The organism is uncultured Nitrospira sp. (assembly GCA_902500695.1).
In the GTDB taxonomy this organism is placed as follows: domain Bacteria; phylum Nitrospirota; class Nitrospiria; order Nitrospirales; family UBA8639; genus Nitrospira_E.
On the sequence record CABVRQ010000032.1, the window covers coordinates 1 to 44,911 of the forward strand.

Sequence of the window (44,911 nt, forward strand, 5' to 3'; positions counted from 1 at the left end):
AGATAGAGTATTTTTGGAAATGATGAACCCAGGAGAATCTGGCATAAAGAATTCTCCTGGGTTTTGTGCCGAGGATTAGGGGTAATGAGGACTACTTCTGAAGCACTTCACTTCCTCTATGTCCACTTGTAGGTCAAAAACGTTCTGCGAACGGCAGGTTTGAAAATATTTTTCTTAGGCGTTACGGCGTTATGAGGATGGACTTTAGGATGGGGTTAGTTACATGAAATCTCATCAGTAGTCTGCGATTTTCTCGGATCTTATTTCGTCGAGTTTTTCCCGCAACTCCTCAACTAATTTCAGGTGAAGTCCGTCATCAGTGTAGTAGCCAAAATTTATGGTCCCAACACCCAATATCATTGGGTATCTTGTTTCGCTAAGGGACTGCTAGGCTTCTCCTATTGGGCTTCGACAAGGATGTTTCCTCACAATTAGGTTTACGCCACACGGTTTTATTTGTTTTCCCCGCCTTGATCGACTTTATCCGGTAATTTTGGTATTCATCCCTGCCTAGGGGAAAGTTCCGCGAAGAAAAATATACTTACCCTAAGGTCGAATGACTGTTTCTTGTGCTGGTTCCTATGGTAGGGTCCGTCTTTTTGTCAGGGAACTCACCTTGGAATTGACTTAACAGTTTGATGAGGGCACCATATCCAAGAGTTAGTCATGCCCAAAGTTATTGAGTGTTCTTCTGAATCCACCCCCCCCCGCACTTTCATCGAAATGAGACTAAGGTAATTTTAATGATTGATTTCATCTGGCGACAAGTAGGTACGGAGTATATCTCCCCCACGCCCGCGAGGCTTAAAAGAAACTGGCTCCTTGCTCTCCTGCTGGTTTTTCTTTTTGGCAGTGAATTTTTTCTGCCGGTGAAGGGGCAGGCTCAATCCTTTTCTGATACAGGGTTATTTTATTTTACAGGGAACCACCAGCCCCGTCGCTCGATTTTCTTCCGTGAATTTCTTGAGGGACCTGGTGTAGGGGATGGCATCAAAGCCGGTCCTGTCCGGCTCCATCCGTTTTTGGGAGTAGCGGGAGTCTATACCGACAATGTGTTTAAGAGAGACACCAATACGAAAAGTGACTATCTTACGACTATCGCCCCTGGGCTTCAGGCGCTCATGCCATTTGGTGGAGGGAAACATTCAGTCCTTTTTGACTACCGCGCTGGTATATTTCGTTACGATAAATTTAGTCAAAACAATGCTGTGGCTCAAGATGCTCTTGGACACGTCAGCTTGAATTATCCGGGTGGGCTAACAATAGACTTGCAGGGAGGCCATATAGAAGGGTTTGACCCAAGAGGGTCGGAAGTAGATACCCAACAAAAGAATATTACCAAGTGGAATATAAATCACAGTTTAAGCCAAGTTGAATTCTCAGGGCAAACGTTTGGTATCCGTCTTCGGTCGTCCTTCCAAGATTTGAATTACACAAACAATGGGCAGGATGCCCCGCGCGACCGGACGCGAGTTGATGCCAATCTAAGCCTGTTTGTCACTGTCACCCCCACAACACGCGCCCTTCTTGGCGTTCGAATAGTCAACTATGATTATGATACGAATAAGCAGCAGAATAGTTTCGGTTACGGGGTGTTTACGGGCTTTAGTTTGGCACCTACCCGCCGGCTATCAGGAGAAGTTAATGTAGGGTACCAGATATTGAATTTTGACCATGCGCCTGTTGATAGAGACTCAGTCCGTGGCCAAGAACTTCTCGCAAAGAATTTAAGCTTAGGAGCGACGCAGCAGACATCCCTTTACATGCAAGGCCGCTTGCTTTGGAACCCTACGACCCGGTTAAACATTTACATGATGCCCTTTTCGTCAATCCAGCAGTCAGCGGTTCAGGGTACTTCCACGTTTAGACAAACAGGCGTCTATGTTAACGCGAGACAGATGTTTACTAACCGCTTTGGCCTCCAGGGAAATATTTACTATGCCAACGATAATTTTAATACCAATAGAACGGATAATCGATTTCGTTTGCGGATAGGACCGGAATACCGCACCCTAAAATGGCTGGGTTTCCGCTTAGATTATATATTTGAGAAGAGAAGCTCAAATGAATCTAATTTTGATTACAACAGTAATACGATTATGCTTTCGATCCAAGGAATTCTCTAGTAAAAGGGAATGCATTTTTGATCCTCCCAAATTCTATCACTACTGTTTCTTGATCTTCGCCCGTTGGGGAACTAACATTTTCCTGTTTTCTTGGGATCGTCCCGTTTCGCTGGCCCTCTTATCTGGTTTGATCAACATGAGGCGAAATCTTCATGGAGGTCCCTACTGAGAGTTTCAGAAGTTTCTCACTCTTGAGTTTTGCCCCCGAGATTGAGATCCATTTGGTGTGTGGAGAAAAATATCAAAAATGACTAGGGGACGGAGTGGAAAATATCTGTGTGTTATAGGATGGGATGAGTCCAGGTGCTTTTCGTGTAGACTGCTATAAAGGAGATGCACAATGAGATCCAAACAAAGAATACTGTCTAGATGGATACGTGGGCTGGTTCTGGTGGCCTTACTCCTTTTGGTAGGCTTCAGGGGAGGGGCAGTCGCTTTAGCCCCTGAGATCCCTCTCCAGGTTGAGGGGGATCGGCTAACAGGTCATCTGTCACAGGTGACCCTACGAATGGTTCTGGAGAATTTGCAGAAACAGTTGGGCATAAAATATGAGGCCCCTGTTGAGGAACTGAATAAAGTCATTTCAGTTGATCTTCAACAGGATAAAATACTTCCTGCCTTGGCCAAAATTTTGGCGCAGTGGGATTACGCATTCACGGTTAATGCGGCGGGACGTTTACAATTTCTCTATGTGACACCAAAAGCCGCACCGGGGACAGCGGTTTCTGAGAGGAGAAATCCCTCAGAGATTGGTTCTTCAAATGCAGAAGGCGAAACAGATTTTCATTCAGACCGACAAAGGGATCCTGTGCAAGAAGGGGTGGATACCCCTTCGTTCCCGTCTCAAGAGGAGGATCCTGATGCAAATTTTTCACCATCCGCCTCATCTTTTTCATCTTCACCTGGAGGAAGCGCTGATTTAGGAGGTCCGGTGGTGGGTGTTCCCATGGACATTCAGCCGGTACCGGCTGGAACTACCATGCCCATGGTGCCGGCAAGTAGTGCCAGTGGGATGCAGGTGACGCCTCCGGCCAATTCACCGGACATGCCAATCATTCCAGCCACGGCCTATCCGCCTATGGAGATTGAGCCGGTGCCAAGCTACCTGCAAGAGGAGATGCTTCGGAGTATGCAGCCGTAACCGGAGAGTCGAGCAATAAAAGAGAGTTTGGCCTAGGAGGCTTAGGCCTTGAAAGTCTCATAAGAAAAATAGATTAGAAAAATCAGGACACGCGTGTCGAAAGGTTGAGTCTTTCGACGCGTGTTTTATTATGAAGATATCTTTCTAAACAGTTCCTGAGTCGCTGTTGGTTTATGGAAGGGCAGTCTTCAACTGTGAGTCCCTCCATTTTTAATCTCTTAAAAAGTTTTCTCCAATCGGCATCTGTACCGTCAGTGCTCTCAAGAGCGCATAGATGTTGGCAATGATTTTTCTGCAAAAAGTTAGGGCAATGAATGGGCACAGTTTTTGGTTTCTTTGATCTCGTGGGATTCAGTTGTAGGCTCCAATGGAGGACACCCCTATAGGGATCAGACGAAAGTCTATTGGAAGTGAGGGCTGGCCAAATTGTTATTGGTGGCGGCGATCTAATTCTGTAGTTTCTCAGGTCTTCTGCCGCAGATAAGGTTGTGTGAGGTTGCACAATCTCCTCTCTAGCACCTTCTGTCAGGTCCTCGAAGTCAGAATGAAGTACAAAGGGAACCGCTGATTCTTCCGCAATCAGTACTTCACCAGAAATATTTGAGTGCTCGGGATTGCCAAGCAGGAGATGTAGATCCAGATTGGACAAAGTATCGTCATCCTCTTTTTAAATAACCGGTAGGAACCCTTTATGCTGATAGTGCGGCATGGCGTTATCACCTGTCTTCCGTAGAGTACTATTGTTCTGTAAGGACCTTTCTTCAAATGTAAGCTGGGTGAAGTGCGATCAAAGGCTTGAATTTTCCCCGCTTTGTCTACGCCCCGCAAAAGGGGTTTTAGCTTAGGAATGCGGTGCAGTTCTATCAGATGCATAGCGCCTTCCAACGAAGTGTTGGTCATGGTAGGCGCGAAGGTCTTGAGGGTCTTTTCCTCTCAAAGAGGCTGAAATGACATCTTTCTGATCCCCTGCGCATCGATATAGTTTTGTCGTGAATGCGCGGGATCAGACTGGACTTTGTGACGTCCTATTTCCAGGCTTCCAGCCGCTGGGAGGGCGCTAACGGCTGGAATGGGATGCGGGACTTCGATAATGAGTATCGTGACAATCTGTACAGATTCCATTATTCCGTCACAGTAGCCACTTTTGCCAGGTGGGCAAAATTTCCCGCCGGATTTTCAGGAGAATGGGTGAGAGACGTGGTCAAGTTGATGTGGGCCCCCACTTGTTTTTAATGGCTGGTTGCGTATTGGTATGGGCACGAGTTAGGAGGGGCTTAGACCTCTATAGTTTTTGGTATTCCCCTTTTTCTCAAAATACGGCAATGAAATATTTGGAAAGCCTTCGCAGAGTCGATACCACTTGTCCAGGTGGCTGGATAGTTGATGGCATGGTGTAGATTTTGATATAAACCTCTGGGTCGTATACAGTCTTTTCCCCCCTCAGTCATGTAATAAGACTCTTCCAGAAGCTTAAGTGGGTCAATTCTTTCTACCGCATACCGCAAAAGGATTTACAGAATTTCTTTCCACTTCCTGGTACCCTACCACTTTGATTTTATTCGCTTATTTGCTTGCATTGAGAAACTAGGTAGATGGTTCGATTCATGGTCTGTTGAGTGTAAGGATTTCCTGTCAGGAATTTTGGTAGCCTAGCCTTGATCAAAAAGTAATTGCGGTAGGTGCCTTTGATTTTTAAATTCACACCGACGCTAAAGATGATTTTACCTTAGATTTACGATTAATGAATAATGCGTATAATCCTTTTTCGCCATTGATCTGTGCCTGGCAGCACAGAACATTGATTGCTCGTCTTGCCAAGCGCGAGATCGATGCGCGCTATCGAGGGTCTATGCTTGGGATATTCTGGGTCTTTGTTATCCCCATGTTGATGTTGGGGGTATATACGTTTGTCTTTTCTGTCGTGTTTCGCATTCGATGGGAGGTGCCCATGGAGGAAAATGGCGCATTTGCTCTGTTATTGTTTTCCGGGTTGATTATTTTTAATCTGTTTTCCGAATGTGTCACCCGTGCTCCGGGTCTTATGCTCGAAAATGTGTCATATATCAAAAAGGTAGTATTTCCTTTGGAGATAATGCCATGGGTGTCGATGCAGGTGGCACTTTTTAATGCAGCCGTGAGCCTTTTGATTTTATTCATTTTTTACCTCATAGTTCATGGTCTGCCACCTCTTACAGTGTTGCTGTTGCCGTTGGTACTTTTTCCGTTTGTCCTGTTGATTGTAGGATTAGGCTGGTTCCTTGCTTCTATGGGAGTGTTTCTGCGTGATGTCCAGCCATTGGTAGGCGTGATGACCACGATGATGATGTTTCTGAGTCCTATATTTTACCCCCTATCTGCTATTCCAGAAGCTTATCAAGGATTGATTCAGCTTAATCCGTTGACACCTGTCCTGAATGCGTCGAAATCGGTCATATTTTGGGGGCAAATGCCGGAATGGGTAGATTGGATCCCCTATACGGTTGTTTTTTGGATGGTCGGTTGGTTGGGCTTTGCGTGGTTCCAAAAAACGCGAAAAGGATTTGCTGATGTCGTCTGATCTGGCAATACGCGTCCAAGGACTTGGGAAGGCCTATCAGATCTTTCGAAGGCCAGAGGATCGCTTGAAACAGATGCTATGGAGAGGGCACCGACAGTTCTATGAAGAGTTTTGGGGCCTCCAAGGTGTGGATTTGAGTGTGTATCGAGGAGAAACAGTCGGGATTATCGGTCGAAATGGATCCGGGAAGTCGACGTTTTTACAATTGGTGTGCGGTACACTAGCGCCGACCTGTGGCGAGTTGGCCGTCAAAGGGCGTGTCGCGGCGTTGCTGGAATTAGGATCGAGTTTCAATCCTGAGTTTACCGGGAAGGAAAATGTGTATTTGGCTGCCTCCATTCTTGGCCTGACCAGTGACCAGATCGATGCGCGGTACGAATCTATAACGGAATTTGCCGCCATTGGAGATTTCATTAATCATCCGGTCAAAATTTTCTCGAGTGGAATGTATGCGCGGTTGGCTTTTTCCCTTGTCGCCCATGTGGATGCCGATATTCTGATTATCGATGAAATCCTTGCCGTGGGTGATGCCGCCTTCACTCAAAAGTGTATGCGATTCCTTCATCAATTCAGGGAGAAAGGCACGCTCCTGTTTGTCTCCCATGACACGGCTTCGGTGACCAATCTCTGCAACCGGGTTGTTTGGCTCGATAATGGAACCGTCAGGGAAATTGGTCCTGCAAAAGAGATCTGTCATAATTTTCTTGCTGCACTGTATCACGAGCAGGAAAATGCTAACACCTTTCGTATTGGTGGAAGTCGCAAAGCCCCCACAGATCTAGCCGTGCGGGTAAAAGATCCACGGAGTGAGATGTTAAAGAACTCTTCACATCGAAATGAGTTAGAGATTTTCGATTTTGATCCGAATGCTCCGTGGTTCGGTGAGCGCGGAGCCAGTATTTGCGAAGTGGCGCTTTCCGATCAACATGGCTCTCTTCTGACAACGTTAGATGGCGGAGAGGAAGTCACGCTGACCATCCGATGTGTGTCGGAACGACCTCTAGCACGACCCATTCTTGGGTTTTACGTGAAGGATCGATTAGGCCAGTATTTGTTTGGCGACAATACGTTTCTGATGTATCGCGACGTCGACCGCACTATTGAGCAGGGGCAACGATTTCACGCGATGTTCCGTTTCCAACTACCCTATCTCCCAACCGGTGATTATTCGGTGATCGCGGCGATTGCCGAGGGGACACCAGAGAATCATGCTCTTCATCATTGGATCGATGATGCCCTGTTTTTTCGAGTTCACTCGAGTCACGTCCTACGAGGGCTTATTGGCATTCCGATGTTGGCGATTGAATTTGAATCCTCGGTGATGCCCTTGGCCTCATCGTGAGAAGAACTCAGGGATACCCGGTCAGGGATAGAGTTGCTTCTGTGTCGTTGCTGGGGTGAAACCACATTTTGCTGAGTTGGGGGGTGAAGATCTCATCTTAAACCAGACGTGGCGATGATCACTTATGGATAGAGCCAAAACATGAAAAAGATTGAACAGCAGGTCTCATCTGAGAGGGCCCCATCCTTAGCCGGCGAAGGCCAGAAAATGGATATCATTGAATCCGATTCAACGCCTCTCTCCTTTACTGAAAGAAAGCAGGGCATCATGGCCGATATGATAGAGCAGCCCAAACTTCCCTGGACAGGTGAGCGCTTTATTCCTGGAGTCATTGGAGATATTGAGCTAGAACATTTGCATCGATATTACCTTGCACGCGAACTGGCGGTAGGAAAGGATGTGCTCGATATCGCAAGCGGGGAGGGGTATGGTTCAGCGCTGTTAGCTGAGGTTGCCCGAAATGTCGTGGGCGTGGATGCCTCGGAGGAGGTCATAGGATATGCGGCTGAACGCTATCAGCGTTCGAATGTCCAGTTTAAGTATGGAGCATGTGGTCACATTCCGCTCCCTGATGCCAGCATAGATCTTATTGTGAGTTTTGAAACAATCGAACACCATGATGAGCATCATGAAATGATGCGGGAATTTGTTCGAGTCTTACGCCCAAACGGCCTGGTCCTCATCTCCAGCCCCGATAAGGCTGAATATTCTGATAAGCCAGAGTTCGTCAATTCCTTTCATGTGAAGGAACTCTATTTCGAAGAATTCCAAGAACTGTTGTTAAAATATTTCAAACATGCACAGTTTTATGGGCAGCGAGTCCGATATGGATCATGTATTGGTCCGCTTCATAACGCCTCAACGCCTCCAGCTAACTTTCGATTATCCCAGGGGCGAGCCCATAAGTTTCTGAGCATTCCGGAGCCTGTCTATTTCGTGGCCATCGTCGGCAATGGGGAATTACCTGTGCTTCCATCTGGAATCTTTGTTCCGGAAGTTCCAGAGTATTGGCAGCAACACATGGCTCTGCAGGCTGGTATTGAAGAACGTGATCAACAGCTTAACCATCTTCAAAGTCAGTTGTTGAGTGCCACAGCTGAACATGCACGTGTTCTTGAGGAACGGGATCAGCGCTTTGGTAGTCTGTATACCCGTCTGCTGACGAAAGAAGAAGAATTACGTCGCATGCATTCATCCTTGCTATGGCGAAACATCAGCAAAGTAAGGATTTTGAGAGAACGGCTTTGTCCTGAGGGCTCCGGGCGTGCCCGGGTTTGTGCCAGTCTTGTGCATTGGTTGAAGGGTTCCGATCGTCCTGTGACTCAACGTCGTCAATCCTCTGGTGGGTCGCTTGATCGAGTCCTAACGAGTGCAAAATCGCTGTTGCCTGTTTCCCCTCACCGAAAACATCAATTGGTGACGTTTGCCTTTAAACGGTTCGGTTCTTTCTTTCAACAGACGGAAAGTTATCGGCGCTGGAAGGACAGGCAATCGCCTGTCCATCATGAATCTGGAACTCTGCATGTTCCCCATCAGAATCCTCCTCGTACGCTGGCTCCTCTTATTCAGCTTGAACCGGGTGGAGTGACAACGCTGGTCCAGGCATTCAACTTCACCGATGTGGAGCAGCCCTTGGTGTCCATCGTTATTCCTGTCTACAATCATTTGGAATACACCGTTTGTTGTTTGGCTTCGATTTTGAGGCATGTACCTCAGTGTAGTTTTGAGGTGATCATTGTGGACGATGGATCTCATGATGAGACTCCCAATATTCTCTCAACCATAGAAAATATACGCTATTGTCGGAATGAGACAAACATTGGGTTCCTGCGTTCGTGCAATACAGGCGCTTCATTGGGCCGAGGTCAATATCTGTTGTTTCTGAATAATGATACACAGGTGCTTGAAGGATGGCTTGATGAATTGGTGAACACGTTTCACAAACAATCAGATGTTGGCCTTGTGGGTTCAAAATTGCTGTATCCCAATGGTGTCCTCCAAGAGGCCGGGGCCATTATTAGGCCAGATGGCTCAGCGGAACTCGTCGGGTTGAATGGTGACCCGGACAGGCCTGAATATAATGTGGTGCGAGAGGTCGATTATTGCTCTGGTGCCTGCCTGCTCATTGAGACCCAGTTATTCAAAACCTTGGGGGGATTCGATGACCTCTATGCGCCCTGTTACTGTGAAGATTCGGATTTAGCCTTCAGGGTCAGAAAGTTGGGGAAGCGGGTCTTCTATCAACCGCGTTCCGTGGTCGTTCACCATCTTAGCGTGAGTACCAATGATTCCATCCACGCAAAAATGCCTCTGGTAGCTCGAAATGTCGACACGTTTGTTCAACGATGGACCGATGAACTGAAGAGTCTGAATGAGGTCCGTGCGATCGCTTTTTTTCTTCCTCAATACCACCCTATTCCTGAAAATGATCGGTGGTGGGGAAAAGGGTTTACGGAATGGACGAATGTGACGAAAGCGCGACCAAATTTTAAAGGTCATTATCAACCCCATCTTCCAGCGGATTTAGGCTTTTATGATTTACGTATGCCTGAGGTACGCGAAGAGCAGGCGCGGTTGGCTCGCCAGTATGGTATTTCGGCCTTCTGCTATTACTATTATTGGTTTGCAGGAAAGAAACTTCTGAACCGTCCACTTGACGAAGTGCTGCAATCCGGTGCCCCGGACTTTCCGTTCTGCCTCTGTTGGGCCAATGAGAACTGGACGAGACGATGGGATGGGTGTGAAGAGGATATTCTCATCGCCCAGAGTCATACCGAGGCGGATCATGCGGGCTTTATTGCGGAAATTGCTCCTGCATTGATCGATCCACGGTATGTCAGGATTCATGGAAAACCCTTGGTAATCGTGTATAGGCTCGGCCAACTTCCAGATCCCAGACGGACTGCGGATTTGTGGCGGGAATACTGCGTAAACGCGGGAATTGGAGACATTTACTTGGCCTATGTCCAGAGCTTTGAACGCATGCCGATGGGAGACGATCCAAGTCTCTATGGTTTTGATGCGGCTATTGAATTTCCTCCACATCGGTTTCCGGTGCAAGCTGAGTTCTCACAACCCTTAATTAATCCTGATTATCAGGGCGTGTTGTTTGACTATGTCCAGACATCCGAAAATTTTATACGAAGAACTTGGCCATCCTACACACTCTTTAAAGGGGTGATGCCTTCGTGGGACAATACGGCCCGTCGACAAGATGTCTCTCATGTCTTTGTGGGTGGAACTCCTGAACGCTACGAATACTGGTTGCGACAGGTTGTTGAACAGACACGGCGACTTCATTTTGGTGATGAACGGGTGGTCTTTATTAACGCGTGGAATGAATGGGCCGAAGGTAATCACTTAGAGCCTGATCGGGAATTCGGTCATCAATATCTGGAAGCCACCAAGAATGTTCTCGGATAAGCTATTAATCACATTTCTCTTCCGGATAGCTGTCCATGTTTAATCGGTTTTGTGAAAAACGAAAATTCCGCAATTAATTCCCCAATTCATGGAACAGCTATAGCCATATCAACGCGAGGTTGAGTGGTGCCCTTATTCCCAACCTGAGATGCATGGAACTTTACGGTTAAAAGCCTTCAAAGTGATTACATGGAGAATATTTGGCTGACCGCGCTTGTTTTTAGGAATGTTTTGTTTGTGAGTATGAACCGCCAAATCCAGATTGTCTGATCTATTTGGTCATCTCTCAGGAAATTAGTTCTGTTGTAAATTGCCAGCTGGCAATTTTTGAGAGAATGTCTCTTTGGTATCAGAAATTCAAGGAAAAGTCCCCTGAAATTATTGTTGCTGGATTTCTGGAAAAGGGAAATCGCTTGCGGGTGTAAGACATGTGTGCAATATAAGTGAAACATAGATCTATTGCCAGACTGTTCTTCTGCATATTTTTTAAGACCGAATCACCGATAACGAGGTGTTAAGTAGTCTGATGCTTATACGGTTGTTTGCAGTGGTCTGGTTGAAATGGAAACGATCAAGAACTGCATCCCACTGGTTGAGGATGAAAGTTTACTGCTCAAGATGCAGCGAGATGTTTTAGGAAAGGGTTAAATTCATAGGTTTTGCTTTTTCCGTAATAGACATGGTTCTTGGGAATTTTGCTCAATTTGAAGTCAGAACTGGATATTTACGCAGTGATTCCAGGGTTAAATTTTGTTGAGCTTATATGTACGAATTAGCCATATCGTTGACATATGATGCCTTTTTCTTTCCCTCGTGACTCTGAAAAAGAATTTCAGGATTGCTTTATTGGTTCTTGAATGATTCCCTTGGCGGGGGTAGGAATGATTTGTATGAAATTTTCTAGATCGGTTTTCCTTGGCGGATCTGGAATCTCCTTGAATCTATTTGCAAAAGACTTCTTCAATGTTTCCTGTTCTTTGACAGTTGCTGGTCTGCGATCCCAGGCGCATGAATTACACATTGGATGAGTATAGCGCCTCAGGAGGATCTCCTCCTTCGACAATTCAAGGTACGGGCCGATCCTGAGAAAATCGAAATTTCCATAGGCACAACATAAATAGACGTCACCGGCGTGGTTAATCGCGACATGCTCGAAAATCAATGGACAGACGTGTCCATGACTTTCATGGGGACGTTCAGCTGAGAAATGTGCCAATCGGTCACGGACTGGCTCACCCGCTTGATCATCTAATGCCCACTTGATTGGGTGGCCGGATGCGAGCAGAACTTCGAAGTTTAGGCCGAGATTTGATGCGTAATCCAAAAGTTTCTTTTCCTGATCAGAGTTGTAATCGAATTTAAGAAACCTTAGGTTTACCAAAGTCTTGATTGCTCCAGTCCTGAGCAAGCGGGAGATAGTTTCAAGATGATTTTTGACGTAGTCGATATTCCCACCGACGTGATTAACCTCGTAAACCTCCTGATCAAGACCTGAGACTGAGACGGTCAGGGTGTTGGTATTGACAAGTGTTTCCTCTAGATTATGAATTCTTGGGAGGGACAGTGCGCTAGAGATCCCACAAGGCAGTCCAGCGTCCTTGACGACATTGGTGTATTCATGTAGATTTTTGTTGAGAAATGGCTCTATCCAATTGAACAAATCCACCTGATGAACGTCCCCATCATCCTTTGCCTTTTCAACAATTAGTCGGAACATTGCTAAGGGCATTTTTTCGCCTGTGTTTGGGAGTGCTCTTGAACCTCTAACGCATGTGGGACACTTCAAATTACATGCATCTATGGTGTCAACATAAAGCAGCATGGTGGACCTCATAATGGGATTTGTGGATGGGGATGCAATTGAAAGGTTAGCATGGGTGAATCGATTTAAGATATGATTTTTTATCAATTTCCCAGTGCGTTTGAATAGGGCCAGGTTAGAGTCGAGCCATATGATAAAAACTGATGGGGACCACTTAGTTGAATTTAAATTCTTGCCTCAAATACTTGCATGAAATATTTATGAGGCTGGCCTAGGAAATTTGTATTTTCTATGCTGGGTCTGTGCGATTAAAATTCTCAAAACTCAGCTATTATCAGGCGAATCGGCTGCGTGAACCGTTGGTGGGGGAGTGCCTGCTCGGACAGACGCAGATTTGGGGGGCATCCATCGTCGAACAGGATTTCACTCTAACATCGTTGGCGAATGATCATGGCTTGGCAAATAGAAGAGGCATTGGTTGCTGGAGCCACTGAAGTGGATGAATCCTAGTATAGTGGCAGACGCAAAGGGAACCGAGGGGGTGAAACCTTGGGTAAGGTGCCTGTAATGGGTATTTTACAACGGGGAGGTAAGTTTTCCACACAGGTGATTTCTGATGCCACATCTCAGACTCATTTTCCCCTCATCCTGGAGTGCCTGATAGTATTGTCTATGCTGACTCTTATCGTTCCGACAACGCATTAGATTTGTCCGAGTTGAAGCACTCTCGAATGAACCACAGCCACCTCATTGATGGACAAACATCGCACATCATATGGCATCGAGAAATTTTGGAATCCGGCAAAACACCATGGGCGCCAAGACAATGGAACTGCCAAACAACAGTTCCCCATCTTCTAGAAGGAAGGTGAATGGCGGTTTCACTATGGTTCTCCCAAGCAAGTGAAGAAGACATTACGCCAATAGGTAAAACTCGCTCATCCATCATGATTCCCCCTGCCAGCGCCATATTTTTTTATTTTGGGACTCAATGCTACTGCTGTTCAAGACAGCCAAAGCTAGTATATCTAGGGCAATATTTATGCAAGTTTTGGCCGGAGTATTCGCCTTTTTCAAATTTGTACCCCGATACTGCCTAAAAGAAAGTATGTGCGCCTATGGATATTGGGTAAGACCCCTCTTCATTTCCTGTTTTGGGCAAGCGTGAGTTATGATCAATTAAAATTTGGCTGGCATAATCAATGGGAACTCTTATCGATTTTGTGGACATGGCAAAACAGGCTGTTCGTCATCATGGTGGGATCTCCATGGTGTTTCGGCGTCTATGGGAGGTCATGGCCTTTGAGGGAATTTCTGGGCTGAAAAAGAAAATAAGGCAGTTTCTGGCTAATCGAAAGTCGTTCTCGTCCAATCAGGCATTAGATGGAATGGCGAGATTAGACATAGCCACCAATTATGGAAAAAATCTTAGCTCCCTGAGGTCTGTCCTTTCACCCGGGGCACTTTTACTTGGCCATCCCTTTGGAGTGCTCGGGATGGGTGAGCATATTCGATTGTCGGCCTCAGCATTTTCGGCGGCAGGGGTCCCATTTAAAATACGGAATATCTATGGAGAGTATGGATTGCATCTTGCCGAGATCCATCAGGATTTCCCGTTCGGAGACAAGATTGCTAAAAATGGTTACTATAGGGCCAATGTCTTTCACATTAATGCAGATGAAATGGTGAATGCGCAAATACACCTTGGCAAGGATACTTTTGCCGATCGGTACAATATCGGATATTGGGCCTGGGAGCTGAGTCAATTCCCTCATGCGTGGCGTTCAGCCCTTCAGCTTGTCGATGAGGTATGGGCTCCGTCGCGGTTCATTGAGCAGGCGATTGCCGATGCGACCTCTTCACCCGTCATCAGAATGCCACTGGCCGTTGAGTTTCCGGAGCCAAACGGGATGACCAGGGAATCTTTTGGATTACCCGATGATCGGTTTTTGTTTTTATTCTTTTTTGATTTCACTTCGTATGTCCAACGAAAAAATCCAGAGGGAGCGATTCGGGCATTTTTGAAGGCATTCCCCGATGTGGATGACGCACGGGTGGGTATTGTCATTAAAATGAATGGCATGGATTTGCGTCCTCAGGAATACCAGGCATTTATTCAATCAATTGATTGTGAGGATCCTCGAATCATTTTGATGGATAAGGTATTGACGGATCGGGAAACCAAGTCTCTCGTAAAGTTGTGTGATTGTTTTTTGTCCCTGCATCGGTCGGAGGGATTTGGGCGGGGGTTGGCGGAAGCCATGTATCTGGGGAAACCTGTGATTGCGACCGGATATAGCGGGAATCTTGATTTTACAAACGAGCACAATTCCTGCCTTGTCGATTATCGGCTTACTCCGGTCAGGGATCATGAATACCCGTTTGCCAAGGGCCAGAAATGGGCCGACCCTGACATCGACCATGCGGTGTGGTTTATGAAGCGAGTCGTCAATGAGCCGCAGTATGCCCAAGAACTTGGTCGACATGCGACGGACTTCATTAAAACCTACCATAGTTCAAAAGCCGTGGGTGCCAAGTATCGAGAGCGGCTTGCGACATTGAACCTGGTGTAAAAACTTGTAATATATGGAATTCAATCTCTCTCATCGACGGGTATCGCTTACCGATTGATTCCGTGAAATAACTTTAATGAGGTATAACCCAGGGATGACAAAGGAATGAAGCCGGATCTGAGAGAAGTAGAAATGGTGTTTGATTTATTTGTTCCACCTGTCGGTGGTAACTCTCCCGTTCGGAAGTCTCGGAATGTCCGTGATGGCTATGCCAGAGGGTGGGGATTGCAATGCGGCCACTTGCGCGAGTCGGTGCGAAAGGATGCGTTGTATCAAGAAGCCTACAGGCTGGCTACTGGCCGCACGGTGGTCTCTGAAGATAACCGGATGAATATTTTTTTGATTCTTAAATATTTCCTTCCCTATATCCCTTTTGGCCACATTGTCGAATTTGGGTCGTATAAAGGGGGAAACGCCCTGTTTATGGCCTATGTGGTCGATCAATTATACCCTGGAAGAAAAGTCTTTGCTCTGGATACCTTTGCAGGGATGCCGGCAACCGAATCCGCTATTGATGCCCACGGAGCGGGAGATTTCCAGGACGTCGATTTGCGTGAGTTGCGGGAATATGCTGAGCGAGAGGGTCTGAGAAATGTTGAGTTTATCAAAGGGTTATTTCAGGAAACCGGCCCCTCTGTTGTTGACAAGGTTGGAAGCATTGCCTTGGCCCATATCGACTGTGACATTTATTCCGCCGTTGCTTTTTCGTATGATTTGGTAAAGAAATTCATGGTTCCAGGTGGGTATGTGGTGTTTGATGATGCGACGACCTCAAGCTGTTTAGGAGCGACCGAAGCAGTGGAAGAATTGGTGATCCGGCGCGACGGGTTGCATAGTGAGCAAATTTTCCCGCAGTTTGTTTTTCGATTTCCTGGAGTTTGATAACCATCTTTCCCATTATGAGTCACCCTGATTATGAAAGAATGTAGCAAGTCGATTGCTCGGCGCTTATCCGAGCCAAACTTCATTAACCGGTTTTTCGTTGGTAAGGGGCTGGATATTGGTGGCCATCCTGATCCGTTGGGGTTATATCAGGAATTGTTCTGTCGGATGGAAGATGTGCGAACATGGGATCTGGTTGATGGGAATGCGGAGTTTCTTGAGGGGGTGCCGGATGAGACATTCGACTTTGTGCATAGCAGCCACTGTCTTGAGCACCTGCATGATCCCCGGGTAGGACTCCGGAATTGGTTTAGGGTGGTGCGGCCAGGCGGCCATCTAGTGATCACCGTCCCGGATGAGGATTTATATGAACAGGGCCAGTTCCCGAGCACATTTAATGCTGACCATAAATGGACGTTTACCATTTTCAAGATGCAATCATGGAGTGAACACTCTCTGAATGTCCTGGATTTAGTGCGAGATCTTGGTTCTTCTGCCGAGCCGGTCAAAATTGAACAGCTCGTTTCGACCTATCGGTTTAATCTTCCCAGATACGATCAGACATTGAGTTCGGTCGGAGAATGCGGGATCGAGATTGTCATTCGCAAGCGTCTCATTGCTGAAGTGCATGCGGGTGGGCGTTGGGGGCGGCCCACCGACCAACCTCGGGACGAAGTGCGGATTCACTTGAATCAGTACCGAGACGATCTTCGAACGCTTAAACATTTCAACCGGGAAAAACCACCGTTTCACAATGATCAGCCTCTTTGATATCTGGAGAGATCGATGATCATGCGCGCGCGCGCGCCTCTTCGGCTTGGTCTGGCGGGCGGAGGGACAGACGTGTCGCCCTATTGTGATTTGTATGGCGGATGTGTACTCAATGCCACAATTGATCGATACGCCTATGCAGTCTTGGAGGTGTTGACGGGCAATAAGGTGAAGTTTTGTTCTGCTGACCGGCAGCATTTTAGTGAGTATCAGTTGGGAGAATCCATCCCACGCAATGGATGTGTCGATTTACATCGAGCCGTCTATCTGTACATGGTCGAGCAGTTTAATGAAGGACGCCCCTTGCCTGTGAAGGTCACCACCTACTGTGATGCTCCGGTGGGATCGGGGCTAGGATCTTCCTCGACTCTGGTTGTGGCGATGCTGAAGGCCTTTGCTGAATTGCTGAACGTCCCGCTTGACGATTACGCGTTGGCCCATTTGGCATTTAAGATCGAGCGAGTTGATTGTGGTCTGCAAGGTGGGAGGCAGGATCAATACGCCGCAACCTTTGGGGGATTTAACTTTATTGAGTTTTACGCAGACAATCGTGTGGTCGTCAATCCCTTGCGTATCAAAAACTGGATCATCTGTGAGTTGGAGGCCTCATTGGTGCTTTTTTTTACTGGCGTGTCACGATCTTCGGCAAAGATTATTAGGGATCAGAGTAGCAATATTGAGGCTGGCACTGACTTAGCGCTTTCTGCCATGCATGCCATGAAGCGTGAGGCCTGTACGATGAAGGAAAGTCTGTTGAAAGGCGATTTCAGCGGATTGGTAGAGTCCATGCGTGAGGGATGGGTCAGCAAGAAGCGATCAGCCAAAAGTGTGTCCAATCCGCATATTGATGAAATCTATGAAGCTGCTGTTAAAGCGGGAGCCTTGGCCGGGAAGGTGTCCGGGGCTGGCGGGGGAGGATTTATGATGTTTTTTGTCCCGCCGGAAAAAAGAATGGATGTAATTTTTGCGTTGAAAAAATTCTCGGGCCAGGTCAGTAACTGCCATTTTACCAAATACGGGATGCAGGGTTGGAAGATAGATTAAATCGAATCGAGTTGAGGAAGTCAGACTGCGGTTGATCGCTTGAAATGTTTGTTTGAAAGAGCCGAATGCGGCGATGAGGTAAATTGATGCCCTGCTGAGTCCGAACAACGAATGGCGGGGATGTTAAGTTTTTGAATTTTCGGCTGATGTGTATTAAGTGGATTGTTCCGTGATTAACTGAGTCACCAATATTTTTGTGCCCGGTGTCATCCTCCTCTGGCACCTGGTTGGTTTATGAGTGAAGACTGGAGTGATTCATTTGGTTCAAGTAGGAATCAGAAAGGCCATTATTTTGGCTGGGGGACGTGGCGAAAGACTTCAAGCTGTTGTCCCCGATCTTCCTAAGCCCATGGCGCCTATTGGAGGCCGGCCATTTTTGGAATATATTTTCGATAGACTTGTAGATGCTGGGCTGACCGATGTCATTATATCAGTTGGGTATAAGGCGGAGGTCATTCAGGAGCATTTTGGTCAGGCTTACCGCTCACTTCAAATCAGATATTCAAGGGAAGACTATCCTTTAGGAACAGGAGGCGCGATGGCCCTGGCTCTAAAAGGCGATGATTCTTCTCCGGCTTTGGTCCTCAATGGCGATACGCTCGTTGACATTGATTATCCCGCTCTGATGATCTGGTATGCACAGACCCCCACTCAGGTCGCGATCGTACTTCGACATGTTCCTGATGTGAGTCGGTATGGTGCCGTCGTGCTGTTGGATGAACGAGTCGTAGAGTTTCGAGAAAAGGGTCAGCAAGGCCCCGGGCTGGTAAACGCTGGGGTGTATGTTGTTGGACCTGAAATATTTTCCAGATATGGAAGCGGAGAGCACTTTTCCTTTGAGACGGATATTCTCCAGCCTTATTGCCGGGAACTGCAGCCTCGCGCATTCGTCACCGCAGGATATTTTATTGATATCGGTACTCCAGGCGATTATGAACGCGCTCAGAGGGAAGCGGTTTTCACTCGGTTCAACTGAACGGCCTCGGTTCCGCAAGAATGGAGAGTGAGATGGAATTTGAGAAAGAGTTCGAACAGTTTTGGGCGAAGGGGTATCTCATTGTTCCTGACATGTTTGATCAGGAAGAAATGAATATACTGAAAAATATCATCGTGAATCATGAGGGTATGAAGCAGCGCACCAAAGGTCTGGTGAATAAAATGTCTCAAGGAAAGCGCCCCTCATTTGAAACAATTTTTGTATGGAATGATACGGCGGGTCATGATGTCTTTGCCAAAGCCACTCGCCGTTCGGCGATATTTGATCGGTTGGAATATTTTTTTAACGATTCTATTTACGTGTATCATAATAAAATTGCCTTGAAATATCCTGGTATGGTTGGATTCCGCTATCATCAGGATTATGCCTATTGGTATGGAATGGGGAATTTGTATCCGGATATGGCGACGGTCCTCATTGCGGTTGATCCGATGACCAGGGAAAATGGGTGTTTGAAAATTCTTGAGGGGTCTCATAAGATGGGCAGAATTGACCATGTGTTTCATGATGGAGTGTCTGACAGCGGTGTTTGTCAGGACCGCTTGGCTGTGATTGAAACGCGATTGCCTGAAGTGTATGTGGAACTGAAGCGTGGAGATGTCGTCATGTTTCATTGTAATACTCTGCATGGTTCCAATGATAACTTGTCTCCCTATTCCAGAATTGCCCTAATCGGTTGTTATAACACTAAAGCAAATAATCCTTATAAGTCGGGAGGCGGCCATCCCTTCTATCAGGCTCAAGAACGAGTGTTGGAGAGAATTACAGAACAGGATTCAAGAAACCTTCCTGATTTTGATTTGCAATTTTCCTGATTTCACTTCAGAGTTTCTGCGGGAAAATGACTGACCCGTTTCCGTTTGCCGATAAATCATGAACCAATAGGGTTCGAACCTGAAATGACCAGGGAGTTAAATGGCCAGGGAGGTAAAAACAAAATGAGATATTTAGGAAGTTTTCTTGTAGTCAGTATTATTGTGATCGTGTTCGGATTCGAAGGTTTGGCACTGGCTTATCTTGATCCCGGTACCGGAAGTATGGTGTTGCAGCTCTTGTTGGGTGGTATCGCCGGTGCCGTGGTGATTCTCAAATTGTACTGGAGGCGATTTGTTGGACTATTTCGTGGAAAAGTTCCAGAAGAATCCGAGCATCCCTCTTCCGAAGATCAAAAGTAATGGGTGGTGTGCAACCCCTTCCAGGATCCTTCCGTGATCCCAGTGGAAACGTGTATCAAGTTGGGGGGCGTATCTTTAGGACAGTCAATGACTGTTTTTCTCAGGATTTTGATTTTGTCACTTCAACGGGGTTATTCAACAAGCTTGCAACCGAAGGACTGATCCTTCCGTTTGAAGTCGTGTCTGCAGGAATTCTTGATCTCTCACACTCAGCTCCTCGGTATGTGTTGGAAGCTCCCAGGCTCCCCTTTATTTCCTTCCCCTATGAATGGTCATTCTCCGCTCTGAAGGCCGCTGCGCTCCTGCATTTACGCATCCATTTGGAGGCATTGGAAGTTGGTGTCGCGCTTTCCGATGCCTCGGCTTACAATGTTCAATTTCGGGGGAATCACCCGGTTTTCATTGATCATCTTTCCTTCAGACGTTATCAATCTGGTGAAATGTGGGTTGGTCATCGTCAATTTTGCGAACAATTTCTGAATCCTCTTTTACTTCGTGCATTTTTTGGAATACCCCACAACGCCTGGTATCGGGGAACGCAGGAAGGGATTGGAACCGGAGAGATCCGAAAACTGTTGAAATGGCGACATTACTGGAAGTGGAATGTTCTGACTCACGTTGTTCTTCAAGATCTTTTCCAAAAAACTTCCACCAAACGTACTAAAAGCCTACAGGATCATTCGTTAGCCAAGGCCTCGTTCCCTCTTTCTTCTTTTAAGGTGATGCTGGAAAAAATGTCTGACTGGATTAGCCATTTGAAGCCTCTCAATGAGGGAGGAAGCACCTGGGGCGATTACGATAAAACCTGTAGCTATTCCTTAATGGAAACCAAATCCAAAAAACAATTCATTTTTGAATTCTGCCAGAAGGTGCAGCCCGCACTGTTATGGGATTTCGGATGCAATACGGGGGAATATTCGGAAGCGGCGTTGGATGGGGGGGCCAGGAATGTCGTGGGATTTGACTTTGATCAGGGCGCTTTGGATGGTAGTTTCCATCGAGCAGCCGCGAAGGGGCTCTCTTTTCAAGCTCTCTTTATGGATGCGGCTAACCCCAGTCCGAATCAGGGATGGAATGGACGAGAGCGAGAGAGTCTTCAGTCTCGTGCCTCAGCCGATGCCGTGTTGGCACTGGCCCTTGTTCACCACCTGGCTATTGCCAGGAATATTCCTTTGTTCCAGGTTGTTGAATGGCTGATCGCTCTCGCGCCACAGGGAGTCATTGAATTTGTTCCAAAAAATGATCCTATGGTGCAAGAGTTGTTAAGCCTGCGTCAGGATATTTTCCATGATTACACCGCTGAGCATTTCATGGCGCTTCTTAAAGAAAAGGCGGTAATCATGAAGGATGAAACCGTCTCAAAAAGCGGACGAGTGTTGGTGTGGTTTAAACGAATGTAATTCAGGATCATAATACTTGGTCAAATTTATGTGAGAGTTTGAATCATCATGAAAAGTCTGAGGTGCCGTTACAAAACGCTTTGAACCTTTCCGCACGCTTCCCACTAGGACACTTTTTGTTTTTCTCATAAAAATCTGAACTTGGGCTTAATCTCTGTCATCAGCGACCTCAATGACCACTTCCTCAGATGAGCTAAATATGACTGGGAATCGTAGGGTCTTTATAAATTTTTTGCACCTATTTGCCCTCGCTGGCTTTGCCATTGCCCAGCCACTCTATGATCTTCTTGGACAGAATCCCGAGTTTTTTGTGTCTCATAAAGCCAGTCCAGGGCTTATCATCGGTATGGTTTTCGTCCTATCGATGGGTATGGCATTAGGCTTGGTGCTGCTTGAACTTGCCGCTTGGCTGGTTGGTGAGCGTATTCGGAATAGCATGCATTTGGTATTTGTTTTTGGTCTGGCGTTCCTTACAGCCCTGCCTCCGGCGCAGCGATTGGTCGATGGAGCCGATCTCCTGATTGTCGGGTTGGCCTTGGTGCTCGGCTTTTTGTTTTCGGTCCTTTATGTTCGCTGGCAGGTGGTTCGTCTGTTTGTCACGGTGCTCTCACCCGTCGTGGTGGCATTTCCTTTGTGGTTTTTGTTGTTTACTCCCGTGGGTCGTCTTGTCATACCGGATGTTATTGAAGCACAGGCTGATATTACGATTAATAATCCGGTCCCGGTTGTCCTGGTGGTCCTGGATGAATTCAACATCACAGCGTTATTAGATGCGGAAGGTCGGATCGATCCGGTGCGATTCCCAAACTTTGCGGCCCTTGGCTCGGAAAGTCAGTGGTTTACCAATGCAACGGCAACCTATGTAGAAACCGCAGTTGCGGTGTCTGCTATTTTGACTGGGCGCAAACCGAGAGCCGATGTTCGGCTCAACCCGACGGCAACAGATCATCCTCAAAATCTGTTCACAATTTTGGGAGATCATTATCGTCTTAATGTCATCGAGTCAGTGACAAGATTATGTCCTTATGAACTTTGCAAGGAAGAAGATGATGTGGATGGTTTCTTTCGTGACAAGTCGTTTTTTGCGGATCTGGTGGTGATATTTTTACATATCATTTCTCCGCCCAAATTAAGGCAACACTTACCACCGCTTCATGCTCAATGGACGGGTTTCGGCAATGAATTCTTGGAAAAAGAGATTTTTGCGCAGGCCAAGGTTGGTAGCCACCTCGATCCTCCTTCTGGAGGAAATAACTCCAGAGAGATGCACCTTACCTCTTTCCTTTCCCAAATAAAGGAAAGCTCCAGTCCTGTCCTCCATTTTCTTCATGTCGTCCTGCCTCATACGAAATATGAGTATCTGGTATCCGGTCATCAATATTCTTCCAAGGGAGGACACATTCCTGTCGGTTGGATTGATGGCCCTGGTTGGGGTGGGAGGTGGATAGGAAAAGAACCGGTGATTCTCACTGCGTACCACCGATACCTCCAGCAAATTGGATATGTTGACCAGTTCTTAGGGAAATTGCGACGTTCCCTGGAAAGGGCACATCTTTATGATAAGGCTCTGATTGTATTAACAGCAGATCATGGTGTTTCCTTTCAGCGTGGGCTATCCATGCGAGAGGTGCAAAAAGGGAATGAGAGCGACATTCTAAAGGTTCCCATGTTCGTCAAACTGCCTGGACAACGAGAGGGAAGCATTCGTGAGCGCCTCGTCAGCGGGATTGATGTGTTGCCAACTATTGCCGATGTCCTTGGCTTAAAGATCCCCAGGGATATTGATGGGTTTTCTATGTTGGATAATGAAGTTCCCCCAAGGGAGGAGATAGATTTGCTCGGAGTAGGAAAAATAAAAGCCCAGGACCTCGAGGGGTTTCCTCGTCTCAAATGGCAGATTGATCATTTTGGAGAGCACATTGCACTGGACCGACTTGTGCCAAAGGGGCCGTTTTTAAATTTGATTGGACAGGAACTTGCCGATTTGGACATTGGTCACTCGGCTTCCCTGAAACATATAAATGAATATCCAAATCAATTAGATCAGGTGAATCTTGAAAGCGGGTATCTTCCTGCTCTTTTTAACGGACATATTGTAGGAACGAGCCGCCGAAACTTGCCGATTGCTGTTTCTCTTAATGGCCGAATCTGGGCTACCACTGAAACGTCCCAATGGGATGGAAAGCTGAATTATTTCTCAGTTTTGTTCCCTCCTTCAGCCTTTCAGTCAGGTGAAAACACGGTGAGTGTTTTTCTGATTGGAGAAAATGATACACAATTAACTCAGATTCCCTTGGGAATTCAGGGGACTGTGAGTAATGAACAATCAATGGTCAGCTTGCATCACGAAGTGTCGGGGCAACTGAAACTTGTCTTCCCCGATGAGCGAGAGATCCTGGTCGTTGGGGGTGAAAAGGAGCTGACTGGCAATCTGGATCGTGTCACACTTTCAGGAAAGGCATTTGTTGTCGAAGGTTGGGCTGCTGATCTTGAAACACCCCAAGCGGCTGAAGAGGTTTTCATCTTCACTGATGGAAAATTAATGGCTAGCGCAAATTTTGGAATCTCAAGGCCGGATGTAGTTGAGGCTTACCAACAGGAGGCTTTGTTCCTCAGTGGGTTCAGAATTAAAATCCCCGTGAAAGTTCTCAAGCCTTTTCCAAGCGAAATAAAAATAATTGTTGTCTCTTTAAACAACCGAGCATGGGAATTCTCCTTTTCTCCCAAGCAAGTGGAATTTATTCGCGCCACGCTTGATAAAGGAGAGTTCAATGAATGACTGGGACAGTAATAGCAAATTCAGTCATAAATCATAACAAGGCGATGCTATGGCGTAGCCAGAATGCATAAACATAATTTATTGTTCAAGAGACATCTCAGTTCTTGGATTATTTTGGCGATGTGCAGGCACGGGCATTAGAGCCCATATTGGATTTTTAGGGAATCGTCCTCCTGCCGGGATAAATTTGGCATGTCTTGTGGATTCGTCTGTTCTCCATTTGATGGAAGAAAAACGTGTTTTTGTCCGTCTCATTCTGGGAAACCAATGTCTTATTCCGCTGCGATTTCGTTAGTTAATCGGGGGGAAGGGCTTAAGTTTATTTTTTTAACGTATCTCATTCGAAATTATCATTGATGGTTTATTAAACCAAAAGTTGCTGTCCGAAATTTTCTTCAATCTCCCGTCTTCTTGGTGAGGAGTTTGCCGTGCAATCCCTAAAGCAAATGAAACAGAACTTAGTTATTGTTATGGGATCAACTCTTGTTGCTGTTTTTATAATCGAAGCCTTACTGCGTGGGATTGGGATTCCAGCTAAGCTTAACTCGGGTTGGGGATGGGAAAATTCCGCGGGTAGAAAATTATCACAATATAATGCTTTGACAACCAATCAGTTTGGATATCGAGGACAAAACATTAACTATCATGCCGATGACTATGTGGTGTTGCTTGTGGGCGACAGTCAGGTCGAAGCGTATGCAGGTCGGCCGGAACATATGCCTGAACGGTTTCTTCAGGAATCGCTAGCTAGTCATGTGAATAAACCAGTGAAAGTGTTTTCTCTAGCCGCTTCAGGGTGGGGGCAGGACCAACAGCTACTCGCCTTACAGGTATACTTTAGGACATTTAGAGCAGACTTGGTTGTATTGTGGGCAACCCCGGGAAATGACTTTTGGGAAAATGCGTTTCCAGATAGAAGTGCGACTCCGCAGGCGGGACCCTTGAAGCCAACCTTTAGGCTGAGAGATGGAGCGCTCAATGGCCCTTATTTTACATCAGGTTCCTACTTGCACAATAGTGCTATTGCCCAATTATTTGAGACTGGGATTGCAAATATGCATAAGGAAACATTAGAGCAACGTATTCTTCGTCGTTGGCTTCAAGAAATGCCATCGTCCCATGAAGCCCACAAACTCGGAAATGAATATGTATGTGAGGGACTGAGAGTTGTTAATCAAGTAGAGTTTTTTAACACGATTTTTGAACTCAATAAGGATATTGGTTATACGGTAAAGTCCGGGCAAGATGTCCTGAACAGCAGAAGTCACTTCTCTGCTTATATGCTAGATCCATCCAATCGAGATGAATATCTTGTTGCGATTACTGAAAGTCTTTTGTGGCATGTGAAAAAGGAAGCAGAAAAGAATCATTCGAAATTTCTTGTTTTCTATCCTGTTCGAGAAGATTTTGATAAGCGAGGAATGCAAATGGCTAAGTGTGTGGCGGATTCTCACGCGAATATATTTAGAGTCTCTTTGGACTATACAAGCCGGTTGCAAGATGTGATCTCCTCTGAAGACTTAGTGATCTTTGATTTGCCAGGTGGTAACGAAATTGTCGTTTCACCGGATGATAGGCATTTAAACGATTCCGGTAATGAATTAGTTATGAAGGAACTGAGCTTGCGTCTTAAGGAGCGTTCTATATTCAATTGATGGCCATGGTTAGGCACTTCGGTAATCTATGGATCTCATTCCATGGATGTTGGATTAGGCTGGCGGGCAAATGCCCTCCGACGCGTCGACGGAATCCTGGATCGAATGGTTTATGCGGCTCATAGCAGATAAGTTATATTCATTCATACATCCTGCATGGTGAGCCTGTTCGCAGTTAGCGGTCTATTAGATCGCGTCTGGTTGTGACTGAATTGGAAAAAATGACGGATTCTGTATCAGTAAAGGATATCCTAAATACGCCGAAGCGATGCTCCATTATTATTGTGACCTATAATTCCAGCTTATGCATCGGTGCCTGCCTTGCTCCCTTACTGGATGTGTCCGAAGTTGAGCTCGTGGTCGTGGATAATGATTCGAAGGATGGCACGGCAGCCAAATTGCAAAAAGAATTTCCACAAGTCACGCTGATTGCCCTACACGATAATATTGGTTTTGGGCGTGCATGTAATATCGGAGTAACGGCTTCCAGTGGAACTTTTTTCCTGTTCTTGAACCCGGACACGATTGCGCGGGTTGAGTCCATTCGAACGCTTATCCAATTTAATGAGAAACATCCTCGAGTAGGAATTCTCGGTGGCCGTCTTGTTGATCCGACTGGCCTGCCTTTGCAATCGATGGGAGATACCCCTTCGTTGACTGGTCTTGTGATGGATAAGCCGTTGGCGTGGATCGCTAAGCGTGTGGGGCCTCGAGGGTTCATTCGTCAGATGTTGGGCCGGTGTTCAGCTAAATTTCACATGCCTCATGAAGCTCAGCGGGTGGCATGGGTGTCGGGTGCCTTTCTTGGTTGCCAGCGTTCAATCTGGAATGAAATTGGCGGATTTGATGAGCAGTTTTTTATGTATTACGAAGATGTCGATCTGTGCCTCAGGGCCACGCAGGTTGGTTGGGAGGTGTGGCACGTTCCTGAGGCCGTCATACAGCATCAGTCCGGAGCGTCATTTGGTGGCAATCTTTATAAACAAAAAGAAATTTATTATGCTAATCAATATTATTTTTTCCGGAAACATTTTGGTCGACCGGTCGCCTGGGCCTTGTGGATTTTTCAAAGTGTCTATGCTCGATTAGGTCTGTACCGGCGCCTTGGAACCGATCGAATTGGTCGTGCTCTGCTATAGTGTCTATTCTAAGAATCACAGGATTTTTCCTTGAGAAATTGGGCACGTAATGCGGGTTCTCCAAATTGTTGCCGATGGTAAACCAGGTGGAGGAACCACGCATGTTCTGCAGATTCTCAAAGGCTTACGGCATGCCGTCTCTTTTCAACTTATCACAGAAGAACAATCATATTTAATGAAGGAAGCCGGCGCCCTTGGAATTCCTTGTCAGGGACTTCGTTTTTTCATTAGTCGGCTGAACCTTGCCCTTCCTTTCCAACTTCGATCTTTGGTTATGGCCCTTCAACCTGATCTGGTTCACGTCCATGGCGGGCGTGCGGGGTTTTTCTTTGCGTTATCTCTCTTAAGGATCCCGATGGTATATACCGTCCATGGATTTCATTTTATTGAAAAGTCAGCGAGAATTCGGTGGATGGCCTTGATGGCGGAGCGTTGGAATTTTCAACGTGCGTGTCAGTCTATTTTCGTGTCCAAATATGATGCGGCGCTTGCCGAAAAATATCAATTACTGTCAATCAATGACAAAAAAACCGTTGTCTATCCCGGTTTTTCTTTGAATGATTTTCCACAGGTTCTTCCTCGTGCGCTATTACATATCGGATTTATCGGACGATTGGAATATCAAAAGGATCCGCTGCTGTTTGTAGAGATGATGACATTCTTGCCTGAGTACTCCGCCACCATAATTGGTGATGGGGCGTTGGCTCCAATGGTTAAACAGGAAATAATCAAACGTGGCTTAAGTGAACGGGTTCACATGGTGGGGGAGTTGACTCATGGCGAAGCTCTGAAGACTCTGGCTACTTTGAGCGTTGTCGTTTTAACCTCCAGATGGGAAGGCTTGCCAGTTTTGGTTTTAGAATCTATGGGCATGGGAGTTCCGGTCGTGAGCATGAATGTGAGTGGGTTGGAAGAAATCATTCATCACGAGGTAAATGGAATGCTGGTACAGAAAAGAAGAGGGGAAGATCTAGCCGAAAAAGTCAGAATAATTACCAACAATGAGGATCTCAGAGCTTTCCTCATTAAAAATGCACAAGCGACTATTCACGAGAAATTTTCCATGGAAAGTATGCTGGGTTCGATCCTGGAAATATATCAAGAAGCATCTGTCGCATAGCGGCGGGTTATTAAGGACACAAGTGAAGGTTGCGCTGGTTCATGATTGGCTTACAGGAATGCGAGGAGGGGAGCGGTGTCTTGAAGCGTTGTGTGAACTGTTCCCTGATGCCCCCATTTATACGCTGTTCTATGTGAAAGGGAGTGTGTCGGAAACGATTGAGCGGCATCCAATTATTCCAAGCTTTCTTAATGAAATTCCATTTGCGAAAAGTCGGTATCGGTATTTTCTTCCTTTCTTTCCTTCAGCCATCCAGCGGTTGAATTTCCAACAATATGATTTGGTGGTCAGTTCGAGCCATTGTGTGGCCAAGGGAATCCGAGTACCTCCCGAGACCTGCCATATTTCCTACGTTCATACCCCCATGCGGTATATTTGGGATGGATTTGATACCTATTTTGGAAACACAGGGCTTTGGAATTTTGGCAGGTTGGGGATGGGCCTTTTTCGAGCACGACTTCAGCAGTGGGATGTAAAATCCAATGACCATGTGAGTCATTTTATTGCTAATTCGCACAATGTGGCAGAACGCATCATCCGCCAGTATGGGAGGTCGGCCTGCGTGATTTATCCTCCTGTTGATTGGCAGGCCTTTCAGGTGTCGCATCGCCATGAAGGATTTTACTTGATGGTCACGGCCTTTGCTCCCTACAAAAAAGTCGACTTGGCCATTGCCGCGGCCAATGAGCTGGAGCTTCCATTAAAGATTATTGGGCAGGGACAGGATGAGAAACGATTAAGGCGGATGGCCGGTCCAAGTGTCGAATTTCTTGGCTGGCAGCCAGACCATCGTGTCAGAGACTTTTACAGTCGGTGCGTGGCGGTTCTCTTTCCCGGTGAAGAGGATTTTGGTATTGTCCCTCTAGAGGCAATGGCCGCCGGGAAACCGGTAATTGCCTATGGAAGGGGTGGAGCCCTTGAAACAATCGTTCCTCTCAATCCATTGCCTGTACAAGGCGAAAATCATTTAGAACATGGTGCTCAAAGGAGTGGAACCTCTTCTGCTCTGACGGGGGTTTTTCACTATGAGCAATCGGTCCAAGCAATTATTGAAGCGATTCGGTTGTTCACACGGCACCACGCCGATTTTTATCCCGATGCGATTCGGGCACATGTTGAACCATTCGATCAGTCCCATTATAAGCAGCGGATGCAGCAGATGATCATGTCCCATTACCATGAATTTCGTCAGACGCCATTATGTTGAAACGCCACAGTGAGTTTTTAAAAAATCTGCTCTTCATCTCCGATTTGGTTGTGATTTGCGTGTGTTGGGTGGGCGCGTACTTTATTCGATTTTCTGTGCCGCTGTTTCCCATCACCAAAGGCATTCCTTCCATTGACCCATATCTCTGGCTTCTTTTTCCGATTGTCGCCGTGTGGGGAATTTGTTTTTATTCATTTAATCTGTATCGGCCTCGAAGAATGGGCTCTCACCTGGCGGAATTTGTGGATATTGCCAAGGCCAATACGCTGAGCATTCTCATCCTGGTGGCGTTGACCTTTTTCTCCAAGCCGTTTGAATTTTCCCGCTTGGTGATCATGTATTTTTGGTTGTTGAATTTGGTGGTGTTGGGTTTTTCCCGTATGGTTTTTCGGGAAATTCTCAGGGTTTTCAGGAGAATGGGATACAACCAACGTCAGGTGGTGATTATCGGAGCGGGAAAACTTGGACAGCGGGTTGGAGATACGCTCAAAATGCACCCAGAGCTTGGTCTCCAGGTTCGCGGATATTTGACCCGGAATGCCGAAAAGGTTGGTCAAATGTTGGAAGGGACACCTGTCATTGGAACGTTTGACCAAGCGTCGGATATATTAACCAGTAATGTGGACATCGTATTTTTGTGTTTGCCGCCGGAAGTAGAATGTGAAGCTGAGGGCCTGATGAAAATCCTGTCTGCTACCACAGCAGGAGTGAAGATCATTCCATCCATTTATGAGTTTGTGACGTTGCGGGCGGAGGCCGAAATGTTTGAGGGCCTTCCTATTATTACCCTGCAAGGATCTCCTCTCTACGGGTGGAATTTGTTTTTGAAGCGGATGGTGGATGTCTGTGGTGCCGCCCTGGCTTTGGTGGTGGCCTCACCAATCGCGTTGTTGATTGCCGTGCTCATTAAGCTCACTTCTCCAGGTCCTGTCTTCTATCGGCAGACTCGGGTTGGCCTCGATGGGAAATCTTTCGATATTGTTAAAATACGCACCATGCGCATGGATGCCGAAGAAAAGACAGGTCCCGTATGGACAAAAGCCCACGACCCACGCAGGACGCTCATCGGGACTTTTCTTAGACGGACCAGCTTAGATGAATTGCCGCAATTCTGGAATGTCTTAAAGGGAGAGATGAGTATCGTGGGGCCGCGGCCCGAGCGTCCGGAGTTTATCGAGAAATTCCGGGCACAAATTCCCCAATATAATCTGCGTCATAAAATGAAAGCCGGGATTACCGGCTGGGCGCAAATTAATGGATTGCGCGGAAATACTTCCTGGGAAAAACGTTTAGCCTACGATATGTATTACATTGAGCATTGGTCGTTATGGTTGGATGTGAAGATTATGATCATGACTCTTTGGAAGGGGTTGATACATCGGGAGGCGTATTAGCCTTTGACTCTTCGTGCCTCTATGCGGCAGTACTCTCATGGTAGTCTCTTTGCCTATGGGGCCGAATTTCCCTTCCCCTGATTATTTCTGACATTGTCCTGAGAATGTATCCCTTTCATCTCTTGATGGAGATGTCTGTCACGACATTTTAAGTAAAAGAAGGTGAGAAGGCATCATTTGATCCTTGTCCCAGCAGGGATCTCCTGGGACATATTAAGAAGTTCAATGACCTCCTGATCTCCTGCAGCTAATACCATGCCTTGGGATTCAATTCCCATCAGTTTTGCCGGCTTGAGGTTTGCCACGACGACAATGGTACGGCCTACCAATTCTTCCGGGGCATATTTTTTCCCAATTCCAGCCACGATCTGACGCTGTTCTGTGCCAATATCCACCTGGAGCTTGAGCAGTTTTTCAGACTTCGGAACCCGTTCTGCCGTTAAAACCTTGGCCACCTTCAATTGGACTTTTTGGAAATCGGTAATGCCTATTTGTATCACGTCGCTGGATGCTGGTTGCTGTTGGATCGATTGAGCGGTCTGAGGTGTTTCCATGTTTTTCCTGTTCGGGTGAATGGTCATATTCTGGTCTGGGCTCTTCCGGGAATCCTGTGGGGGGGAGTCTCTTCTAGGGAATAACGAAGGGCCTTTACTGGTTTGTTCCTTATAGAGGTATGCACCCCAACGAGGGAATTCTTGCAACACGGGTGTGGAAAAATTGGTCGACAAACCCAGTCGGGTTTTCATGGTTTCGGCGATCCGTGGCATAAATGGATATACCGCCAACGTGAGAAATCGCAAGACCTCCGTGAGATGGAACAATACGGTGTGAAGGCGGGGGGTGTTCGCAGGATCCTTGGCCAATATCCAGGGAGCAGTTTTATCAATATATTGATTAGCTGATTGGACCAAACCCCAGGTAGTTTCCAATGCGCGATTAAATTCTAAGTGGCGAAGGTGCGTGTCAATGGAAGGGAAAAGGGATGAAGCCGCATGTTGAAGTTGACGATCCTGATCCGTTTCGTGTTGGGCGTCGGGTTGAGGAACGGTATTGTTGGAAAAATTTGCCAGCATCGTGAGAGTGCGGGACAGCAGATTGCCAAGGTCGTTCGCCAGTTCCGCGTTATACCGGCTCCCGAATGCCGTGATGGAAAAATCTCCATCCTGGCCGAAGGGCACTTCTCTCAAAAGAAAATAGCGAAAGGCATCAGCCCCGAATTCTTCTACCACCGCATAGGGATCAACAACATTCCCGCGACTTTTTGACATCTTTTCCCCATTTACGGTCCACCAGCCATGCGCAAAGATAGTTTGAGGAAGCGGTAGGTCCAAGCCCATTAACATGGTTGACCAGTAGACGGCATGGGTGGTCAGGATATCTTTTCCGACCAGATGGAGTGACGCGGGCCAGAATTTTGAGGTGCTGGGAATTGGAGTGACGTACTCCAGGGCTGAGAGGTAATTAACTAAGGCGTCGAACCACACATAGGCCACGCAATCGCGGTCAAATGGCAATTCGACCCCCCACGACAACCGTGACTTGGGTCGGGAAATTGACAGATCTTCCAGGGGCTTTTGTAGGAACCCTAAAACCTCATTGCGACGGGAGTCCGGTTGAATGAAGTCGGGATTTTTCTGGATATGCTCCTTCAACCGGTTCTGAAACCGACTCATGCGAAAAAAATAATTTCGTTCACTGACCTGTTCCACCGGTCGTCGACAATCGGGACACAGGCCATTCTCCACATCCTTTTCTGTCCAAAAACGCTCGTCAAAGGTGCAATACCAACCGGTGTATTCGGCTTGATAAATCAAGTCTTTGTCGTAGAGGACTTGAAGGAATCGTTGTACGATTGCCTGATGTTGGAGATCGGTGGTGCGAATAAACCCGTTGTTGGAGATATGCAATTGCGACCAGAGATTCTTGAACTTCGGCATGAGGAGGTCACAATGTGCTTGCGGATCGATCCCGGCCTTGGCCGCAGCCTGTTGGACTTTTTGCCCATGTTCGTCTAATCCGGTGAGGAAAAAAACCTCGCGCCCTATTAGCCGATAAAACCGGGCTAGAACATCGGCGGCGATGGTGGTGTAGGCGTGGCCAATGTGAGGCACATCGTTGACGTAATAGATAGGGGTGGTGACGTAAAACGTGTTGGACATGAGAATACATCCTCTAGTAGCTCCGAACCCACATGAGCCAAACGACTCGGGTGGTCGCAGAACCGGGGTAAGCAGGTAATTAATGGTTAAGCGAGCTCTGGTGAATGGGATAATTTCAATTGGTCGTGGAGATGAAAGAAAAATTGCTCCAATCCAATTTGCACATTAAGATTTCGTTGTTGCCCTCGCTCGAGTTGGTTGAGTTCATGGATTAAGGTGAGAAGTGAAGAAGGGGTAATCTGTTGGGCCAACTCGCGAAGAGCTGCCTCCTGGTCCTGGTACAGCGTGGGAGACAAGGAATGATCCAGGTTCAACAATAGCAAATCCCTGAGCCCTGCCCAAAACCAATGAATGGCTTCCTGTACCTGGTTGGATTTGACCAGCCCTTCACTCATATCCATCACCCGTGAAGCCGACTTAGTATGTTCCCCAAAGAGGAGAGCCCAGTACTGACGGAGTTTCACTTTTAACTCTGTGGGGTCACAAGACAAAGCTGAGCCCAATCGGCCTTCCGCAAATGCCGCGATTAACCGGGCATCCGAGGCTTCTCTATCCGTCCGTTCCCTCAGGAATTCATAAATGCTGGAAGAGGGAAGGGGCGCAAATCGTAACGTAATGCATCGGGATCGAATCGTCGGCAGTAGGTGCTCCGGACGGCTGGTGATCAAGAGAAAAAGGCAATGGTCTGGCGGATCCTCCAATGTCTTGAGCAAGGCATTGGCCGCTTCCGTGGTCATTGAGTCGGCCTGATCAATAAGACATATTTTATGAGATCCCAGGAGAGGACGATAAATGACCAGGTGTTCGATGTCGCGAATTTGGTCAATGGTAATTTTTGGATTCTGTTTTTGCGTATCTTCCGGTTGAACTAACAAAAAGTCGGGGTGGGTGGCCTGGGCAATTTGGTGGCATGATCGGCAGAGGCCGCAGGCATCGGGGGTTGGAGCAACCTGGGGGACCTCACAATGCAGATATTGGGCAAGCGCAATAGCTGTGAGTCGTTTTCCTATGGTCGGTTCTCCATGAAACAGGTACGCATGCCCCAGATGATTCGTGGAGACTGCTGTTTGGAGCCACTTAATTGGTTGTTGATGTCCGACGAGATCTCGAAATGCCATGTTGAGTGGCCCCTTTGTTGGTCTGGATGCGCTTGATAGGGCGGCGGGGTTGATGATTTGCGTGAGCCAGGCATGTCGATGGTATCGCCTGAATGAGGTGTGACATCAGGGACGCGATGAGCGTGTTCAGTATATCCGGGGATTGCCTGGCATCCAATTTTTGAATGCGTTTGGGGTGCTGCTTGGCGAGGACGAGGAAGCCTCGACGCACGCGTTGATGGAAATCCAAGGATTCCTGGTCAAGTCGATTTTGGTGCCCGGCCTGTTGTCGTCTGGCCAACCCCTCCTGGGTCGGGAGATCAAGTAGAAACGTGAGGTGTGGAGTCAGTCCTTCGGTGGCAAATTGATGGGAATGCTTCAGAAATGTCATATCACGGTGTCGTCCGTATCCCTGGTAGGCCAGGGTCGAATCAAAAAACCGGTCACATAGGACAATCATGCCTTTGGCAAGAGCTGGCCGAATCACATGAGCCACATGTTGGGATCTTGAAGCCAGGATCAGAGATGTTTCACATTCGGGAGTGATGATTTCATTGTTGGATTTCGTTTTGGAGTAGGAAAGCAAAAGACGACGAATGGCCTCGGCCAAGGGGGTGCCCCCAGGCTCCCGAGTTTCTAATACCTGATAGCCTTGAGCACGAAGTGCCCGTGCCAACCGGAGGCATTGCGTGGTTTTTCCGGACCCTTCTGGGCCTTCAAAGGTAATGAATAACCCGGAAGGCAGGTCGCGTTTTCCGTTTCTGTGGTTTCTCGGTTTCATGGTAATTTACCCTGAGCGATCCTAGTCTAAGTCATTGAAATTCGCAAGAAAAGTCTTGCGGGAATCCAGTCCTAATTGTAAGATGCGGTAGCATCCTGGTGGCTTCCTTCCTTAGTAGTGACCCTGCCTGCCAATGTAGCGGGTACAAGGCAATCTTTTCATGAATACCCTTCGCGCCTCCCTCAGACGCTATTTTTTGACAGGCTTGCTGGTGATTACCCCAATTTGGGGAACCATCCTTATTTTAAAAACCCTGTTTGTGACCGTGGATAGTATTCTTGGGACGGCACTAGCGGATTTGGTGTTGCCCGATTATTACTTCCCTGGTCTAGGTATATTGGCATTATTGCTATTGATTTTTTCTGCTGGGGTCTTTGCCACCAATTTTTTGGGTAAACGATTGGTTGTCCGGTGGGAAGAATTTTTAGACCGCGTCCCGATTGTACGTGGTATTTATGCCACATTAAAGTCGATGATGGATATTTTGTCCTTCAAACAACGCGAAAAATATAACAAAGTGGTGATGATTCAATTTCCAAAAGAGGGGCACTATTGTTTGTCGTTTGTCACGGGGGAGACCAGAAAGGAAATCCAGAGTCTGGCTCCAGAGCCTCTGGTCCATGTGTTTGTCCCCACATCTCCGAATCCCACTTCCGGATATTTTCTCCTGGTTCCCGAGAGAGAAATTATCCCTGTAGATATGGGAGTCGAGGAAGCCATGAAGCTTATTGTTTCAGGCGGGTTCTATTCTCCTCCCGATAAATCCTCTAGCATTGAAATTGCAAAAAAACGCGATAGAATGACTCTCAAGGACTCACAAAAAGTCCAAACCCCATAAACAAGTAACCTTTTACCAAGGGTATGATAAGCGTAATGAGTGGTAAAAAAAACACGGCCGCGATGATTCTGGCTGCGGGGCAGGGTACCCGGATGAAATCGGCTTTGCCTAAAGTTTTGCATCGTGTTGCCGGTCGTCCCATGCTGTGGTATGCCGCCACCTTGGCCAGGAAAGTGGCGACACAAACCGTTGCCATTGTGGTGGGCCATGGATCGGGACAGGTCCAGACCTACCTTGAACAAGAAAAGGCCAATTTTGAGCCGTATGAAGTGGTGATCCAGGAGAAACAACTGGGGACGGGGCATGCCGTTCAACAGGCTTATCCAGTTTGTATCCGAGACGTCTCCAGGCGGGCGGACCAAATCTTAATTCTCAATGGAGATACCCCCTTATTAACCCAGGATACCCTGACGGCGCTGGTTGATTGCCATGAATCTGAGGAGGCAGGCCTTACCCTCTTAACCACGATCCTTCCTGAGCCAGGTGGCTATGGGCGGGTCGTTCGCGGTTCATCCCGGGAGGTGTGTCGAGTCGTTGAGGATCGAGATGCCTCAGCAGAAGAACGCAACATTTCGGAGATTAATGTTGGGACGTATGTTGTGGATGCCACCTTCCTTGGGAAGGCGTTGGGCCAACTGCGTCCGCAAAATGTTCAAGGGGAATATTACATCACCGATATTATTGAAATGGCTGTTCAGCAAGGCTTGAAAGTTGTGGCATGGATAACAAATGACCATTTGGAGACGACTGGAATTAACACACGGGAACACCTGGCCGTTGCCGAGAAAGAAATGCGACGACGAATTTGCCAGCGTCTCATGTTGTCAGGGGTCACCATGCTGGATCCGGAGCGTGTGATGGTTGACGAAGGGGTTGAGGTTGGAAGGGATACCAGCCTGTATCCTGGAGTCATGCTTGAAGGCCGGACCGTCATTGGAACCAATTGCGTTATTCATGGCAATTCGAGGCTGAATAATTCATGGGTCGGCAATAATGTTCTCATTCAGGATTCGTGTGTGTTGCTGGAAGCCACGGTAGAAGAAGGGGCGGCCATTGGGCCTTTTGCGCATTTGCGTCCGGGTAGCCTCATTCATCGAAAAGGCAAAGTTGGGAATTTTGTGGAATTGAAACAGACTGAAGTAGGAGAAGAGTCTAAGGTCAATCATTTGAGTTATCTCGGCGATACCGTGATTGGGCGGAATGTGAATATTGGCGCAGGGACCATTACCTGTAACTACGATGGATTTCGAAAGGCACGAACACAGATTGAGGACAATGTATTTATTGGGAGCGATGTGCAATTAATTGCCCCGGTGACGATAGGGGAAGGGGCGTTGATTGCGGCAGGGACCACCGTTACGAAAAATGTTCCGCCCAATGCATTGGGAATTTCTCGAGTGGCGCAAATCAATAAAGAAGGTACGGCGGCGAAACGGCGGGAAATTCTGGCTTCTTCCTCAGCTGCCCATGTTCAGGCCCAACAGCATGATGACCCGGAAGAGTCGTCACTCCGACCGAACCCTGAACAAAAAAAGACTCTGTCTAGTGACTAATATTGATGAACGAAGTCGAGTGATGTCTGGCTGGACTCATGTGTTTCCGCTCCGGTCTTCACTGATCGATCCCATTCTGATCTTTCCAATACAATTACAAAAATGATGAGATGTAAGGAGCGTTAGATTATGTGTGGAATCATCGGATATGTTGGAGGTGAATCGGCGACCCCTATATTAGTAGCCGGGCTGCAACGGCTGGAATATCGAGGGTACGACTCCGCCGGGATTGCGATTCAACATAATGGAGAGCTGAAGATTCGAAGGACGGTAGGCAAGCTCATCAATCTCCAGGCCGTTTTGCAAAATGGGGATGTCGCCGGAACGATAGGAATCGGTCATACTCGTTGGGCCACGCATGGTCGGCCATCTGAACAAAATGCCCATCCTCACCGTTCGGGAGAGATCGTCCTCGTCCATAACGGTATCATTGAAAATTTTCTAGATCTCCGCCATCGATTGGAATTAGAAGGCTATCGGTTTGAGTCTGAAACCGACACTGAGGTTATTGCACATCTTTTATCCTCGCTCACGTTAAAAGGGCATGGGCTTCAAGAGGCGGTCAGATTAATGGCCAATGACCTGCATGGGAGTTATGCCATTGCCGTGATGTCGTTGGCTGAGCCGGGACGCATCGTTGTCAGTCGTTCAGGATGTCCCCTGGTGATTGGTCAGAATGGAAAAGGAGCCTTTTTGGCTTCTGATGTCACTCCTCTCCTCGCCCATATACGGGAGGTGGTGTTTCTAGAAGACGGAGATGTCGGCATTTTAGAGAATTCCGGAATAACCATTTTTGATTCGGTCGGCCAACCGAAAGATTTCAACCCGGTTACCATTGACTGGGATGCTGAGGCGGCTGAAAAGGGGGGCTATCCGGATTTTATGATGAAGGAAATCCATGAACAGCCGCAAGTGATCATGGATACGCTTCGCGGCCGGTTTCAATATGAAACGGGCGAAGCGGATCTTCCCGATTTGGCCATGACTGACGAGGAGTTGCTCAATGCCAGGCGAATCTGGATCGTTGCGTGTGGGACGTCTTGGCACTCAGGGCTCGTCGGGAAATATTTATTCGAAGAAATGATTCGACGCCCTGTTCAGGTGGATATTGGTTCCGAGTTCCGGTATCGGGAGCCCATGATTCAAAAGGACGATTTATTTATTGCTATTTCACAATCAGGCGAGACGGCGGACACATTGGCGGCGGCACGGGAAGCTAAGCACCGAGGGGCTCGTGTCCTGGCGATTGTGAATGTGGTGGGGAGTACTCTGGCTCGTGAAGCCGATGGGGTGATTTACACAAGATGTGGGCCTGAAATTAGCGTGGCTTCCACGAAAGCCTTTACCGGGCAGGTGATTGCCTTATATCTCTTGGCCTTGCATGTGGGACGGGTACGTGGCACGTTAAGTCCGGAGGAAGGGCGGTGGTGGTTGGATCATTTCCTCAAGCTTCCCGGCCAGGTAGAGTATATTCTCAAGCAGGAAACGGCTATTCAAGCCATTGCCAATCGATATTATCAAAAACGAAATTTTTTGTATTTGGGTCGTGGGATTAATTATCCCATCGCCCTGGAAGGTGCCTTGAAACTCAAAGAAATCTCATATATCCATGCAGAGGGATATGCAGCGGGGGAGATGAAGCATGGTCCAATTGCGTTGATTGATGAAGACATGCCCGTGGTTGTCTTATCGCCGAAAGACCGGCTCTATGAAAAGTCTGTCAGTAATCTGATGGAAGTGCGCGCCAGGAGTGCCCCCGTGATTGCATTTGTGACCGAAGGGGATCATGCCTTGGATCAGGTTGCCGATCACGTGTTTGCGATTCCTGCTGTCCACGCGCTCTTGACCCCGATTTTGTTTACCGTCGGCCTTCAACTGCTGGCCTATCATATCGCGGTGTTGCGAGGCGTCGATATTGACCGTCCAAGAAACCTTGCCAAGAGTGTGACGGTTGAGTAAGGCGTCCTTCCGATATCCCACCAGAGTTTATCCTGGTTTGTCCCCAAGGTTTCTATCAATTGGAAAGTACTGAATCATGGAGACCATGATTGTGACAGGAGGCGCGGGATTTATTGGCGCCAATTTTGTTCGGATGGCTCTTCGCAAGGCCGAAGCACGGGTTGTCGTCGTGGACAAATTGACGTATGCGGGTCATCGAGAAAGCCTTGAGGGATTATGGGACCATCCCCATTTGGATTTTATCCAGGCAGATATTGCCGATGCGGGAGAAATGACCCGGGTCATGGATTCATTTTCTCCCAGGTGGTTGTTGAATTTTGCCGCTGAATCGCATGTGGACCGGTCCATTGACGATCCGTATCCCTTTATCCATACCAATGTCACGGGAACGCTGGTGTTGTTAGACGTGGTCCGGCGTTTCCTGAAGCATCGCACTCCCGAGCATCAACGGGAATTCCGGTTCCTGCATGTCTCGACAGATGAAGTGTATGGAACCTTAGGCCCAACAGGGTTGTTCTCCGAAGAGACCCCTTATGCCCCTAATTCTCCGTATGCGGCCTCGAAAGCGAGTGCCGATCATTTGGTGCGAGCCTTTTATCACACCTATGGGCTTCCGACGTTGATGACCAATTGCTCCAATAATTATGGGCCTTTTCAATTTCCCGAAAAGCTCATTCCTCTCATGGTCTTGAATGCCTTAGAAGGGAAAGATCTTCCGATTTATGGGAACGGGCAGAATATACGGGACTGGTTGTTTGTTGAAGACCATTGTGAAGGCTTACTCCTGGTTCTTCAGGAAGGAACGCCTGGAGAAAAATATAACCTTGGGGGGCGTTCGGAACGATCGAATCTTGATGTCGTCGATGCCCTATGCCGGATCTTGGAAGATGTCGCACCAGGTGGTTCCAATCCTTCCCTGTCTCAACGTGGCATCACACGATACGCAGACCTGAAAGTATTTGTGGCTGACCGTCCCGGGCATGATTTTCGTTATGGAATTGATACCACTAAAGTTCAATCGCAATTGGGGTGGAGCCCACGCCACTCTTTCGAGTCCGGATTGAAGTGGACGATTGAATGGTACGCTGCCAATCGTCAATGGTGTCAGGCCGTGACCACGAACTCCTATCAACGGGAACGACTCGGGTTAGCCTCTGTCCCATCAACATAGGGGCAAAGACGTAATCTCGTATGGCAATATGACATGAAAATAATGAAGACATTGGGATGCAAAGAGGCACAATGAAGGGAATCATCCTAGCGGGTGGATCGGGAACCCGACTCTATCCCTTAACCCACGCGGTCAGCAAACAACTCATGCCGGTTTTTGATAAACCGATGATCTATTATCCGTTGTCGACCCTCATGCTTGCTGGAGTCCGGGAGATTCTGGTGATCACGACTCCGCATGAGCAGGAAGGGTTTGTCCGATTGTTAGGTGATGGCAGTCATCTCGGGTTATCGATCCGCTACCAAGTCCAACCCCGACCGGAGGGCATTGCGCAAGCTTTTGTGATTGGGCGTGAGTTTATCGGGCAGGATCGGGTGGCGCTCATTCTTGGTGATAATATTTTTTATGGGCATGGGCTGTCCCGCTATCTTCAGGAAGCGGCCTCTCAGGCCTCAGGTGCGCAAGTCTTTGCCTACCAGGTTCGGGATCCTGAACGATACGGTGTGGTGACCTTTAATGATCACGGACAAGCCACCAGCCTGGAGGAAAAGCCCCTCCATCCCAAATCACCCTATGCGGTAACCGGGTTATATTTTTATGACAATCAGGTTGTGGACATGGCCGATTCTCTCAAGCCTTCGGCTAGAGGAGAGTTAGAAATCACCGATGTGAATAGAACCTATTTAGAGGCCGGATTGCTGCATGTGCGGGTGCTGGGGCGTGGCATTGCCTGGTTGGATACGGGGACTCACGAATCCCTCATGCAAGCGGCTCATTATATCCAAGTGTTACAAGAACGGCAGGGCTTGATGGTTTCCTGCCCTGAAGAAATTGCCTACAAAATGGGTTACATTCAATCAGGTGACGTGTTGCGTTTAGCCACGAAAATGAAAGACAACGGATATGGGCAGTACTTGCTGCATCTGATGAATCAGGGGCAGGAGTAACCAGGCATGAAATTTCGTCCAACCAGGCTGCCGGGGGTTCTGATTGTTGAGCCTGATGTGTATCGGGATCAACGTGGATGGTTTTTAGAAACGTATCATGTACAAAAGTATCAGGAGGCAGGGATCCCGCTTCCATTTGTGCAGGATAACTGTTCATCGTCGGTCCGCGGGACACTTCGTGGTCTTCACCTTCAAATGACTCGTCCACAAGGGAAGCTCATTCGGGTGATCCGTGGGGAAATTTTTGATGTCGCGGTCGATATTCGAAAGGGGTCGCCGACCTTTGCCTCATGGGTGGGAGTGAACTTATCGGCAGAGGATTTCAAACAGATTTATATTCCTCCGGGTTTTGCCCATGGATTTTGTGTCCTCAGCGATGTGGCGGAAGTGGAGTACAAATGTACCGATGTCTATGCGCCTGGCGGTGAAGTGACTATTCGATGGGATGACCCACGTATTGGCATTCAATGGCGGATCGAACGGCCACTTCTCTCTACAAAGGATGCTGCGGGGCAGTTACTTGATGACCTGTGCGATCAACTTCCTGATTATCAACCATGAGGCAAAGTCGAATTTTAATCACAGGGGCTCAAGGGCAATTAGGACAGGCGCTACAACGGCAGTATGCCGATCACGAGGTCACGGCCTGGGATCTCCAGGACCTGGATATCACGCAGTTTGAGGAAGTCAAGAAAGCCCTTGATCAACTACGACCACACATCGTGATCAATGCCGCCGCTTATACGCAGGTAGATGAGGCAGAAGTGAAACAGGATGCGGCATACCGGGGCAATGCCCTGGGTCCGAGAAATCTTGCAGTGGTGACGAATGATCTGGGAATGACTCTGATACATTTTTCTACTGATTATGTATTTGATGGGCAGCAGAATCGACCGTACCATGAATTCGATCGTACGAATCCATTAGGCGTTTATGGGCAGAGTAAATTAGCCGGTGAAGCGGCGGTGCGGATAGCAAACCCACGGCATTTTATTGTCCGGACGGCCTGGCTTTATCATACTGTGGGGAAGAACTTTCCCAGTACGATTTGTCGAATGGCGGGACGGGAGGTTGTGAAAGTCGTCAGCGACCAGTATGGGTCACCGACCTTTGCCCCTCACCTCGCCCAGGCAGTATTCCAATTGGGTGAGACCGATGCCTTTGGGACCTATCACATGGCCGGTTCGGGCGGAGCCAGTTGGTACGAATTGACCCAAGCACTCTATCAGGCGTTGGATATTCAAACTTCGGTCGTGCCTATAGCCACCGCTCAATTTCCTCGACCTGCTCGAAGGCCACCCTATGCCGTGTTGACCTCTTTACAGAACCCCTTGATTGAGTTGCCATCCTGGGAAGAGGGCGTTCGTGATTTTGCCAGTCAGTGGAAAGGCTAGGAGTCGTCATCTGTTCGGTGAATGATCTTCTGTTGATCAACAAGTAAAAGAAAGGCATTCATAACCGATGGGCTACATCGAAGCGGTGGTGCTTGCGGTCATTCAAGGACTCACGGAATTCCTCCCGGTATCCTCTTCCGGACATTTGGTCCTGGTTCAACACTGGTTTGGTCATTTCAGTGAGACCAATTTGTTGTATGACATTATGTTGCATCTCGCGACGGTGACCGCGATCCTGGTGTATTTTCGTCATGATCTCCTCACTCTGGGGTTGGGATATGTTGGATGGACCACAACACAGGGCAGCCTGTTTCAAGGATATGAGCGGCGGACAATCCATTATGTCCTGCTGGCATCCATCCCCACTGCGATCATTGGATTGGCTATTCGATCCATCGGTCTTGAAACATTAGTCCAGCCCTCCGTTGTGGCCGTCATGTTGCTGATCACGGGAGTGATTCTCTGGTTGGGGCGAGGGAGAAACAGCGCCAGGGGTATCCAGGACATGAGCATTCGGGATGCACTGGCGATTGGTATTGTGCAAGGGGTAGCGGTCCTCCCCGGGATTTCCCGGTCCGGATCAACCATTGCCAGTGGAGTATTATTGGGTTTGGATCGTGAGTTATCGGCCCGGTTTTCTCTCTTGATTTCTATGCCGGCTATTGTGGGAGCGACGATTTTGGAAATTGGGAAGGGAATGGATCAGATGCATGAACCGATAGGAGTCTATGTGGTCGGAATGGTGGTCGCGGCTTTGGTGGGCTATGGATCTATTTCGTTGATCATTAAACTCGTCAGACAGGATCACTTCCACTTATTTTCCTATTATCTGTGGCCACTCGGAATCAGCATTCTCCTTTGGGATACGCTGAAGTAAATCCCGCTATTTTTCTTCCCTTCAGGTGACTTCCTGTTATTCCATCTCCTCTTCCATGTCCTTTTTTGTCCGGCGGGCCATGCCGGAATCAATCGCTGCCTGAGAGACGGCCTTGGCGACTTTGGGAACGACCTGTTTGTCGAATACGCTGGGAATAATGTACTCCTCACTGAGCGCGGAGTCAGGAATCATCTTTGAGAGGGCATGAGCGGCAGCAATGAGCATCGGTTCATTAATTGTTTTGGCTTGCACATCAAGTGCGCCACGAAAGATGCCGGGGAACGACAGGAGGTTGTTGCATTGATTGGGATAATCCGATCGCCCGCTGGCGTACACACGACAGTGGGGAATGGCTGCCTCGGGTAAGATTTCGGGGTCAGGATTGGCTAAGGCAAACACAATGGGATCCTTGGCCATGAGGGCTAAATCTTCGGGTTTTAAAATGTTGGCTGTGGAAAGACCAATCACCACATGGGCGTCTTTCAGGGCGTCCTGAATCGTTCCCGTCGGCTGATCATACTGAACGAGGCTGCGAAGAGCATGGCGATGGGGCAGAACGTCTTCCACCGGTCGATCCAACACCAGGCCCTGCTTGTCACAACCCTTCAGCCTGGTAACTCCGGCTCCTAAAAGTAATTCACAACAGGCCGTGCCTGCGGCTCCCAATCCCACGACCACGACCGTAATTTCATCGATGGTTCGGCGTGTGACTTTTAAGGCATTAAGAAGTGCACCCAAAATGACCACAGCCGTTCCATGCTGATCATCATGCATCACTGGAATATCCAATTCGGCCTGAAGGCGGCGCTCAATTTCAAAACATCGGGGAGCACTGATGTCTTCCAGATTAATGCCTCCAAATGAGGGAGAAATGGCTAGCACCGTGCGGATAATCTCTTCCGAATCCTGGGTATTGAGACAGAGAGGCCAGGCATCGATTCCGGCAAATTGATGAAACAACATGGCTTTGCCTTCCATAACCGGTAAGGCCGCAAGAGGACCGAGATTTCCTAATCCCAGAATGGCCGATCCATCCGTTACGACAGCAATGCTGTTACTTTTCGTCGTAAAAGAATAGGCTTTTTTCTCATCCGCGGCAATCGCTTTGACGACGCGCCCGACTCCAGGCGTATAGACCATGGACAGGGTATTTCTGGTTTTCACGGGGAACTTGCTCTCCACACGGATTTTTCCTCCTAAATGCATGAGAAAAATCCGATCCGAAGAGGCGATGACCCGGACATCCGCCAACGAATTCAGCCGTTTCATGACCCGTTCGCCATGTTCTTCACTCTGGACATCCAGAGTAATATCCCGGATCACTTTGGTGCGAGTGGCCGAGACCATATCGTACGCGCCCAAACTGGCACCTTCCTCCGCGATGGCGGTGGCGAGTTGTGCAAAAACCCCGGTCCGTTGAGTCAATTCTAAGCGCACGGCCATCCGGTAATTGGAATAGGGGCCAATATCTTGCGAGGAACTTTGACCATTTTGCTGTCGCTTAAAAAAATTCCACACTAATGTTTACCTCCTCTTCAGTTGCGAAATGGGTCAGTCTTGATTGAGATAACCATAGGCTTCAGGCCTTTCACTGATATTGTATCGGATAATCCAAGTTAGGGGTATGAGCTGGCTGCCGGAAATGGGC

General features: G+C 47.8%; 33 protein-coding genes. 27 read left to right on the forward strand and 6 right to left on the reverse strand.

The window, feature by feature from the left end; all coding sequences use genetic code 11:
- Positions 1-743: 743 nt before the first annotated feature.
- Together AAH187_RS09810 and AAH187_RS09815 are read left to right on the forward strand one after the other, a co-directional pair.
- A complete protein-coding gene (locus AAH187_RS09810) occupies positions 744-2,126 on the forward strand; it encodes an outer membrane beta-barrel protein (RefSeq protein WP_342348276.1) in 1,383 nt (460 codons plus the stop codon).
- Between the two features lie 340 nt (positions 2,127-2,466).
- Positions 2,467-3,267 carry a hypothetical protein gene (locus AAH187_RS09815; protein ID WP_342348277.1) on the forward strand — a complete coding sequence of 267 codons (801 nt, stop codon included), beginning with the start codon at positions 2,467-2,469 and terminating at the stop codon, positions 3,265-3,267.
- Between the two features lie 933 nt (positions 3,268-4,200).
- Here the strand turns inward: AAH187_RS09815 and AAH187_RS09820 are convergent.
- On the reverse strand, positions 4,201-4,389 hold the full coding sequence (locus AAH187_RS09820; RefSeq protein ID WP_342348278.1) for a hypothetical protein: 189 nt from the start codon (positions 4,387-4,389) through the stop codon (positions 4,201-4,203).
- Between the two features lie 619 nt (positions 4,390-5,008).
- Between AAH187_RS09820 and AAH187_RS09825 the strand changes: the two genes are divergently transcribed.
- From AAH187_RS09825 to AAH187_RS09835, 3 genes are all read left to right on the forward strand, one after another.
- Positions 5,009-5,824 (forward strand): ABC transporter permease, encoded by an 816-nt coding sequence (locus tag AAH187_RS09825; protein WP_342348279.1) that lies wholly within the window; start codon positions 5,009-5,011, stop codon positions 5,822-5,824.
- A complete protein-coding gene (locus AAH187_RS09830) occupies positions 5,814-7,166 on the forward strand; it encodes an ABC transporter ATP-binding protein (protein ID WP_342348280.1) in 1,353 nt (450 codons plus the stop codon). Before AAH187_RS09825 ends, AAH187_RS09830 begins: the two co-directional genes overlap by 11 nt.
- Positions 7,167-7,307: 141 nt before the next feature.
- A complete protein-coding gene (locus AAH187_RS09835) occupies positions 7,308-10,589 on the forward strand; it encodes a glycoside hydrolase family 99-like domain-containing protein (protein WP_342348281.1) in 3,282 nt (1,093 codons plus the stop codon).
- Positions 10,590-11,421: 832 nt separating this feature from the next.
- Here the strand turns inward: AAH187_RS09835 and AAH187_RS09840 are convergent.
- Entirely contained in the window at positions 11,422-12,411 is a 990-nt protein-coding gene (locus tag AAH187_RS09840; RefSeq protein ID WP_342348282.1) for a hypothetical protein, read from the reverse strand.
- Between the two features lie 1,142 nt (positions 12,412-13,553).
- Between AAH187_RS09840 and AAH187_RS09845 the strand changes: the two genes are divergently transcribed.
- The 14 genes from AAH187_RS09845 to AAH187_RS09910 all read left to right on the forward strand — a co-directional run bounded on the left by AAH187_RS09845 (position 13,554) and on the right by AAH187_RS09910 (position 30,487).
- Entirely contained in the window at positions 13,554-14,924 is a 1,371-nt protein-coding gene (locus AAH187_RS09845) for a glycosyltransferase (protein ID WP_342348283.1), read from the forward strand.
- Positions 14,925-15,029: 105 nt separating this feature from the next.
- Positions 15,030-15,806 (forward strand): TylF/MycF/NovP-related O-methyltransferase, encoded by a 777-nt coding sequence (locus AAH187_RS09850; RefSeq protein ID WP_342348284.1) that lies wholly within the window; start codon positions 15,030-15,032, stop codon positions 15,804-15,806.
- A 33-nt stretch (positions 15,807-15,839) separates the two neighbouring features.
- Positions 15,840-16,577, forward strand: a complete 738-nt coding sequence (locus AAH187_RS09855) for a class I SAM-dependent methyltransferase (RefSeq protein WP_342348285.1) — start codon at positions 15,840-15,842, stop codon at positions 16,575-16,577.
- A 21-nt stretch (positions 16,578-16,598) separates the two neighbouring features.
- Positions 16,599-17,621: a dehydrogenase gene (locus tag AAH187_RS09860; protein ID WP_342348286.1), complete on the forward strand. Its 1,023-nt coding sequence runs from the start codon at positions 16,599-16,601 to the stop codon at positions 17,619-17,621.
- A gap of 250 nt (positions 17,622-17,871) precedes the next feature.
- Positions 17,872-18,597, forward strand: coding sequence for a nucleotidyltransferase family protein (locus tag AAH187_RS09865; RefSeq protein WP_342348287.1), 726 nt, complete (start codon positions 17,872-17,874; stop codon positions 18,595-18,597).
- 32 nt (positions 18,598-18,629) lie between these two features.
- Complete coding sequence (locus AAH187_RS09870; protein WP_342348288.1) at positions 18,630-19,433, forward strand: phytanoyl-CoA dioxygenase family protein; 804 nt, start codon at positions 18,630-18,632, stop codon at positions 19,431-19,433.
- A gap of 123 nt (positions 19,434-19,556) precedes the next feature.
- Entirely contained in the window at positions 19,557-19,793 is a 237-nt protein-coding gene (locus AAH187_RS09875; protein WP_342348289.1) for a hypothetical protein, read from the forward strand.
- On the forward strand, positions 19,793-21,193 hold the full coding sequence (locus AAH187_RS09880; protein WP_342348290.1) for a class I SAM-dependent methyltransferase: 1,401 nt from the start codon (positions 19,793-19,795) through the stop codon (positions 21,191-21,193). The genes AAH187_RS09875 and AAH187_RS09880 overlap by 1 nt, the downstream gene beginning before the upstream one ends.
- Before the next feature lie 199 nt (positions 21,194-21,392).
- Positions 21,393-23,972, forward strand: coding sequence for a sulfatase-like hydrolase/transferase (locus AAH187_RS09885; RefSeq protein WP_342348291.1), 2,580 nt, complete (start codon positions 21,393-21,395; stop codon positions 23,970-23,972).
- 428 nt (positions 23,973-24,400) lie between these two features.
- Positions 24,401-25,627: a hypothetical protein gene (locus AAH187_RS09890; RefSeq protein WP_342348292.1), complete on the forward strand. Its 1,227-nt coding sequence runs from the start codon at positions 24,401-24,403 to the stop codon at positions 25,625-25,627.
- Positions 25,628-25,848: 221 nt separating this feature from the next.
- Positions 25,849-26,766, forward strand: a complete 918-nt coding sequence (locus tag AAH187_RS09895) for a glycosyltransferase family 2 protein (RefSeq protein ID WP_342348293.1) — start codon at positions 25,849-25,851, stop codon at positions 26,764-26,766.
- A gap of 49 nt (positions 26,767-26,815) precedes the next feature.
- Positions 26,816-27,886, forward strand: a complete 1,071-nt coding sequence (locus AAH187_RS09900; protein WP_342348294.1) for a glycosyltransferase — start codon at positions 26,816-26,818, stop codon at positions 27,884-27,886.
- A 22-nt stretch (positions 27,887-27,908) separates the two neighbouring features.
- Positions 27,909-29,093 carry a glycosyltransferase gene (locus AAH187_RS09905; protein WP_342348295.1) on the forward strand — a complete coding sequence of 395 codons (1,185 nt, stop codon included), beginning with the start codon at positions 27,909-27,911 and terminating at the stop codon, positions 29,091-29,093.
- Entirely contained in the window at positions 29,087-30,487 is a 1,401-nt protein-coding gene (locus tag AAH187_RS09910; RefSeq protein WP_342348296.1) for an undecaprenyl-phosphate glucose phosphotransferase, read from the forward strand. The genes AAH187_RS09905 and AAH187_RS09910 overlap by 7 nt, the downstream gene beginning before the upstream one ends.
- Positions 30,488-30,660: 173 nt before the next feature.
- Here AAH187_RS09910 and metG read toward each other — a convergent pair whose 3' ends face one another.
- From metG to tmk, 3 genes are all read right to left on the reverse strand, one after another.
- The gene (gene metG / locus AAH187_RS09915; RefSeq protein WP_342348297.1) at positions 30,661-32,646 is read right to left on the reverse strand and encodes a methionine--tRNA ligase; all 1,986 of its coding nucleotides are present in this window, start codon (positions 32,644-32,646) and stop codon (positions 30,661-30,663) included.
- An 86-nt stretch (positions 32,647-32,732) separates the two neighbouring features.
- The gene (holB, locus tag AAH187_RS09920; protein WP_342348298.1) at positions 32,733-33,764 is read right to left on the reverse strand and encodes a DNA polymerase III subunit delta'; all 1,032 of its coding nucleotides are present in this window, start codon (positions 33,762-33,764) and stop codon (positions 32,733-32,735) included.
- Positions 33,724-34,524: a dTMP kinase gene (gene tmk, locus AAH187_RS09925; RefSeq protein WP_342348299.1), complete on the reverse strand. Its 801-nt coding sequence runs from the start codon at positions 34,522-34,524 to the stop codon at positions 33,724-33,726. The genes holB and tmk overlap by 41 nt, the downstream gene beginning before the upstream one ends.
- Before the next feature lie 160 nt (positions 34,525-34,684).
- On the opposite strand from tmk, the gene AAH187_RS09930 reads away from it, so the two are divergent.
- The 8 genes from AAH187_RS09930 to AAH187_RS09965 all read left to right on the forward strand — a co-directional run bounded on the left by AAH187_RS09930 (position 34,685) and on the right by AAH187_RS09965 (position 43,263).
- The gene (locus AAH187_RS09930; RefSeq protein ID WP_342348300.1) at positions 34,685-35,362 is read left to right on the forward strand and encodes a DUF502 domain-containing protein; all 678 of its coding nucleotides are present in this window, start codon (positions 34,685-34,687) and stop codon (positions 35,360-35,362) included.
- A 35-nt stretch (positions 35,363-35,397) separates the two neighbouring features.
- Complete coding sequence (glmU, locus tag AAH187_RS09935) at positions 35,398-36,915, forward strand: bifunctional UDP-N-acetylglucosamine diphosphorylase/glucosamine-1-phosphate N-acetyltransferase GlmU (protein WP_342348301.1); 1,518 nt, start codon at positions 35,398-35,400, stop codon at positions 36,913-36,915.
- A 129-nt stretch (positions 36,916-37,044) separates the two neighbouring features.
- Entirely contained in the window at positions 37,045-38,874 is a 1,830-nt protein-coding gene (gene glmS / locus AAH187_RS09940; RefSeq protein ID WP_342348302.1) for a glutamine--fructose-6-phosphate transaminase (isomerizing), read from the forward strand.
- Positions 38,875-38,950: 76 nt separating this feature from the next.
- Complete coding sequence (gene rfbB, locus AAH187_RS09945) at positions 38,951-40,045, forward strand: dTDP-glucose 4,6-dehydratase (RefSeq protein ID WP_342348303.1); 1,095 nt, start codon at positions 38,951-38,953, stop codon at positions 40,043-40,045.
- A gap of 71 nt (positions 40,046-40,116) precedes the next feature.
- On the forward strand, positions 40,117-40,992 hold the full coding sequence (rfbA, locus tag AAH187_RS09950; RefSeq protein WP_342348304.1) for a glucose-1-phosphate thymidylyltransferase RfbA: 876 nt from the start codon (positions 40,117-40,119) through the stop codon (positions 40,990-40,992).
- A gap of 6 nt (positions 40,993-40,998) precedes the next feature.
- On the forward strand, positions 40,999-41,553 hold the full coding sequence (gene rfbC, locus AAH187_RS09955; RefSeq protein ID WP_342348305.1) for a dTDP-4-dehydrorhamnose 3,5-epimerase: 555 nt from the start codon (positions 40,999-41,001) through the stop codon (positions 41,551-41,553).
- Entirely contained in the window at positions 41,550-42,386 is an 837-nt protein-coding gene (gene rfbD, locus AAH187_RS09960; protein WP_342348306.1) for a dTDP-4-dehydrorhamnose reductase, read from the forward strand. Before rfbC ends, rfbD begins: the two co-directional genes overlap by 4 nt.
- Before the next feature lie 67 nt (positions 42,387-42,453).
- Complete coding sequence (locus tag AAH187_RS09965; protein WP_342348307.1) at positions 42,454-43,263, forward strand: undecaprenyl-diphosphate phosphatase; 810 nt, start codon at positions 42,454-42,456, stop codon at positions 43,261-43,263.
- 36 nt (positions 43,264-43,299) lie between these two features.
- Here the strand turns inward: AAH187_RS09965 and AAH187_RS09970 are convergent, their stop codons facing one another.
- The gene (locus AAH187_RS09970) at positions 43,300-44,781 is read right to left on the reverse strand and encodes an NAD-dependent malic enzyme (protein WP_342348308.1); all 1,482 of its coding nucleotides are present in this window, start codon (positions 44,779-44,781) and stop codon (positions 43,300-43,302) included.
- Positions 44,782-44,911 lie beyond the last annotated feature (130 nt).

Bases quoted from the DNA above. Each gene is read 5' to 3' on its own strand.
- AAH187_RS09825 (WP_342348279.1), top strand. From the start codon at position 5,009: ATGAATAATGCGTATAATCCTTTTTCGCCATTGATCTGTGCCTGGCAG.
- metG (WP_342348297.1), bottom strand. From the start codon at position 32,646: ATGTCCAACACGTTTTACGTCACCACCCCTATCTATTACGTCAACGAT.
- AAH187_RS09875 (WP_342348289.1), top strand. From the start codon at position 19,557: ATGAGATATTTAGGAAGTTTTCTTGTAGTCAGTATTATTGTGATCGTG.
- glmS (WP_342348302.1), top strand. From the start codon at position 37,045: ATGTGTGGAATCATCGGATATGTTGGAGGTGAATCGGCGACCCCTATA.
- glmU (WP_342348301.1), top strand. From the start codon at position 35,398: ATGAGTGGTAAAAAAAACACGGCCGCGATGATTCTGGCTGCGGGGCAG.
- AAH187_RS09930 (WP_342348300.1), top strand. From the start codon at position 34,685: ATGAATACCCTTCGCGCCTCCCTCAGACGCTATTTTTTGACAGGCTTG.
- rfbA (WP_342348304.1), top strand. From the start codon at position 40,117: ATGAAGGGAATCATCCTAGCGGGTGGATCGGGAACCCGACTCTATCCC.
- AAH187_RS09850 (WP_342348284.1), top strand. From the start codon at position 15,030: ATGAAGCCGGATCTGAGAGAAGTAGAAATGGTGTTTGATTTATTTGTT.
- AAH187_RS09965 (WP_342348307.1), top strand. From the start codon at position 42,454: ATGGGCTACATCGAAGCGGTGGTGCTTGCGGTCATTCAAGGACTCACG.
- AAH187_RS09880 (WP_342348290.1), top strand. From the start codon at position 19,793: ATGGGTGGTGTGCAACCCCTTCCAGGATCCTTCCGTGATCCCAGTGGA.
- rfbD (WP_342348306.1), top strand. From the start codon at position 41,550: ATGAGGCAAAGTCGAATTTTAATCACAGGGGCTCAAGGGCAATTAGGA.
- holB (WP_342348298.1), bottom strand. From the start codon at position 33,764: ATGGCATTTCGAGATCTCGTCGGACATCAACAACCAATTAAGTGGCTC.
- AAH187_RS09815 (WP_342348277.1), top strand. From the start codon at position 2,467: ATGAGATCCAAACAAAGAATACTGTCTAGATGGATACGTGGGCTGGTT.
- AAH187_RS09870 (WP_342348288.1), top strand. From the start codon at position 18,630: ATGGAATTTGAGAAAGAGTTCGAACAGTTTTGGGCGAAGGGGTATCTC.
- AAH187_RS09900 (WP_342348294.1), top strand. From the start codon at position 26,816: ATGCGGGTTCTCCAAATTGTTGCCGATGGTAAACCAGGTGGAGGAACC.
- AAH187_RS09860 (WP_342348286.1), top strand. From the start codon at position 16,599: ATGCGCGCGCGCGCGCCTCTTCGGCTTGGTCTGGCGGGCGGAGGGACA.
- AAH187_RS09830 (WP_342348280.1), top strand. From the start codon at position 5,814: ATGTCGTCTGATCTGGCAATACGCGTCCAAGGACTTGGGAAGGCCTAT.
- AAH187_RS09895 (WP_342348293.1), top strand. From the start codon at position 25,849: ATGACGGATTCTGTATCAGTAAAGGATATCCTAAATACGCCGAAGCGA.
- AAH187_RS09820 (WP_342348278.1), bottom strand. From the start codon at position 4,389: ATGGAATCTGTACAGATTGTCACGATACTCATTATCGAAGTCCCGCAT.
- rfbB (WP_342348303.1), top strand. From the start codon at position 38,951: ATGGAGACCATGATTGTGACAGGAGGCGCGGGATTTATTGGCGCCAAT.
- rfbC (WP_342348305.1), top strand. From the start codon at position 40,999: ATGAAATTTCGTCCAACCAGGCTGCCGGGGGTTCTGATTGTTGAGCCT.
- AAH187_RS09855 (WP_342348285.1), top strand. From the start codon at position 15,840: ATGAAAGAATGTAGCAAGTCGATTGCTCGGCGCTTATCCGAGCCAAAC.
- AAH187_RS09810 (WP_342348276.1), top strand. From the start codon at position 744: ATGATTGATTTCATCTGGCGACAAGTAGGTACGGAGTATATCTCCCCC.
- tmk (WP_342348299.1), bottom strand. From the start codon at position 34,524: ATGAAACCGAGAAACCACAGAAACGGAAAACGCGACCTGCCTTCCGGG.
- AAH187_RS09885 (WP_342348291.1), top strand. From the start codon at position 21,393: ATGACTGGGAATCGTAGGGTCTTTATAAATTTTTTGCACCTATTTGCC.
- AAH187_RS09835 (WP_342348281.1), top strand. From the start codon at position 7,308: ATGAAAAAGATTGAACAGCAGGTCTCATCTGAGAGGGCCCCATCCTTA.
- AAH187_RS09840 (WP_342348282.1), bottom strand. From the start codon at position 12,411: ATGCTGCTTTATGTTGACACCATAGATGCATGTAATTTGAAGTGTCCC.
- AAH187_RS09910 (WP_342348296.1), top strand. From the start codon at position 29,087: ATGTTGAAACGCCACAGTGAGTTTTTAAAAAATCTGCTCTTCATCTCC.
- AAH187_RS09845 (WP_342348283.1), top strand. From the start codon at position 13,554: ATGGGAACTCTTATCGATTTTGTGGACATGGCAAAACAGGCTGTTCGT.